The sequence below is a fragment of the Burkholderia sp. R-40 genome (assembly GCF_049942845.1).
Lineage (GTDB): Bacteria > Pseudomonadota > Gammaproteobacteria > Burkholderiales > Burkholderiaceae > Burkholderia > Burkholderia ambifaria.
On the sequence record NZ_CP187969.1, the window covers coordinates 917,466 to 975,136 of the forward strand.

General features: G+C 67.0%; 37 protein-coding genes and 2 pseudogenes (2 of these 39 cut by a window edge). 23 read left to right on the forward strand and 16 right to left on the reverse strand.

The genetic code is table 11. The annotated features are described in order from the left end of the window. The 5 genes and pseudogenes from xylA to ACP26O_RS32880 form a co-directional block, all read left to right on the forward strand. Positions 1-20, forward strand: the end of a protein-coding gene (gene xylA / locus ACP26O_RS32860) for a xylose isomerase (RefSeq protein ID WP_175665732.1). The gene continues 1,303 nt to the left of window position 1, outside the view; 20 of the gene's 1,323 nt are visible here — the last part of the coding sequence; its start codon lies beyond the left edge, outside the window; its stop codon occupies positions 18-20. A 4-nt stretch (positions 21-24) separates the two neighbouring features. Continuing rightward, positions 25-1,501: pseudogene (gene xylB, locus ACP26O_RS32865) on the forward strand (xylulokinase). 100 nt (positions 1,502-1,601) lie between these two features. After that, on the forward strand, positions 1,602-2,630 hold the full coding sequence (gene xylF / locus ACP26O_RS32870; RefSeq protein WP_175665730.1) for a D-xylose ABC transporter substrate-binding protein: 1,029 nt from the start codon (positions 1,602-1,604) through the stop codon (positions 2,628-2,630). Between the two features lie 71 nt (positions 2,631-2,701). Further along, the gene (gene xylG / locus ACP26O_RS32875) at positions 2,702-4,261 is read left to right on the forward strand and encodes a D-xylose ABC transporter ATP-binding protein (protein WP_175665729.1); all 1,560 of its coding nucleotides are present in this window, start codon (positions 2,702-2,704) and stop codon (positions 4,259-4,261) included. Continuing rightward, positions 4,258-5,457, forward strand: a complete 1,200-nt coding sequence (locus ACP26O_RS32880; protein ID WP_175665728.1) for a sugar ABC transporter permease — start codon at positions 4,258-4,260, stop codon at positions 5,455-5,457. Before xylG ends, ACP26O_RS32880 begins: the two co-directional genes overlap by 4 nt. Positions 5,458-5,475: 18 nt before the next feature. On the opposite strand, the gene ACP26O_RS32885 is transcribed toward ACP26O_RS32880, so the two are convergent. After that, positions 5,476-6,378 (reverse strand): LysR family transcriptional regulator, encoded by a 903-nt coding sequence (locus tag ACP26O_RS32885; protein WP_105832113.1) that lies wholly within the window; start codon positions 6,376-6,378, stop codon positions 5,476-5,478. 99 nt (positions 6,379-6,477) lie between these two features. Here ACP26O_RS32885 and ACP26O_RS32890 point away from each other — a divergent pair, with 99 nt between their 5' ends. Continuing rightward, positions 6,478-7,353 (forward strand): aldo/keto reductase family oxidoreductase, encoded by an 876-nt coding sequence (locus ACP26O_RS32890; RefSeq protein WP_175665727.1) that lies wholly within the window; start codon positions 6,478-6,480, stop codon positions 7,351-7,353. 66 nt (positions 7,354-7,419) lie between these two features. Here ACP26O_RS32890 and ACP26O_RS32895 read toward each other — a convergent pair whose 3' ends face one another. Together ACP26O_RS32895 and ACP26O_RS32900 are read right to left on the reverse strand one after the other, a co-directional pair. Beyond that, a complete protein-coding gene (locus ACP26O_RS32895; protein ID WP_175665726.1) occupies positions 7,420-7,818 on the reverse strand; it encodes a cupin domain-containing protein in 399 nt (132 codons plus the stop codon). 137 nt (positions 7,819-7,955) lie between these two features. Then, on the reverse strand, positions 7,956-8,819 hold the full coding sequence (locus ACP26O_RS32900; protein ID WP_175665725.1) for an SDR family oxidoreductase: 864 nt from the start codon (positions 8,817-8,819) through the stop codon (positions 7,956-7,958). Positions 8,820-8,929: 110 nt separating this feature from the next. Between ACP26O_RS32900 and ACP26O_RS32905 the strand changes: the two genes are divergently transcribed. Then, complete coding sequence (locus tag ACP26O_RS32905; RefSeq protein ID WP_175665724.1) at positions 8,930-9,829, forward strand: LysR family transcriptional regulator; 900 nt, start codon at positions 8,930-8,932, stop codon at positions 9,827-9,829. Positions 9,830-9,881: 52 nt separating this feature from the next. On the opposite strand, the gene ACP26O_RS32910 is transcribed toward ACP26O_RS32905, so the two are convergent. From ACP26O_RS32910 to ACP26O_RS32950, 9 genes are all read right to left on the reverse strand, one after another. Continuing rightward, complete coding sequence (locus ACP26O_RS32910) at positions 9,882-10,055, reverse strand: hypothetical protein (RefSeq protein ID WP_011661214.1); 174 nt, start codon at positions 10,053-10,055, stop codon at positions 9,882-9,884. Beyond that, positions 10,052-11,020 carry a DUF72 domain-containing protein gene (locus ACP26O_RS32915; protein ID WP_175665723.1) on the reverse strand — a complete coding sequence of 323 codons (969 nt, stop codon included), beginning with the start codon at positions 11,018-11,020 and terminating at the stop codon, positions 10,052-10,054. The genes ACP26O_RS32910 and ACP26O_RS32915 overlap by 4 nt, the downstream gene beginning before the upstream one ends. Before the next feature lie 163 nt (positions 11,021-11,183). Beyond that, the gene (locus ACP26O_RS32920; RefSeq protein ID WP_175665722.1) at positions 11,184-13,142 is read right to left on the reverse strand and encodes a phosphatase PAP2 family protein; all 1,959 of its coding nucleotides are present in this window, start codon (positions 13,140-13,142) and stop codon (positions 11,184-11,186) included. 249 nt (positions 13,143-13,391) lie between these two features. Further along, entirely contained in the window at positions 13,392-14,912 is a 1,521-nt protein-coding gene (locus tag ACP26O_RS32925) for a sensor domain-containing diguanylate cyclase (RefSeq protein ID WP_175665721.1), read from the reverse strand. A gap of 203 nt (positions 14,913-15,115) precedes the next feature. Beyond that, positions 15,116-16,588 carry an NAD-dependent succinate-semialdehyde dehydrogenase gene (locus ACP26O_RS32930; RefSeq protein ID WP_175665720.1) on the reverse strand — a complete coding sequence of 491 codons (1,473 nt, stop codon included), beginning with the start codon at positions 16,586-16,588 and terminating at the stop codon, positions 15,116-15,118. Between the two features lie 111 nt (positions 16,589-16,699). Next, positions 16,700-17,191 (reverse strand): Lrp/AsnC family transcriptional regulator, encoded by a 492-nt coding sequence (locus tag ACP26O_RS32935; protein ID WP_006749694.1) that lies wholly within the window; start codon positions 17,189-17,191, stop codon positions 16,700-16,702. Between the two features lie 86 nt (positions 17,192-17,277). After that, positions 17,278-18,678 (reverse strand): aspartate aminotransferase family protein, encoded by a 1,401-nt coding sequence (locus ACP26O_RS32940; protein WP_426356423.1) that lies wholly within the window; start codon positions 18,676-18,678, stop codon positions 17,278-17,280. 161 nt (positions 18,679-18,839) lie between these two features. Continuing rightward, on the reverse strand, positions 18,840-19,766 hold the full coding sequence (locus tag ACP26O_RS32945) for a 2-hydroxyacid dehydrogenase (protein ID WP_175665718.1): 927 nt from the start codon (positions 19,764-19,766) through the stop codon (positions 18,840-18,842). Between the two features lie 12 nt (positions 19,767-19,778). After that, the gene (locus ACP26O_RS32950; protein ID WP_175665717.1) at positions 19,779-20,639 is read right to left on the reverse strand and encodes a GNAT family N-acetyltransferase; all 861 of its coding nucleotides are present in this window, start codon (positions 20,637-20,639) and stop codon (positions 19,779-19,781) included. Positions 20,640-21,118: 479 nt separating this feature from the next. Here ACP26O_RS32950 and ACP26O_RS32955 point away from each other — a divergent pair, with 479 nt between their 5' ends. From ACP26O_RS32955 to ACP26O_RS33020, 14 genes are all read left to right on the forward strand, one after another. Further along, the gene (locus ACP26O_RS32955) at positions 21,119-21,787 is read left to right on the forward strand and encodes a haloacid dehalogenase type II (protein ID WP_175665716.1); all 669 of its coding nucleotides are present in this window, start codon (positions 21,119-21,121) and stop codon (positions 21,785-21,787) included. Positions 21,788-21,959: 172 nt separating this feature from the next. Further along, on the forward strand, positions 21,960-23,498 hold the full coding sequence (locus ACP26O_RS32960) for a methyl-accepting chemotaxis protein (RefSeq protein WP_175665715.1): 1,539 nt from the start codon (positions 21,960-21,962) through the stop codon (positions 23,496-23,498). Between the two features lie 694 nt (positions 23,499-24,192). Continuing rightward, positions 24,193-25,776, forward strand: coding sequence for an ABC transporter substrate-binding protein (locus tag ACP26O_RS32965; RefSeq protein WP_011661225.1), 1,584 nt, complete (start codon positions 24,193-24,195; stop codon positions 25,774-25,776). Between the two features lie 79 nt (positions 25,777-25,855). Beyond that, positions 25,856-26,809: an ABC transporter permease gene (locus ACP26O_RS32970; RefSeq protein ID WP_175665714.1), complete on the forward strand. Its 954-nt coding sequence runs from the start codon at positions 25,856-25,858 to the stop codon at positions 26,807-26,809. Positions 26,810-26,839: 30 nt separating this feature from the next. After that, positions 26,840-27,796: an ABC transporter permease gene (locus ACP26O_RS32975; RefSeq protein ID WP_165754441.1), complete on the forward strand. Its 957-nt coding sequence runs from the start codon at positions 26,840-26,842 to the stop codon at positions 27,794-27,796. After that, positions 27,796-29,661, forward strand: a complete 1,866-nt coding sequence (locus ACP26O_RS32980; protein ID WP_175665713.1) for an ABC transporter ATP-binding protein — start codon at positions 27,796-27,798, stop codon at positions 29,659-29,661. The genes ACP26O_RS32975 and ACP26O_RS32980 overlap by 1 nt, the downstream gene beginning before the upstream one ends. 139 nt (positions 29,662-29,800) lie before the next feature. Further along, positions 29,801-31,135 (forward strand): NAD(P)/FAD-dependent oxidoreductase, encoded by a 1,335-nt coding sequence (locus tag ACP26O_RS32985; RefSeq protein ID WP_175665712.1) that lies wholly within the window; start codon positions 29,801-29,803, stop codon positions 31,133-31,135. Between the two features lie 23 nt (positions 31,136-31,158). Beyond that, positions 31,159-31,590 (forward strand): helix-turn-helix domain-containing protein, encoded by a 432-nt coding sequence (locus tag ACP26O_RS32990; RefSeq protein WP_006749705.1) that lies wholly within the window; start codon positions 31,159-31,161, stop codon positions 31,588-31,590. Positions 31,591-31,710: 120 nt separating this feature from the next. Continuing rightward, complete coding sequence (locus ACP26O_RS32995; protein ID WP_175665711.1) at positions 31,711-32,445, forward strand: cupin domain-containing protein; 735 nt, start codon at positions 31,711-31,713, stop codon at positions 32,443-32,445. Positions 32,446-32,447: 2 nt separating this feature from the next. Continuing rightward, positions 32,448-33,773 carry an NAD(P)/FAD-dependent oxidoreductase gene (locus ACP26O_RS33000; RefSeq protein ID WP_175665710.1) on the forward strand — a complete coding sequence of 442 codons (1,326 nt, stop codon included), beginning with the start codon at positions 32,448-32,450 and terminating at the stop codon, positions 33,771-33,773. Between the two features lie 136 nt (positions 33,774-33,909). Next, positions 33,910-35,187: an NAD(P)/FAD-dependent oxidoreductase gene (locus tag ACP26O_RS33005; protein WP_175665709.1), complete on the forward strand. Its 1,278-nt coding sequence runs from the start codon at positions 33,910-33,912 to the stop codon at positions 35,185-35,187. After that, positions 35,184-36,653, forward strand: coding sequence for an aldehyde dehydrogenase family protein (locus ACP26O_RS33010; protein ID WP_175665708.1), 1,470 nt, complete (start codon positions 35,184-35,186; stop codon positions 36,651-36,653). Before ACP26O_RS33005 ends, ACP26O_RS33010 begins: the two co-directional genes overlap by 4 nt. Before the next feature lie 31 nt (positions 36,654-36,684). After that, on the forward strand, positions 36,685-37,890 hold the full coding sequence (locus tag ACP26O_RS33015; protein ID WP_175665707.1) for a M20 aminoacylase family protein: 1,206 nt from the start codon (positions 36,685-36,687) through the stop codon (positions 37,888-37,890). A 153-nt stretch (positions 37,891-38,043) separates the two neighbouring features. Then, positions 38,044-38,946, forward strand: a complete 903-nt coding sequence (locus tag ACP26O_RS33020; protein WP_175665706.1) for a GNAT family N-acetyltransferase — start codon at positions 38,044-38,046, stop codon at positions 38,944-38,946. A 31-nt stretch (positions 38,947-38,977) separates the two neighbouring features. Here ACP26O_RS33020 and ACP26O_RS33025 read toward each other — a convergent pair whose 3' ends face one another. Beyond that, positions 38,978-41,197, reverse strand: a complete 2,220-nt coding sequence (locus ACP26O_RS33025; protein ID WP_175665705.1) for a LamG-like jellyroll fold domain-containing protein — start codon at positions 41,195-41,197, stop codon at positions 38,978-38,980. A gap of 714 nt (positions 41,198-41,911) precedes the next feature. Here ACP26O_RS33025 and ACP26O_RS33030 point away from each other — a divergent pair. Continuing rightward, a pseudogene (locus tag ACP26O_RS33030) lies at positions 41,912-44,101 on the forward strand (TonB-dependent siderophore receptor). Between the two features lie 24 nt (positions 44,102-44,125). On the opposite strand, the gene ACP26O_RS33035 reads toward ACP26O_RS33030, so the two are convergent. Next, entirely contained in the window at positions 44,126-44,941 is an 816-nt protein-coding gene (locus tag ACP26O_RS33035) for a response regulator transcription factor (protein WP_175665830.1), read from the reverse strand. Positions 44,942-45,847: 906 nt separating this feature from the next. Between ACP26O_RS33035 and ACP26O_RS33040 the strand changes: the two genes are divergently transcribed. Next, positions 45,848-49,462 (forward strand): YadA-like family protein, encoded by a 3,615-nt coding sequence (locus ACP26O_RS33040; RefSeq protein ID WP_175665703.1) that lies wholly within the window; start codon positions 45,848-45,850, stop codon positions 49,460-49,462. 115 nt (positions 49,463-49,577) lie between these two features. Here the strand turns inward: ACP26O_RS33040 and ACP26O_RS33045 are convergent, their stop codons facing one another. Together ACP26O_RS33045 and ACP26O_RS33050 are read right to left on the reverse strand one after the other, a co-directional pair. After that, positions 49,578-50,951, reverse strand: a complete 1,374-nt coding sequence (locus ACP26O_RS33045; RefSeq protein WP_175665702.1) for a TolC family outer membrane protein — start codon at positions 50,949-50,951, stop codon at positions 49,578-49,580. A gap of 183 nt (positions 50,952-51,134) precedes the next feature. Continuing rightward, positions 51,135-57,671, reverse strand: partial view of an Ig-like domain-containing protein gene (locus ACP26O_RS33050; protein ID WP_426284588.1) — the 3' portion only. Its footprint extends 6,942 nt past the window's final position; 6,537 of the gene's 13,479 nt are visible here — the last part of the coding sequence; the start codon falls outside the window, past its right edge — the gene reads right to left on this strand; the stop codon is at positions 51,135-51,137.

The following is a 57,671-nucleotide window of genomic DNA, read 5'->3' on the forward strand; positions in this document are numbered from 1 at the left end:
CGATCTACGGGCTGCGCTGACGCCATGTATATCGGACTCGATCTAGGCACGTCGGGCGTGAAGGCGGTGCTGCTCGACCGCGACGGCGCGGTGCGCGCGAGCGCGAGCCGCCCGCTGACGGTGAGCCGGCCGCGGCCGCGCTGGTCCGAACAGGCGCCGCACGACTGGTGGGACGCCGCATGCGGCGCGCTCGCCGCGCTCGTCGACGAAGCACGCGCGGCCGGCATCGATCCGCACGACATCGCCGCGATCGGCCTGTCGGGCCAGATGCATGGCGCCACGCTGCTCGACGCGCATGGCGACGTGCTGCGCCCCGCGATCCTGTGGAACGACGGCCGCGCGGATGCGGAGTGCGCGGAACTCGAGCGGCTTGCACCGGCACTGCGCACCGTGGCCGGCAACGTCGCGATGCCCGGCTTCACCGCGCCGAAGCTGCTGTGGGTGCGCCGTCACGAGCCCGACGTGTTCGCGCGGATCGCGCACGTGCTGCTGCCGAAGGACTATCTGCGCTACCGGCTGACCGGTGCGTTCGCAACCGATCCGTCGGATGCCGCCGGCACGCTGTGGCTCGACGTCGCGAAGCGCGACTACGACGACGCGCTGCTGGCCGCGTGCGGACTGTCGCGCGCGCAGATGCCGGCCGTGTTCGAGGGCAACAGTGTGACCGGCACGCTGCTTCCGGCCGTCGCGCGCGCGCTCGGGCTGCGCGAGATCCCGGTGGTGGCCGGCGGCGGCGACAACGCGGCCGGCGCGGTGGGTGTCGGCCATCTACGGCGGGCGACGGCTTCTGTCGCTTGGCACGTCGGGTGTTTATTTCGCGGTGTCGGACGGGTTTCGCGCGAATCCGGAATCGGCGGTGCACAGCTTCTGTCATGCGCTGCCCGATACGTGGCACCTGATGTCGGTGATGCTGAACGCGGCCGGCTGCCTCGACTTCAGCGCGCAGCTGGCCGGTTACGGCGGCGTCGCGGCGTTGCTCGACGATGCCGAGACGAACGCGCGCACGAGCCGCCCGTGGTTCCTGCCTTATCTGAGCGGCGAGCGCACGCCGCACAACGACGTGAATGCGAAGGGCGTGTTTTACGGGCTCACGCCCGACACGCAGCGTGCGGATCTCGTGAACGCGACGCTCGAAGGTGTCGGATTCGCGCTGCTCGACGGCATTGATGCGCTGCATGCGGCCGGGCTCGCGCCCGACAGCATCACGGTGATCGGCGGCGGCTCGCGCAGCGCGTACTGGACGCAGATGCTCGCCGATCTGAGCGGCCGCGCGCTGACGCTGCGAGCGGGTGGCGAAGTGGGGCCGGCGCTGGGCGCCGCGCGCCTTGCGCATCTCGCGCTCGAACCGGATGCGTCGCTCGACGACGTGTGCCCGCAGCCGCCGATCGTCGCGGTGCGCGAGCCCGACCTCGCGCGGCATGCGTGGTATCGCGACGTGCGGCGTCCGACGTTTCGCGCGCTTTACCGCGCGCTCGAACCGGTGTTTGCAACGGGCGCGTGACGTGCTGATGGCCTGTGCGTTGCAGTGACTCGATGCGGGCGGCGCATTCCGGCGGCCGCCCGGCGTTCGTGAAGTTGTCCAATAACAAGGAGTTGGAGACATGAAATCCGTGACGCGTCGTACCGTATTGAGTTCCCTCGCCGGCGCCGCCGCGCTGGCAATCCTCGCGCTGGGCGCACCGCTCGCGCACGCGAGCAAGGACAAGCCCGAAATCGGCTTCTGCATCGATGACCTGCGCGTCGAGCGCTGGTCGCGCGATCGCGATTATTTCGTCGCGGCCGCGACGAAACTCGGCGCGAAGGTGTCGGTGCAGTCGGCCGACGCCAGCGAGGCGCGGCAGATTTCCCAGATCGAGAACCTGATCTCGCGCGGCGTCGACGTGATCGTGATCGTGCCGTTCAATTCGAAGACGCTCGGCAACGTCGTCGCCGAAGCGCGGAAGGCCGGCATCAAGGTCGTGTCGTACGACCGTCTGATCCTCGATGCGGATGTCGACGCGTACATCTCGTTCGACAACGAGAAGGTCGGCGAACTGCAGGCGCAGGGCGTGTTCGACGCGAAGCCGAAGGGCAACTACTTCCTGCTCGGCGGCGCGCCGACCGACAACAACGCGAAGATGCTGCGTGAAGGACAACTGAAGGTGCTGAAGCCGGCGATCGACCGCGGCGACATCAAGCTCGTTGGCCAGCAATGGGTGCCCGAGTGGAGCGCGTCGACTGCGCTACGGATCGTCGAGGACGCGCTGACCGCGAACAACAACAAGATCGACGCGATCGTCGCGTCGAACGACGGCACCGCGGGCGGCGCGATCCAGGCGCTCGCCGCGCAGCATCTGGCCGGCAAGGTGCCGGTGTCCGGGCAGGATGCGGATCTCGCGGCGGTCAAGCGCGTGATCGCCGGCACGCAGACGATGACGGTCTACAAGCCGCTGAAGCTGATCGCGAGCGAAGCCGCGAAGCTCGCGGTCGATCTCGCGAAGGGCACGAAGCCCGCGTTCAACGCGCAATACGACAACGGGAAGAAGAAGGTCGACACGGTGCTGCTGCAGCCGACGCTGCTGACGAAGCGCAACGTCGACGTCGTCGTGAAGGACGGCTTCTACACCCAGGCCCAGCTGGCGAGCCAGTAACGGCACGACGGCGGCGAGGCACGCGGCCGGCCGGGCGGGCGGCCGCGTGCGCACTGCGAGGCGATGAACGTATGACCGAACCCTTGCTGACGATGCGCGGCATCGTCAAGGCATTCGACGGCGTGAAGGCGCTCGACGGAATCGACCTGACCGTGCGGCCGGGCGAGTGCGTCGGCCTGTGCGGCGAGAACGGCGCCGGCAAGTCGACGCTGATGAAGGTGCTGTCGGGCGTCTACCCGCACGGCACGTGGGACGGCGAGATCCGCTGGGAAGGCGCGCCGCTCGTCGCGTCCGGCGTGCGCGACACCGAGCGCGCGGGCATCGTGATCATTCACCAGGAGCTGATGCTCGTGCCCGAGCTGTCGGTGGCCGAGAACATCTTTCTCGGCAACGAGATCACGCTGCCCGGCGGGCGCATGCACTATGCGGAGATGGTGCGGCGTTCGGAAGCGCTGCTGCGCGAACTGCGGATCGACGCGATCAACGTCGCGCAACCGGTGATGAACTACGGCGGCGGCCACCAGCAGCTGATCGAAATCGCGAAGGCGCTGAACAAGCGCGCGAAGCTGCTGATCCTCGACGAGCCGTCGTCGTCGCTGAGCGCCGCCGAGACGCGCATCCTGCTCGACATCGTGCGCGACCTGAAGCGTCGCGGTGTCGCGTGCGTGTATATCTCGCACAAGCTCGACGAAGTCGACGCGGTATGCGACACCGTGACCGTGATCCGCGACGGCCGCCATGTCGCGACCGAGCCGATGCACGGGCTGACCACCGACCGGATCATCGCGATGATGGTCGGCCGCGAGATCCGCAACCTGTATCCGCGCGAGCCGCACGATATCGGCGACGTCGTGCTGGAGGCGCGCAACGTGACCTGTCACGACGTCGCGAACCCGCGCCGCAAGCGCGTCGACGACGTGTCGTTCAGCGTGCGGCGCGGCGAGATTCTCGGCGTCGCCGGGCTCGTCGGCGCGGGCCGCACCGAACTGATGCAGGCGATCTTCGGCGCGTATCCGGGCGCGAGCACGGCGAGCGTGCGGATGAACGGCCGGCCGCTCGCGATCCGCGCGCCGGCCGACGCGATCCGCGCGGGCATCGCGATGGTGCCGGAGGATCGCAAGCGCCACGGGATCGTGCCGCAGCTCGGCGTGGGCCACAACATCACGCTGTCGGTGCTGCGCCGTTTCGCGACGCGCGGACGGATCGACGCGGCCGCCGAGCTCGATGCGATCCGCACGGAGATGCAGCGGCTGTCGGTGCGCGCCGCGCATCCGTTCCTGCCGATCGCGAGCCTGTCCGGCGGCAACCAGCAGAAGGCGGTGCTCGCCAGGATGCTGCTGGCCGACCCGCAGGTGCTGATCCTCGACGAACCGACGCGCGGCGTCGACGTCGGCGCGAAGGCGGAAATCTACCGGCTGATCTTTGCGCTCGCGAAACGCGGCGTCGCGCTGATCGTCGTGTCGTCGGAGTTGCCGGAAGTGCTCGGGCTGGCCGATCGCGTGCTCGTGATCGGCGAAGGCGAGCTGCGCGGCGATTTCGTGAACGACGGCCTCACGCAGGAACAGATCCTCGGCGCCGCGCTGACGCCCGCGCGGCGTCCGGCCGAACCCATTGCAGCGAGTACCCAATGAATACCGAACTGTCTTCCTCTTCCGCCGTGCCGCCGGACGCCGACGCGCGCCGCGCGCACGGCCATCCGTTGCGCCAGGTTTTCGTGCGCTACAAGGTGCTCGCGCTGCTGTTCGCGGTCGCGGCGATCTGGGTGTTCTTTTCGGTGCTGACCGATGGGGCGTTCGTCACGCCGCGCAACGTGTCGAACCTGCTGCGGCAGATGTCGATCACCGGAATGCTCGCGTGCGGGATGGTGTTCGTGATCATCGCGGGCGAGATCGACCTGTCGGTCGGTTCGCTGCTCGGGCTGCTCGGCGGCGTCGCGGCGATCCTCGACGTCAATCGGCACTGGCCCGTCGCCGCGACGGTGCCGGCGGTGCTCGCGCTCGGCGTGCTGGTCGGGTTGTTCAACGGCTGGTGGTCGACTTACCGCCGTGTGCCGTCGTTCATCGTCGGGCTGGGCGGGATGCTCGCATTCCGCGGCATCCTGCTCGGCGTGACGGGCGGCTCGACGATCGCGCCGGTGTCCGACGGCTTCGTGTTCATCGGCCAGGGCTACCTGCCCCGCATGGCGGGCGACGGCCTCGCGCTGCTGCTGTTCGCGCTCGTCGCGCTGCTGGTCGTCCGGCAGCGCGGCACGCGGCGCCGTTACCGGCTCGCGGTCGCGCCACTGTGGCAGGACATCGCGAAGATCGTCGGCGCCGGGGCCGTGCTGTTCGCGTTCGTCGCGATGCTCGACCGCTACGGCGGCATCCCGGTGCCCGTGCTGCTGCTGCTCGCGCTGCTCGGCGCGTTCTCGTGGATCGCGACGCAGACCGTGTTCGGCCGACGCATCTATGCAGTGGGTTCGAACCTGGAGGCGACGCGGCTGTCGGGCGTCGATACGGATCGCGTGAAGCTCGCGATCTTCGCGCTGATGGGGCTGATGTGCGCGTTCGCGGGGATCGTCAATACCGCGCGGCTCGCGGCCGGCTCGCCGTCGGCCGGCACGATGGGCGAACTCGACGCGATCGCCGCGTGCTTCATCGGCGGCACGTCGATGCGCGGCGGCTCGGGCACTGTCTATGGCGCGCTGATCGGTGCGCTCGTGATGGCGAGCCTCGACAACGGGATGTCGATGCTCGACGTCGACGCGTACTGGCAGATGATCGTCAAGGGCGCGGTGCTGGTGCTGGCGGTGTGGATCGACGTGGTGTCGCGTTCGAACCGGCGGTGAGGTGCGGTTCTATCACTTCTATCCCGCGTCGGCCTTGATGAAATCGACGAAGGCCCGCAGCGGAGCCGGCACGAAACGCCGCCCCGGGTAGTAAAGATACGGGCCGGAGAACGGCCGCCACCAGCCGTCGAGCACCGGCTCGAGCGCGCCGCTCGCGAAGTACGGGCGCAGCCAGTCTTCGTACAGATGCACGATGCCGAGCCCCGCACAGGCCGCGTCCACGACGAGATCGACGGCGCCGCCGATCTGCACGACGAGCGGGCCCGACGGCTCCACGCGCACCACTTCGCCGTCGCGCTCGTATTCCCACGCCGGCATCGCGCCGCTCGCGAAGCGGCCGCGCAGGCACGCGTGATCGAGCAGGTCGCGCGGATGGGCGGGGCGGCCGCGCCGCTCGAGATAGGCGGGCGCCGCGGCGGTCGCGAGGCGTTGCGACCGCGGGCCGATCGGCACGGCGATCATGTCCTGTTCGAGGCGCTCGTCGTAGCGAATGCCGGCGTCGCAGCCGGCCGCGAGGATATCGACGAAACTTTCGTCGGCCACGACCTCGAGCCGTATCTCCGGATATGCATCGAGAAAGCGCGGGACGATCGACGGCAGCACGAGCCGCGCCGCGCTCATCGGAACGTTGAGCTTCAGCGTACCGACCGGCTTCTCGCGGAAGGTGTTCACCACGTCGAGCGCCGCCTCCACCTCGCTCAGCGCCGGCGTGAGCCGCGCGAGCAGACGCGCGCCGGCTTCGGTCGGCGACACGCTGCGCGTCGTGCGGTGCAGCAGCCGCACCCCCAGTTGCGCCTCCAGCCTGCGGACCGCTTCGCTGAGCCCCGATGCACTGGCGTTGGCCACGCGTGCAGCCTCGCGGAAGCCCTTCGCGCGCGCCACCGCCACGAACGCGTTCAGATCGCCGAGATCGACTTGCATTGTTCGCCTTTTCGTACAGGTTGTGCGCATTATGACCGCTTATCGTGCAGCGCCGCGCGGCGTAACCTGCGATTCACTCGTTCATACAGGAGCACGATCATGTCCCCCGTCGTTCAATCCGGTACGTTTTCCCTGGCGGGCCGCTGCGTTCATCGCCTCGGTTATGGCGCGATGCAATTGGCCGGCCCGGGCGTGTTCGGGCCGCCGAAGGATCGCGACGCGGCGCTCGCCGTGCTGCGCGAAGCGGTCGAAGCGGGCGTCGACCACATCGACACCAGCGACTTCTACGGTCCGCATGTGACGAACCAGCTGATTCGCGAAGCGTTGCATCCATATCGCGACGACCTGTTGATCGTGACCAAGATCGGCGCGACGCGCGGCGACGATGGTTCGTGGCTGCCGGCGTTCTCTGCCGACGCGCTGACGGCCGCCGTGCACGACAACCTGCGCAATCTGGGCCTCGACGTGCTCGACGTCGTCAATCTGCGGATCATGTTCGACGTGCACGGCCCGGCCGAGGGCTCGATCGAGGCGCCGCTGTCCGCGCTGGCCGAACTGCAGCGGCAGGGCCTCGTGCGACACATCGGGCTGAGCAACGTCACGGCCGCGCAGATCGCCGAAGGCCGACGGATCTGCGACATCGCCTGCGTGCAGAATCATTACAACCTCGCGCACCGCGACGACGATGCGCTGATCGATGCGCTTGCCCGCGACGGCATCGCCTACGTCCCGTACTTTCCGCTCGGTGGCTTCAATCCGTTGCAGTCGTCGACGCTCGACGCGGTCGCCGCGCGGCTCGGCGCGACGCAGATGCAGACCGCGCTCGCGTGGCTGCTGCGCCGCGCGCCGAACATCCTGCTGATTCCGGGAACGTCGTCGGTCGCGCATCTGCGCGAGAATCTCGCTGCCGGCGCGTTGGCGTTGCCGGACGACGCCGTGCGCGAACTCGACGGGGTCGGGGCTGCTCGCGGTTGATGCGGGCGTGGGCGGAGGTGTCGTACATCGCGTCGTCCGGCCGCTGCGTCGCGCCGGCTGCCGAATTCAGCGAACCTGACCCAGTTGCTCGTCGATCGTGCGCGTCAACGGTGACTGGACCTCGCCGGTGTGCTTCGTCTGCACGGGCTCGATCAGCACGATCCAGCATTCGTCGTCGGCGACGGGGTTATGCTGCGTGCCGCGCGGCACCACGTGCATCGAGCCGGCGGGCAAGTCGACGATGCGGCCGCCTTCATACTCGATCCTCAGATGCCCGCGCACGACGAAGAACAGCTCGTCTTCGTTCGCATGGTCGTGCCACACGAGCTGACCGCGAACCTTCGCGACTTTCACATACTGATCGTTGACCTGCGCGACGACCTTGGGCGACCAGTATTCGGATACATCGGCGAAGGCAGCCTCGAGGTCGAACGATTCGGCGAACGCAGCGGCGGGTAGGGTCATCTCGTCTCCTGATCCAGTTGTGGTATGCGGGATCGAAACCGGCACGTTGCCGATTCATCGATATGTGGGGGCCAGGCCGATTATATTGACGCCGCCGTTACGCCGCACGACGGCGCCGCGCCCGCGCCGCGCCGCGCTCAGCGGACCAGCGCTGCCGCGAAGTCGCGGTACGCATGCAGCGGGCGGCCGAGGATCGCGGTCAAGCGCTCGACATCGCCGGCCTGAGGCACCATCCCGTCGCTGACGTAGCGTTCGGCCATCAGGCGCATCTCGTAGGCCATCCATTTCGGCATGAAAGTCGCGAAATTGCTTTCGAACGCCGTGGGATCGTCGCCGCCGTAGGCCACCGGACGGCCAAGCAGCGCCGACCAGATCGACGCCAGTTCCGTGCCCGTCAGCGTGTCGGGCCCGACCAGGTTGATGGTCTCGACCGGCAGCTTGCCGGGCGCGTCGTTGCGGCGGATCAGCTCGATCGCCGCGACTTCCGCAATGTCGCGCACGTCGACCATCGCGACGCCCTTGCTGCCGATCGGAATCGGGTAGACACCGTGATCGACGATCGTGTCCTTGATCATTAGTTCGTTATCCATGAAATACGCGGGCCGCAGGATCGTCGCGCTGAATCCCATCTGCTCGATCATCCGCTCGGCGCCGGATTTCACCGCGAAGTGCGGCACGTTGACGAAGCGGTCGGCATCGAAGACCGACAGATAGACGACGCGCTCGATACCCGCCTCGCGTGCAAGATTCAGCGCGATCAGCGCCTGCGTGAATTCGTCGCCCGCCACGCCGTTGAGCAGGAACAGCGTGCGCACGCCGGAGAAGGCCGTGCGCAGCGAGTCGATGTCGAGCATGTCGCCCTGAACGACGCTCACCGCCGCCGGAAAATCGGCTTTGGACGGATCGCGCACCAGCACGCGCACGTCGGCGCCGCGCTTGACGAGTTGATGGACGACCTGGCGGCCGACACGGCCGGTGGCGCCGGTAACGAGAATGGTCATGATGTTCGCTCCTGAGATTATGGTTAGGTTGACTGCCCACGTAAGTTAGGTGATCCGCACATGATCCGGAAGATGTGTTAAATAGACTCGGTGTCTCACAGGTGGAACACATGGACCTGCTCGCTCTCGCCGATTTCAATCTCGTCGCCCGTCATGGCAGCTTTGGGGAAGCCGCACGCGCGGCCGGGCGCCCGAAGGCCACGCTGTCGCGCCGTGTCACGGAACTGGAGAACAGTCTCGCGCTGCGTCTGTTCGAGCGCGGCTCGCGCGGTGTGACGCTCACGCAGGAAGGGCGCGCACTTTACGAGCGCACGGGCGCGCTGCTCGCCGAGCTGGCCGACAGCGCATCGGCGATCGCATCGCGCGGCGAGCGGCCGCACGGCCGGCTGCGCATCAGCGCGCCGATGCTCTTTTCGCATTTCGCGATGGGCAAGCTGGTGGCGACGTTTGCGTTGAAATATCCGGACGTGCGGGTGGAAGTCACGACCGAAGACCGCCCCGTCGACATGATCGACGAAGGCTACGACCTCGTGATTCGCGTGAACCCCGACCCGGACGAAAGCCTGATCGGGCGCGTGTTCCTGCGCGACCGGCTGGTGGTCGTGGCGACGCCGGCGCTGGCACGGCCGAGCGGCGACGCGTCCGCGCCGGCCGTGGTTCGCGGCACCGACGACAGGCGCGCCGCATGGGACGTCACGGGTCCGTCCGGAACGTCACGCATCGCGATCGAGCCGGTGGCCCGGCTGTCGTCGCTGATCATGGTGCGCGATACGGTCCGGCTCGGGCTGGGCGCCGCTTGCCTGCCGGTGTCGCTGGTGACCCGCGATCTCGCCGCCGGCACACTCGTCAGTTGGGGCGACGTGCCGGGGCCCGACATCGCACTGTGGGCGCTGTATCCTTCCAGGCGATTGTTGAGCGCGCGCGTGTCCGCGTTTCTCGATCACCTCAAGAGCACATTTCCGGCGGGCACCCCGCAAGAACTGGCCGCTTATATCGACGGGCAGCAGTGACACCGCGCCGCGCGCGGCGTGGGGTTCGCGATACCGTGGCGGCGTGCGTGCGCTACGTTCGATCGCGGGTGCGTGCGCGTACCGCGCCCGTAATCACCGCGATGCCGAACAGAATGACGGCGACGATCTCGATGATGTGCTGCGACACATGCAGCGTCATCAATCCCCATGCCACGCCGCCGATGAAAATGATCCATCCGACCAGGTAGATAAGCAGAGTCATCATTTTTCTCCTTGCGGTTCGGGTTCTCGCTCGGATTGCCGTCGCGCGGCGGCCGCTTTCTCCGGCAGCGGTCCGTGCGGATGCAGGCCGAGGCGTTCCATCAAGCGCCCAGCGTCGAACGGTGCTTTCGTTTTCACGTCGTTGTCGAAATAGCAGTACACGTCGCGCCGCTGCGCGCGCGGCGGCGCCAGCTCCGGCGCCGCAAGGCGCGCATCGGCGGGCTGCGCGCCGCCGCGCCACGACGTGATCCTGCGCGCCCACCGATCGAGCGACGCATCGGAATACTCGCCGGAATACTTCGTTTCCGTGCCGTGCAGCCGCATGTAGACGAAGCGCGCGGTCAGATCCTCGAACTGCGGCCACGCCTCGGTGGAGTCCGACACGACGAGCGCGGCCTTGTGGCGGCGCAGCAGCTTCACGAACGCGGGATCTACGAAGCTCGCGTGACGCACTTCGACAGCGTGACGCAATTTGCGCTTGCGGTCGATCTGCAAATACGGCGTCTTGACCCTGCGATCGTGCTGTTGCGCGAGGGCGAGCGCGGCTTCGGTGTCGGCCGGCAGCAGGCTCAGGAAATGTTCCATATGCTCGGGGTCGAAACGCAGCGATGGCGGAAATTGCCACAGAATCGGCCCGAGCTTGTCATTCAGCGCGAGGAGCCCCTGCGCGAAGAAGTTGGCGCATGCGGTCGTCGCTGTTTCATCGCGAAAGCGCAGCATGTGGGTCAGATAGCGCGAGCCTTTCACGCTGAACGTAAAACCGGGCGGCGTTTCGTCGTACCAGCGCCGCCAGCTGGCGAGCGATTGCAGGCTGTAGTGCGTGCCGTTGATCTCGATCGTCTGCATCCGGCCAGACGCGTATTGCAGCTCGGCCGCCTGCTTCAGCCCTTTCGGATAGAAGGTGCCGCGCCAGCCGTCGTAACGCCAGCCTGAAATGCCGATGTGAATCTCGCCGGTGGTGCTTTTCACGTCGATGCCCGGAAGTCCGTGGATATCCGTGGCAAGTAGCAACGCGCGTGCCACGCCTGGGCATGCGCGCGCTCCATCGCTGGCCGAGCCACGCGGCGAACGCCGCTTTCAAGTCACCCCCAAAGAGCACGATGAAAGCGACGCCGCACGCGCCACGCAACGATCACGCAGCGGACAACCTCACCGACACCCCCGTCGCCGTATAAACCGGCGTCGCCTTGAACCCGTCGACCGTGACCGTCGAGAACTTCGCCGCGCCCGCCGCGCCGTCGATCAGCGCGATCGTATCGCCGGCCTTCGGCGCATAGCCGTTCACGAACTTCACGTGCAGCGTGCCGCCCGCGACGGTCAATTGCCCGCCCACGCGCAGCCGCCCGCCGCCGTTGCCGTCGATGTCGAGCTCGAGCGTCGCGTTGTCGAGCTGCGTATAGCGCGTCGCGATCGTGACGGGTGCGCTCGCCGCGATCCGGACGCTACCACCGGCGCCGACGTACACGTCGCCATTGCCGAACGCGGACGCGGAGGCCGCGGCGAGCGTGCCGCCATTGACCTGCGTGCCGCCCGCATAGCGGTTGTTGCCCGCCAGGGTCAGCGTTCCGGTGCCTTGCAGCGTCAGCTTGCCGGCGCCGGCGATGTCGTTGCGCCACTGGTCGGCCGCGTTGAGTCCGCCCAGCGACGCGTCCATCGACACGATCACGTTGCCGTTGAACGCGCCATAGCCATCGCCCGCGGCGAACAGGTTCAGGCGGCCCCAGCCTTCCGCATCGTCCATCACCGGGTAGCCGGACTGCAGCTCGGTCGTCTTCAGCACGACGCGCCGCTGGTCGGCGCTCAGGTACGGGAAGCGCGTCTGCAGCAGGATTTCCGCGCCCTTCGGCACGACGGGCGGTGCGTCGGTCGACTCGATCGCGCCGAAGCCGTACGTCATGCGGCGCGCGAACGCCGCCTTGTTCGCCGTGTAATCGGCGAATCGGTCGTTGGCCGGCGTGCCCGAGTGCGCGAACGCGGCGAACGTCGTGCCGGTCGTTCCCGTGAGCTGCTGGAGCGCCTGGTGGGCCTGGTTGTATGCGGCCTGCGCATCGCTCGCATACGCGCTCAGGTTCGCCGCGCTGACAGCCAGCGCGAGCATGCGGCCGCCGATCACGTCGAGCGGCGAGTGCATGCCGGCGAGAATCCGGTTCTCGCCCAGTTCGAGGCCGCGGCTCACCATCTCCTGGAACCGCTCCGGCACGAGCCACGCCATCGTCATCGCATCGCGCATCGCTTCGGCCTGGTGGCCGCTGATGAAACCGCCGTCGGTCGCGGGCGTCGTGCTTTCGGCCGGCACGAGCGTCGGTGCGACGACGACGCTCGAACTCCAGCGATACGGCCGCGCATACTTGTAGAAGCGCTTCGACGGTTCGGTCGACGCGTTGTTGCCCATTTCGTTGAGCAGGTCGACGACCTTGCCGAAGCTCGCATTGGTGCTGCTGCCGACGCCGACGTTGTTGCCGGCGTCGTTGTACAGCACCGTCGTCGCGTCGGCGGGCACGCTGGTGATGCTGGTGGTCTGCTGCGCGGCCGTGCGCCACGCGCTGGTGAGCGGGCCCATGCCGTCGGTCACGCTGTAGCCCTTGCCGCGCCGGTCGTCGAAGTAGGCGGCGTCCGCCTGCTGCTGCGTGCGCGCGGTCGTTGCGTTGACCACGTACTGCACATTCGCCGCCAGCACCGTGTCGTTCAGGATCGTGCCGCACGGCGTGCCGCTGCCGGGCAGGCCCGAGCAGGTCGACGGCGAGATCGCCGGAAACGCGCCGTTGGCCGGCGCGCTCACGCCCGCATCGACCAGCATCGTCGACGGCTGCCACAGGTCGAGGAAACGGCTCACCACGCGCACGGCCGCGTTGGTCGACAGCGTGGCATAGCGCGCGTCGCCGCGCTGGTTGGTCGCGATGTTGTCGATGAAGGCCGGCACGCTCGGCACGGGGGCGCTGTCGACGAAGCCCGGGTCCGCCGGCGGCGCGGGAACGGCCGCGATGGTCGGGTTCGTCGACGCGACGTCGTTACCGCCGCCGCAGGCGACCAGTACGAACGCACTCGACAACGCTGCGACGTGCAGCGGGAAACGGCTCCGTGATGCCAACATGCAAGACTCCATCCTGAGGGTCGAAGATGGCGGATTGTCGGGGGCGATCGTGACGTGGCGGTTAAGGATTTGTTGCGGGTCGCGGTTGACGCGCGCGAATTCTCACTATTTGGTGAATTCGTGATGCTGAACATGCCGGACGGATCGATCCGGTCGTCGGAGAAGGCCGATATTGGACGGCGACGCGCAAGCCGCGTATGCGCGCAGCCGCGCATGCGCTGTCGAAATAGGCGCCCGGAACCGCAGTGCTCACACCGGTTGGGCGAGCGGTTCCACGTCGGCGACGCACACGCGGTTTCTGCCCTGGCGTTTGGCCGCATAGAGGGCGAGGTCGGCCTGATGCGTCAGCGCATGCATGGACGGCGGCCGCGCGCGATGGCCGGTCGCGCAGCCGATGCTGACCGTGAAGGCCGGAATCGTCGCGTCGAACCCGTCGAGCTGGTTGCGTTCGACTGCGCCGCGAATTGCCTCGGCGACCTGCTGCGCACCGCGCTCGTCCGTGTCGGGCAACACCGCGACGAATTCCTCGCCGCCGTAACGCGCGGCGAGATCGCCGCGCCGTCGCGTATGCGCGCGGATGCATTCGGCCAGAAAGCGCAGCGCGGTGTCGCCTTGCGCATGGCCGTAGCGGTCGTTGTATTGCTTGAAGTGATCGGCGTCGATGAACAGCACCGACAGGCTGCCGTCGCTGCCGCGCTGCAGCCGTTCCCATTCGTCGGCGAGCGCGGCATCGAGCGCGCGACGGTTGTGCAGGCCCGTCAGCGGATCGGTGCGCGTGAGGTCCGTGAGCAGCGTCTGCTTGCGCAGGTTGTCGCGCAGCGCGAACGCGAGCAGCCACACCACCGCGCAGAACAGCGCGCCGATCACGGACGCCGACACGCCCGCCGTCCACGTCAGGCGCGTGATGCCGGCCAGCACGTCGCGCTCGGCCGGCGCGACCACGGCGATCAGCGGCGTGCCGGGTACCCGCTGGTACGTATACAGCCGCAACGTCCCGTCGATGCTCGAGCGCGCGGCATAGAAGCCCGAGTCGCGGCTCACCATCCGCTCGAACGACTTCGACCGGCGCAGGCGCACCATCTGGTGGTCGGTCAACGGCGGATTGCGCGCGAGGATGGTGCCGTCCGCGCGCAGGATCGCGCTGACGCCGTGCGGTCCGACGTTCAACCGTGACAGCAACTGATCGAAGTAGGCGAGATCGACGGCGACCACCGCGATTCCGTTGAACGCATGATCCGGCCGTTCAATGCGGCGCGACAGCGCGATCGATTCGGTGCCGCCGCGCGAACGCGCGCGGTACGCCTCGGACACGTAGAGGCCGACGTTGTCCGAATCGCGATGGACCTTGAAGTAGTCGCGATCGCTGAAGTCCCAGTTGTGGGGCGGGCCGCAACAACCGTCGATCAGCCGCCCGTCGCGGTCCGTCACGCCCATGCCGGTCACGTATTGCGCGGCCGTGCGCTCGAACAGCACGTCGTGACGCAACCCGGCCTTCAGGCGCACGATCGCGGGGTTGCCGAGATCGGCGGCGAGCGACACGAGCGCGTTGTTGGACGTTTCGACGGTGCGCGCGATCTCGCTGACGAGGACGGCCGCGACATTGCGCGACGTCTCGTGCGCATGTTCGACGACTTCGCTGCGCGCGGCCCACAGCGTCACCGCGCTGATGCCGAGCGCCGCGACCGACATCAGCGTGCCCAGCACGCCGACGATCAGGTGGTGGCGACCGGCCCAGTCGGCAATTTTCTCGATCGAAGGGGATGCAGGCATGGCTCGCGCTCGTACGGGAAGCGGGCTGCGACGGCAGCGGCGCTGGTCAAATCCGGGTTAACGGCAGGTGTGCCCGGAAATCGAGGCCGGCATGCGAGGCGATGACTGCGCGCAGGCACCGCAAACGTGTGCGAGCGCGGCCTCCCAGTGGCGCGTCGTGCAATGACTGCGTAACCGCCGCGAATAAGCGCGGCGGCGCGGCCTCACTCGAGTCCGCCCTGGCACAGGTACTTGATCGACAGGTAATCGTCGAGGCCGTAGCGCGAGCCTTCGCGGCCGTAGCCCGATTCCTTCACGCCGCCGAACGGCGCGGCCTCGCTCGCGAGCGCGCCTTCGTTGATGCCGACGAGGCCCGTTTCGAGCCGTGCCGACACGCGCGCGATGCGGCGCAGGTCCTGCGTATAGAAATACGCGGCGAGCCCGAACGGCGTGTCGTTCGCGGCGTCGACGGCTTCGTCTTCCGTGTCGAACTTGAACAGCGCGGCGATCGGCCCGAAGGTTTCCTCGCAGGTCAGCTGCATGTCGGCGGTGGCGTCGCCGAGCACCGTCGGCGCGTAATAGTTCGGCCCGAGTTCGGGCAGGCGCTTGCCGCCCGTGAGCACGCGTGCGCCGCGCTCGATCGCGTCGCCGACGTGGCGCGCGATCTTGTCGACCGCGCGTGCGTTGATCATCGGGCCGATCTGCGCGCCCGGGTCGGTCGCCGGCGCGACCTTCAGCGCGGCGACACGGGCGGTGAGTTTGGCGGCGAACGCATCGTAGACGCCGGCCTGCACGTACACGCGGTTCGGCGACACGCAGGTCTGGCCGCCGTTGCGGAACTTGGCGGCCATCAGCCCGTCGACCGCCGCGTCGAGCTCGGCATCGTCGAACACGATGAACGGCGCATTGCCGCCGAGCTCCAGCGACAGCTTCTTCAGCGTCGCCGCCGATTCGCGTGCGAGCAGCTTGCCGACGGGCGTCGATCCGGTGAACGTGATCTTGCGCACGCGGCCGTCGGCGAGCCAGTCGGCCACTGCGTCGATGCCGCGTTCGCGCGACGCCGCGATCATGTTCAGCACGCCGGGCGGCACGCCGGCTTCCTGCGCGAGGAACGCGAGCGCGAGCGCGGTGAGCGGCGTGTCTTCGGCCGGCTTCGCGACGACCGTGCAGCCGGCCGCGAGCGCGGGCGCGATCTTGCGCGCGATCATCGCGAGCGGGAAATTCCACGGCGTGATCGCGGCGACGATGCCGATCGGCTCCTTGACCGCACTCAGCCGCTTGCCGCGCTGCTGCTGCGGAATCAGGTCGCCGTAGGTGCGCGTCGCTTCCTCGGCGAACCACTGCACGTACGACGCGCCGTACGCGACTTCGCCGCGCGCTTCGGCGAGCGGCTTGCCCTGTTCGCGCGACATCAGCTTCGCGAGATCGTCGGTATGCGCGACGATCGCCGCGTGCCACGCACGCAGGATCGTGGCGCGGTCGCGAGCAGGCGTCGCGCGCCAGGCGGGCAGCGCGCGTGCCGCCGCATCGGTCGCGGCGCGCGCGTCGGCGGTGTCGCTGTCGGGGGCGTGGGCAACGGTCTCGAGCGTGGCCGGATCGGTGACGTCGAAGCGACGGCCGTCGCGCGCGTCGCACCACGCGCCGTCGATCAGGTTGGCGGTGCGAACGAGTTCGGGTCGGGAGAGCGTAAGCGGCATGACAGGTCCTTGGATGAAGCGATTCGGTGACGACGGCTGCGGCGCGGGCGCGCGACTATCCCACGCGTGACAGCGAACTGCCACGCTGATGGGTGCCGCACGCTGCGGTAGTCAGTGACGTTCGCCGAACAGCGATTCGAGCGGGTAGTGCCGTTTGACGAACGGCGACTTGATGATCACGTAGCTGAAATACTTCTCGATGCCGATGTTCTGCTCGAGCAGCCCTTCGACGATCGTCTGGTAATGGCTCACGCTGCGCGTGATGAACTTCAACAGATAGTCGTAGCCACCGCTCGCGAGATGGCATTCGACGATCTCGTCGACGTTGCGGATCGCCGCGACGAAGCGGTCGAAGTCCTCGCGGCGGTGGTCGGCCAGCGTGACCTCGGTAAACACGACCTGCACGTCGCCGAGCTTCTCGAGCTGGATGTGCGCGCCGTAGCCGCCGATGTAGCCGGCCTTCTCGAGCCGCTTCACGCGGATCAGGCAGGGACTGGGCGACAGCCCGACCGCATCGGCCAGTTCGACGTTGGTCATGCGGCCGCGCTTCTGCAACTGGGAGAGGATGCGCAGGTCGATGCGATCCAGCTTGCTGTCCGTCATGTTCACGTGAGAGCGGAAAAATGGAATGTCCGGTTACTTTAGAGTCGAACGATGGCCGCCACAAGCCCGGCTTTCCCTCGGCCGGCTCAGGCCGGCTGCGCGTGCGCGGCGTCCAGCGCGCGCTGCACGCCCGCGTCGGCCAGCACGTCGTCGAGCGTCTTGCGCACGCGTTCGAACAGCAGGTCGAACTCGCCCGCCGTGAAGCTGAGCGCCGGCGCGAAGCCGAGCACGCCGTCGCCGAATGCGCGAAACACCACGCCGTTCGCGTACGCGGCCGCCGCGATGCGGTCGGGCACGTTCAGCGCCGCGTCGAAGCGCGTCTTGCGCGCCTTGTCGGACACCAGTTCGAGCGCGCCGAGCAGGCCGACCGAGCGCGCGTCGCCGACGAGCGGATGCGCGCGCAGCGCTTCGAGCCCCGCCGCGAAGCGCGGCGCCATCGCCTGGCCGTTCGCGAGCAGCCCGCCTTCGTGATAGAGCTTCAGCACCTCGAGGCCGATCGCCGCGCTCACCGGGTGCGCGGAATACGTATGCCCGTGACCGACCACGGCCGACTCCGCGCGGCTGCCCGCGAGGCCTTCGTAGATTTCGTCGGACATCAGCACCGCGCCCATCGGCGCATAGCCGGCGGTCAAGCCCTTCGCGACGGTCATCAGGTCCGGATCGACCTGCTCGGCCTCGCACGCGAACAGCGGGCCCGTGCGGCCGAAGCCGGTGATCACCTCGTCGGCGACGAACAGGATGCCGAGGCGCCGGCATGCGTCGCGCATCGCCTTCAGCCAGCCGGCCGGCGGCACGATCACGCCGCCGGAGCCTTGGACGGGCTCGCAGAAGAAGGCGGCGACGTTGTCCGCGCCGAGCTCCGCGACCTTCGCTTCGAGCGCGGCGACCGACGCGGCGATCAGCGCCTGCGGATCGTCGCCGAGCGGGTGGCGATACGGGTACGGCGACGGAATATGGTGCTGGTCCGCGCGCGGCAGGTCGAAATGGCGGTGGAACGCGGGCAGCGCGGTGAGCCCCGCGCCGATCGACGACGAACCGTGATAGCCGCGCTCGAGCGCGATCATCTGCTTCTTCGACGGGCGGCCGGTCGCGTTGAAATAGTGCGTGATGAAGCGCACCGCGGAATCGACCGCATCCGAGCCGCCGAGCGTGAAGTACACGCGGTTCAGCGACGGCGGTGCGAGCGCCGCGAGCCGTTCGGCCAGCTCGATCGCGGGCTGCGAGCCGAAATGGAAATAGCCGGTCGCGTAGGGCAGCTTCGTCATCTGCTCGGCGGCGGCCTTCACGATGCTGTCGCGGCCGTAGCCGACGTTTACGCACCACAGGCCCGAGAACGCATCGAGCAGCGTATGGCCGTCGGCGTCGCGCAGGAACACTCCCTCGGCGGATTCGAGCACGGTGACGCCGCGCGCCTCGTGCGCGCGATAGTTGACGACGGGGTGGATCAGGTGTTGACGATCGGCTTCGATCAGCGCGGCTTGGTTCATGGCAGGGCGGGACTCTCGTCGGGTGTCAGCGGTGAGTCCATGCTACCGGGCGAGAATTCCGCACGCGTCTTCAATTTGTCGCCGGAAACGTATGGTCGCGGCGTTTGCACGGGGCGCTTCGGCATTTTCTGCTGCGCGCCCCGCCGGGCCGGGCGAACGCGTCAGTAGCCGCGCGCGCGATCGACGATGCCGATCATCGGCTGTCCCGCGCGATGGCGCGCGAGGTTCTCGAGCACCGCGTCGACCGCGGTGTCGGGCCGCGTCGCGCTCGCGATGTGCGGCGTGATGCGAATGCGCGGATGCGTCCAGAACGGGTGGCCGGCCGGCAACGGTTCCGGCTCCGTCACGTCGAGGATCGCGCTGTCGAGCCGGCCGCTGTCGAGCGCGGCGAGCAGCGCGGCCGCATCGAGTTGTGGGCCGCGCCCGACCTGCACGAGCGACGCGCCGGCCGGCAGCGCATCGAACACGCGTGCGCCGAGCAGGCCGCGCGTGTTGTCGGTGAGCGGCAGCAGGCAGATCAGGATGTCGGTGCGGGCCAGGAACGCGTCGAGCGCCGCGTCGCCCGCGTAGCAGTCGATGCCGTCGAGCGTGCGCGGCGTGCGGCTCCAGCCGGCGCACGGGAAACCGAAGCGCCGCAGCGTGTCGAGCACGGCCTGGCCGAGCGTGCCGAGCCCGAGCACGCCGACGCGCCGCGACGCGGCCGCGCGCACCGGCTTCTCGCACCATGCCTGCACGCGCTGTTGTGCCGCGTAGTCGAACAGGTCGCGGTGGATCGTCAGCACCGCCTGCGTCACGTATTCGACCATCCCTTCGACGATGCCCGGCTCGATCATCCGCACGACCGGAATGTGTGCCGGTACGCGTGACAGGTCGAACTGATCGATGCCGGCGCCGACCGAGAACACGACCTCGAGGTTGGGCAGCAGCGCGACCGGGTCGTCCGGCGGTTGCCACGCGGCGAGGTAGCGCACGTCGTGCGGATCGCCGAGATCCGGCCAGATCCGGAACGGGAGGTCGGGCGCGCGTTGCGCGAAACGTTGTGCCCATTGCGCGCCGCGCACCGGGTCGGCCTTGTACAGGAAGCTCATCGTGTGTGCCGCTCAGCCGAGTGCCTGGTTGACGATCGCGAACGCGCGCAGCGCCGGATCGCGCGCGGGCGCCGCGCCGCGCGCCATCGCGACGACGGTATCGACATGCGGCAGGCCGAGCCCCTGCAGCCAGTCGGACAGCCCGCTGTCGCCCGGCACGTCGAGGCGCACGAACATGCCTTCGTGCAGCGCGAGCCAGTGGCTGATCAGCGCCTGCGCGCGCAGCGCGTCCGGCGCGATCACCGGGCCAATCACATGGCCGCGGCCGAAGCGACGGAACAGCGCGAAGCCGAGCAGTTCGCCATCGCGATCGAGCGCGATCCCGTTCGCGACGTCGAGCAGTGCGTCGATCACCGCGCCGCGCTCGTAGCCTGCCGCGCGCGACGCGAGCGCCGCGAGGCGCGGCCCGTCGTTCGTGCCGAGCGGGCGCAGGCGCTCGCCCGGCGGCAGCGAGATCAGCGGCGGCTGGAATGCCGCGCCCTGGTGCTGGTCGATCGTGGCGATCGCCTCGAAGCCGAACTTCACATAGAGCGGTTCGCCGGACGGCGTCGCATGCAGGAATATCGTGCGCGCGCCGAGACTGTCGACGACGCGCGTGAGCAGTTCGCGGCCGATGCCGCGGCCCTGGTGCTCGGGCGACACGATCACCATGCCGAGCGACGCGTGTGAATCGTCGAAGCGCCAGCCGAGCGCGGTGCCGACGACGCCGGATGCGTCCTCGGCGACGAAGCCGCCGCCGAGCTGGAGCGCGAAGCGCCAGTCGTCGAGGCGATGCGGCCACTTGACCGCTTCCGACAGGCGGTGCGCGGCGGGCAGGTCGGTGTCGACGAACGGGCGATAGGTAAGCGTGCGGGAAGGATTGAGGTCGGCCACGCCGGACTCCGGATGGGTAGAAATGACCTATCGACTCTGCCAGCGACCCACGGGCGCGGATAGGACGATTCGCCTGTTTTCCGGCGTCGGCGGGCGGCCGTGCGAGATCGATGCAAACCGGCTCGATCGGCGCGGACGAACGCGCGCGTCGTGCCGGCCGGGCCCGTCATTCCGACAGCTTGTGCTGGATGAAGGCCGGTACGATGGGAGCAGGATGGCGCGGCGGCGGTTGCCGTGCCGCACCGCGTGGCGGCCGTGCCGCGCATGCGCGTGGCGGTGTCGCGAGGCACGTCGGTCGGCCGGCGCGCATCGCCCGGGCGCGCACCGCAGATCGTGCCGTGCAGGGCGCGCAACACGCGGCGATCGTGCGTTTCGGGCGGCATCGAACGACGTGCGACGGACTTTTTGCCCTGATTCAATTTCATACAACCCAGCCCGTCCCCGGCCCTGCCGGGGCTTCACACCGACAGGACGTCACCATGATCCAGTTTGAACCGAAGTACATCACCTTCGACTGCTACGGCACGCTGACCCATTTCCGGATGGCCGAGACGGCGCGCGAAATCTATGCGGATCGGTTGTCGCCGGCCACGATGGAGGCCTTCGTGCGCGCGTTCGCCGCCTATCGGCTCGACGAGGTGCTTGGCGCATGGAAGCCGTACCGCGACGTCGTCGTCAATGCGGTCCGCCGCACGTGCGCACGGGTTGGCGTGAAGTTCGACGAAGCCGAGGCCGAGCTTTTCTATCATGCGGTGCCGACGTGGGGCCCGCATCCGGACGTGCCGGCCGGCCTGTCGCGGCTCGCCAGCAAGTACAAGCTCGTGATCCTGTCGAACGCGATGGATGACCAGATCATGAGCAACGTCGACAAGCTCGGTGCGCCGTTCCATGCGGTGTTTACCGCGCAGCAGGCGCAGTCGTACAAGCCGCGCATGCAAGGCTTCGAATACATGTTCGACAAGCTCGGCTGCAAGCCGGAGGACGTGCTGCACGTGTCGTCGAGCCTGCGCTACGACCTGATGACGGCCGAGGATCTCGGCGTCAAGCACAAGGCGTTCGTGAACCGCGGCCACGAGCCGGGCACGCCGTTCTACAACTATTACGAAGTGTCGGACATCGGCCAGCTCGCGACGCAGCTCGGGCTGTAAGCCGGCTGCGCCGGCCGATTCATCGAGCGCCGGGACGCGGCCGTGATGCCGTCGCGTCCCGGCGCGTTCGGTCAGCGCACGAAACGAGGGTAATTACCGATATCGAGTCGTTCAAGCCGGGGCGGCCCGGGCCGATATATGTACCGAACGGTTAATATTTCGAGGCCCCCGCATGAAGTTGTCCACCAAACTGCTGATGCTCGTCGCCGCGGCGCTGCTCGGCGTCGTCCTGCTCGCCGCGTTGTCGCTGCACACGCTGCGCGACGCGCTGATCGACAGCCGCCGCGAAGAGATCGTCATTCTGCTGACCAAGGCCGAGCACCTGGTCGATTCGTATCGCGCGATGCAGACGAGCGGTACGCTCACGCAGGAGCAGGCGCAGCAGCAGGCCAAGGCCGCGCTGGCGGCGCTCAACGCAAATTCGAAGAGCTACTTCTGGGTCACGACGTCCGACGGCGTCAACCTCGTGCACCCGAACGCGAAATTCATCGGCACGCGCGCGAAAGGCAACCGCACGACCAGCGGCATGACCGACAGCGACGCGTACCGCGCGGGCATGGCGCAGTCGCATTTCGCGCTCGTCGACGTGCTGATCAAGCGCAGCCCCGACGCGGACCTGGAGCCGAAGCTGCAGGGCGTGGTCGCGATTCCGGACTGGAACTGGTGGATCGGCACCGGATTTTTCTACGACGACATCAACGCGGCGTTTGCCCGGCTCGCGATGGTGCTGGGCGCCGTCGCGCTCGTCATCGCCGCGGCGCTCGCGGCCATCGCATGGGGCGTGCTGCGCAGTGTCAGGCGCACGCTGGGCGGCGAGCCCGCGCATGCGACGCAGATCGCCGCCCGCATCGCCGCCGGCGAACTGGACGTGCCGTTCGATACGGCGCACGCCGCGCCCGGCAGCCTGCTCGTCGCGCTGGGCGACATGAAGGCGCGGCTGACCGACACCATCGCCGAGATCCAGACCACGACCCACTCGATCGCCACCGGCACCGGCGAGATCGCGCAAGGCAACCTGGATCTGTCGCAGCGCACGGAGCAGCAGGCCGCATCGCTGCAGGAAACGGCGGCGAGCATGGAGCAGATTACGTCCACGGTCAAACAGAACGCCGACAACGCGCGGCAGGCGAATGCGCTCGTGGCCCAGGCGAAGGATGCGACGGAACTCGGCGGCGCCGCCGTGCAGGCGGTCGTCGAAACGATGCGGCAGATTTCGGATGGATCGGTGCGGATCGCCGACATTACCGTCGTCATCGAAAGCATCGCGTTCCAGACCAACATTCTCGCGCTCAACGCCGCGGTGGAAGCCGCGCGGGCCGGCGAGGAGGGGCGCGGGTTCGCCGTCGTCGCGTCGGAAGTCCGCTCGCTCGCGCAACGCAGCGCCGCGGCCGCGAAGGACATCAAGGGATTGATCGACGCGTCGGTCGAGCGGGCCGGCAGCGGCAGCCGGCTCGTCGAGACGGCCGGCGAGCGCATGACGGAGATTGTCCGGTCGATCGACCGGGTGGCCGACATCATGGGCGAGATTTCCGCGGCATCGGCCGAGCAAAGCACCGGCATCGAACAGATCGGGCTGGCGGTCGCGCAAATGGACGAAGTCACCCAGCAGAACGCCGCGCTCGTCGAGCAGGCGGCTGCCGCCGCTTCGTCGCTGGACGAGCAGGCGGCGCGCCTGCGGGCCGCCGTATCGGTATTCCGGCTCGCTGCGTGACGGCTTCGCGCCGTCCGCTCGCGGCCGGCGTATCCACCCTGCCTCCTGGGCGTCGCGCCGGCGCCTGCCCGGCGTGCGCGGCGACATGCCGGTGACGCACGCGTCGCCGCACGCGGGCGCGGCGCCTGACGGCTGCACGCGCCCGGTTTCCGCGCAGTCCCGCCTTCTTCCCGTCTTCCCGCCAAGCCGTTCCGATCGAGCGGCATTCTTCTGAACTTTCCTGCGCGACGTCCCGTCGCGATCCCCACCGTCGACGCCCGTGCATGCGGCGATCTGCCGCAACGTGCCGCTCGTTTCGGCCGTCGTGGGCAGGCGCGCACGCATTCGACACAAACGTGCGGTTTGTGTGAGCCAAACGCGCGCCGGATGCCGAACGGGTAATTTTGTCGGCGCAATCTGCGGCGGCCGCGGCCTTACGATTTCCTGCATCGACACGGGTTCGGCAACTACCGCGACACGCCGCCGGGCCAACGGCGACACGTGCGTGCACGCAGCAATTCATGCTGCGCGGGCCGCTCAAAACGGTCGATTCGTATCGTGCGGGCCGCCCGAATCGCGACAAACCGCATTTTGGCGATGCTTAAATGAATTGCATGTGTACGACGTTGCGCCCGCCACCAGCAAGCGGGCGCGGCGGGATTCGAGAACCACGCTGGACCCAGGACCCCACTTTCCACAGTCAGGAGCAGTTCGGATGAGCGACGATATCGACAACGGCGGCAAGGGCGGCTTCACGCGCCGCGACATGATGAAGGTCATGGCGGCGAGCGGCATGATGGCCGCCGGCGCCGGCGGACTGCTGATGACCCCCGGCTCTGCATTCGCCGCGCCCGCGCCGAAGCGCGGCGGCAAGATCCGGGTCGCGAACGAAGCCGGCTCGACGTCCGATACGCTCGACCCGGCCAAGGGCTCGACGGGCGCGGACTACACGCGCTTCTTCATGTTCTACAGCGGCCTCACGCAGCTCGATGCGAGCCTGACGCCGCAGATGAACCTCGCCGAGTCGCTGCAGACGACCGATGCGAAGACGTGGATCATCAAGCTGCGCAAGGGCGTCACGTTCCACGACGGCAAGCCGGTCGGCCCGGCCGACGTGGTGTTTTCGCTGATGCGCCACAAGAACGCGGCCACCGCGTCGAAGGTCAAGACGCTTGCCGAACAGTTCGTGGACGCGAAGGCGAGCGGCCCGGACGAAGTCACGCTCACGCTCGCCAGCGCGAACGCGGACCTGCCGGTGATCCTCGCGACGCCGCAATTGGTGATCGTCAAGGACGGCACGACCGACTTCTCGACCGGCATCGGCTGCGGCCCGTACAAGCTGAAGTCGTTCAAGCCGGGCGTGTCGACCGTCGGCGTGCGCAACGACAGCTACTTCAAGCCGGGCAGGCCGTATCTCGACGAGATCGAGCTGATCGGCATCAGCGACAGCGCCGCGCGCCTGAACGCGCTGCTGTCGGGCGACGTGCACCTGATCAACGCGATCGATCCGCGCTCGACGCAGCGGGTCTCGTCGACGCCGGGCTACGCGCTGAAGGAAACCAAGTCGGGCCTCTATACCGACCTGATCATGCGCAGCGACAACCCGATCGTCTCGAGTCCCGATTTCGTCGAAGGGATGAAGTACCTGTTCGATCGCGAGCAGCTCCGCACGGCGGTGTTTCGCGGCTACTCGGTGATCGGCAACGACCAGCCGATTCCGCCGGGGCACCGCTACTTCAACGCGTCGCTGCCGCAGCGGGCGCACGATCCGGACAAGGCGAAGTTCCTGTTCAAGAAGGCGGGCGCGCTCGGCGCCACGTTGCCGCCGGTCTATGCGACGTCCGACGCGAACGGGTCGATCGAAATGGCCGTGCTGCTGCAGCAGGCCGGCCAGAAGATCGGGCTGAACCTGCAGGTCAACCGCGCGTCGCCCGACGGCTACTGGTCGAACCACTGGATGAAGCACCCGCTCACCTTCGGCAACATCAACCCGCGCTCGAGCGCCGACGTGCTGTTCACGCAGTTCTTCAAGTCGGATGCGCCGTGGAACGAGTCGGGCTGGAAGAACGCGAAGTTCGACCAGCTGCTGCTCGCCGCGCGTTCGGAAACCGACGACGCGAAGCGCAAGCAGATGTACGGCGACATGCAGGTGATCGTGGCGCAGCAGGGCCGGGTCGGCATTCCGGCGTTCATCAGCTTCCTCGACGGCTACGACAAGCGGCTCGCGGGCCTCGGCTCGATCCCCACCGGGCCGATGATGGGCTTCACGTTCGCCGAGAACGTGTGGTGGAACGCATGACGTTGTGGCTGGCCGCCGTCGCGCGGCCGGTGCGGACCACCGCGCCGGCCACGCGCGGTTTTTTCGGGAGTCCCGCTCCATGAACCGAATTCTCATCGGGCTGATCGGTCGGCGCATCGCGGTCACCGCGCTGACGCTGCTGATCGTATCCGCGATCATCTTCACGATCACGAACCTGCTGCCGGGCGACGCCGCGCAGGCCGCGCTCGGCCAGTCGGCGACGCCGGAGACGGTCGCCGCGCTGCGCCAGCAGTTCGGTCTCGACATGCCGGCGCACGTGCGTTACCTGCACTGGCTCGGCGGGCTGCTGCACGGCGACTTCGGCCGGTCGTTTTCCGGCGACATGCCGGTGTCGGAGCTGATCGGCGGGCGCCTGCCGAAGTCGCTCGCGCTTGCGGCGATCACGACCGCGGTGTCGGTGCCGATCGCATTGCTGCTCGGGATCCTCGCGGCGGTCAAGCGCGAGTCGGCGATCGACCGCGTGATCAGCCTCGGCACGCTGTCGCTCGTCGCGACGCCGGAATTCCTGATCGCGACGGTCGCCGTGCTCGTGTTCGCGGTGAAGCTGCACTGGCTGTCCGCGCTGTCGTACAGCGGCCCGATCGAAAGCCTGCACGATTTCCTGCGTGCGTATGCGATGCCGGTGCTGACGCTGTGCGCGGTCGTGATCGCGCAGATGGCGCGGATGACGCGCGCCGCGGTGATCGAGCAACTGAGCGCGTCGTATGTCGAGATGGCCGTGTTGAAGGGCGCGAGCCCCGCGCGCGTCGTGCTGCGCCATGCGTTGCCGAACGCGATCGGCCCGATCGCCAATGCGATCGCGTTGAGCCTGTCGTATCTGCTCGGCGGCGTGATCGTCGTCGAGACGATCTTCAACTATCCGGGCCTCGCGAGCCTGATGGTCGACGCCGTCAGCAACCGCGATTTCCCGTTGGTTCAAGCCTGCACGCTGATCTTCTGCGTCGCTTACCTGACGCTGGTGCTGTTCGCCGACCTGTGCTCGATCGTGTCGAACCCGCGACTGCGCACTTGAGTGTTTCGTTTTCCTTCCGAGATGCCGCCCATGCAACCGATCGAACCCGTACAACGCAGCAGCGCGCTGCCGCCATCCGGCGACCCGCCCCTCGGGCGGGGCAGCATGCCGCCTGCCGCGCCCGCCCCCGACCAGCCGCGCAAGCGCCGCGCCGCGCGCATCGCCTTGACCGCCGGCGGCCGCGTCGGCCTGTCGATGGTCGGCCTGATGCTGTTCGTCGCGGTGTTCGGGCCGCTGATCGCGCCGCATGACGTCGGCGCGATCGTCACGCCGGACGTGTTCGCGTCGTTCAGTGCGAAGCTGCCGTTCGGCTCCGACTTCCTCGGCCGCGACATGCTGAGCCGGATCCTGTACGGCACGCGGCTGACCGTGCTGCTCGCGCTCGCCGCGGTGCTGCTCGCCGCGGTGACCGGCACGACGCTTGGGCTGCTCGCGACCGTGTCGGGCCGCGCGGTCGACGAGACGATGAGCAGGCTGCTCGACGCGCTCACGTCGATTCCGTCGAAGATGTTCGCGCTGATGTTCGTCGCCGCATTCGGCTCGTCGCTGCCGCTGCTGGTCCTCACCGCCGCGATCAGCTACATGCCCGGCTCGTACCGGATCGCGCGTGCGCTGGCGGTCAACATCAGCACGCTCGAATTCGTGCAGGTGGCCAAGGCGCGCGGCGAAAGCGCGCTGTACATCGCGTGCGTCGAGATGCTGCCGAACATGATCCACCCGATGCTGGCGGACACCGGGCTGCGCTTCACGTTCGTCGTGCTGCTGCTGAGCGGCCTGAGCTTTCTCGGGCTCGGCGTGCAGCCGCCGTACGCGGATCTCGGCTCGCTCGTGCGCGAGAACATCGCGAGCCTCGGCGACGGCTCGGCCGTCGCGATCATGCCCGCGGTCGCGATCGCGATCCTGACGGTGGGCGTCAACCTGATGATCGACGGCCTGCCGCATCGCGGCCGCCGCAAGGGCGCGGCCGGCGCCGCCGGAGGACACTGATGCGACACGAATCGAACCCGCTCGTCGAGGTGCGCGGGCTGCGCGTGGTCGGCGGCCGTCCGGGCGGCACGGAAACGACGATCGTCCACGATGTCGACTTCGACGTCGCGCGCGGCGAGGTGCTCGCGCTGATCGGCGAATCGGGCTCCGGCAAGACGACGATCGCGCTGTCGCTGATGGGCCATGCGCGCGCCGGCTGCCGGATCGCCGGCGGCTCGGTGAAGCTCTGCGGCACGGACGTATGCACGCTGTCCGCGCAGGCGCTGACCGCATTGCGCGGCCGAAAGGTCGCGTATATCGCGCAGAGCGCGGCTGCCGCTTTCAATCCGTCGCGCACGATTCTCGACCAGGTGATCGAGAGCGCGCTGATCCACAAGACGATGACGAAGCGCGATGCGCAGGCGAAGGCGGTCGAGCTATTCCGCGCGCTCGCGCTGCCCGAGCCGGAGACGATCGGCAAGCGCTATCCGCACCAGGTTTCGGGCGGTCAACTTCAGCGGCTGATGGCCGCGATGGCGTTGATCACCGATCCGGAGCTGGTGATCCTCGACGAGCCGACCACCGCGCTCGACGTGACCACGCAGATCGACGTGCTGCAGGCGTTCAAGAACGTGATCCGGCGCTATGGGATGAGTGCGGTGTACGTGTCGCACGACCTGGCCGTGGTCGCGCAGATGGCCGACCGGATCGTCGTGTTGAGCGACGGCCAGATCCGCGAAGCGGGCGAGACCGAACAGATCCTGCATGCGCCGGCGCATCCGTACACGCAAAGCCTGATCGCGGCGGTCACGCCGGGCGCGATCGAACGCGATGCGAAATTCGCGCAGGCCGCGCCCGCGCCGCTGCTCGACGTGCGCGGCGCGGTCGCCGGCTACGGCGGCCGCACCGCGAAAGGCTGGCCCGCGAAGGTGATCTTGCACGAAGTGGACCTGCGCATCGGGCGCGGGCAGACGGTCGGCGTGATCGGCGAATCGGGCTCAGGCAAGACGACGCTCGCGAAGGTGATCGCGGGCCTCGTGCCGGCGACGGCCGGGCAGATCCTGCTCGACGGCGAGCCGCTCGCGCTCGACATCGGCAAGCGCTCCAAGGAGCAGCACCGCCGCGTGCAGATCGTGTTCCAGAACGCCGATACCGCGCTCAACCCGGTGCATACCGTCGAGCGCACGCTGGCGCGGCCGCTCGCGTTCTATCACGGGATCAAGGGCGCGCGGGCGCGGCAGCGCGTCGCGGAACTGCTCGACCTCGTGCGGCTGCCGCAGGCGGTGGCCGCGCGGCGCACCGGCGAGCTGTCCGGCGGGCAGAAGCAGCGCGTGAACCTCGCGCGCGCGCTCGCGGCCGAGCCCGACCTGATCCTGTGCGACGAAGTCACGTCGGCACTCGACACCGTGGTCGGCGCCGCGATCATGGACTTGCTGCGCGACCTGCAGGCGAAGCTTGGCGTGTCGTACGTGTTCATCACGCACGACATCGCGAAGGTGCGCGCGATCAGCGACGACATCGTCGTGCTGTATGCGGGTCGCCGCGTGGAGACGGGCAGTCGCGACGCGCTGTGCGCGCCGCCTTATCACCCGTATTCGCATCTGCTGGTGTCGTCCGCGCCGGAGTTGCGCGCGGGCTGGCTCGACGATGCGGCCGAGCGTTGCCATCGGCCGCTGGTGCCGATCGGCGAGCGCGAGAACGAGGCCGAGCTGTGTCCGTTCCTGTCGCGCTGCGCGATGCGCGTGGACGGCGTGTGCAACCGGACGGCCCCGTCGCTGCGCACGCTCGGGAACGGCGCGCAGGTGCTGTGCCATCGCAGCGAGGAGGATCTCGCGCGCTTCCAGGCGGAGCCGATTCCCGCTGGTGTCACGCCGGTGCAGCTGTAGTGCGTGGCGCGCGAACCGTTCATCGCGCGGTGCGGTGAACGACCCGCCGCATAGTCTGCCGCGGCGGTCGCGCAAAACGGCAATTTGTACGCGTGCCGCGCGCGAATACGCGGCAACCGCGGTTTTTGACGGTGATTAAATGATTCTCATTGAACGGTCGCCGATCGTCATTGCCGGCATGGACAAGAAGGATCCGATGAAACTGGAATCGTACTGGCTGGATACCCGCCCCGCGTTTCGCACCGATAGCGTTGGCCCCGTCGAAGGGCGGGCCGACGTCGTGGTGATCGGCGGCGGTTTCACCGGCTTGTCGGCAGCGCTCGAGCTCGCGCAGCGCGGCGTCTCGGTGGTCGTGCTCGAAGCCGCGCAGGTCGCGGGCGAAGCGTCCGGCCGCAACGGCGGCCAGTGCAATACGGGCGTCGCGCAGGACTACGCGTCGCTGGCCGCGCGCATCGGCGCCGCGCAGGCGAAGCAGTTCTATCGTGCGTACGAAAGCGCGGTGAAGAGCGTCGAGACGATCGTGACCGAACAGGCGATCGATTGCGATTTCCGGCGCGCCGGCAAGCTGAAGCTCGCCGCGAAACCGCAGCATTTCGCGGGGCTTGAAAAGACCTTCAACGCGTTGCGGCGCGACGTCGATCCGGACATCGAGCTGATCGACCCGTCGCACATCCGCGACGAAGTCGGCTCCGACGGTTTCTACGGTGGACTCCTGCAGCGCAACGGCGCGCAGATGCACATGGGCAAGTTCGGCGTCGGCCTCGCGCAAGCGGCCGTGCGGGCCGGCGCACGCGTGTACGAGCACGCGGCCGTCACGCAGCTCGATCGGCTCGACGGCGAGCGCCACCGGATCACCTGCGCCCGCGGCACGATCGTCGCCGACCGCGTGCTGGTCGCGACCGGCGCATCGCAGCACGGGCCGTTCGCGTGGTTCCGGCGACGCATCGCGCCGGTCGGCAGCTTCATCGTCGTGACCGAGCCGCTGCCCGACGCGCAGTTGAACCGGCTGTTTCCGCATCGCCGCGCATACGTGACGTCGCGCCAGATCGGCAACTACTTCCGCGTGACGCCCGACAACCGGCTGCTGTTCGGCGGCCGCGCGCGCTTCGCGATGTCGAGCCCGCGCTCCGACGCGAAGAGCGGCGACGTCCTGCGTGCCGGCATGGCCGGCTATTTCCCGGAACTGGCCGGCGTGCGGCTCGACTACTGCTGGGGCGGCCTCGTCGACATCACCGCCGACCGGCTGCCGCGCGCGGGCCAGCACGACGGGCTCTATTACTCGATGGGCTACAGCGGCCACGGCGTGCAGATGTCGGTGCACATGGGCCGCGTGATGGCCGACGTGCTGTATGGCGCGGCCGCGTCGAACCCATGGCGCGAGCTCGAATGGCCGGCGATACCCGGCCATTTCGGGCACGCGTGGTTCTTGCCGCTCGTCGGCGCGTATTACCGGATGCAGGATTTCCTGCATTGAAGCGAGCGCCGGGAGAATTCGATATGACAGTGCAATTCGTTGGCTCGCCGCGTGTCGCGCGGCCCGTCTCGCCGGCGATCGGCGACGTGCTGCGCACGATCGACGCGTCGTTCGCGCAGCCGCTGAACCTCGACACGCTCGCGGCGGTGGCCGGGTTGAGCGTGTCGCGTTTCACCGCGCGCTTTCGCAGCGAAACCGGGCTGTCGCCGCACCGGTATCTGTGTCTCGTGCGGATACGGCGGGCGCAGGACCTGTTGCGCGCCGGTCTCGCGCCGTCGGTCGTCGCGACCGACGTCGGCTTCTTCGATCAGAGCCATCTGTGCCGGCATTTCCGGCGCGTGCTCGGGATCACGCCGCGCGATTACGTGGTCGCCCGCACGGGCGGCGCGCCGGTGCGAGCGCCATCGACGCGCATGCGCAGCGAACGCCGCGATGCGTCGTGTCACGCGGCGTAAGCACAGGCATGGACGACATGCCCCGCTGAGGATGTCCGGCAGGAGAGCCGGCGAACGACGTTTTCCGATATCGCGTGACAGCTTTCGAACGAATCCGTCACGCACTGCACAGGAGCAGAAATGACCGCAGTTTTCGTGTTGCACCGGGCCGACGGCGCACCGCCTTCCACCGCGTTCCGCAAGCAGGCTTTCGGCGCGAGCGATCCGTTCGCGTCGCATCGCGAGATCGCGTGGGAAGGCCCCGACGCGATGGCCGCGGGGCGCATCGGCTTCGTCGGCGAACTCGACATCGCGAGCTTTCCGCACATCGAAACCCTCGTGGTCGTCGAAGGCGAACTGACGCTCGAAGCGGGCGGGGCCGCACCGCTGGTGGTCGGCCCGGGACAGGGCGCCGTCATCGGCGGCGGCACGGCGCTGCGCATCGCCGCGCAATCGCCGGTGCGGCTGATGTTCTGCGCGGCAGCGTGCGCGCAACCGACGAAACGCGGCGTCTTTGCACTGCGTGCCGACGCAGACTTCAAGCCGTCCGCCACGCTGCCGGCCGAGGTGCTGCTCGGCCCCGCGCCGCAATGCCGCAGCGACAACGTGTTCACCGACGACGGCGCCGGGTACTGCGCGGGCACATGGGATTCGACGCCGTATCACCGGATCGTCCGGCCGCATCGTGCGAACGAGTTCATGTTCCTGCTGGACGGCGGCGTCCGGTTCGCGGCGCCCGACGGCAGCGTGCAGTCGCTCGGTACCGGCGACGCGCTGTTCGTGCCGCGCGGCGCGTCGATCGGGTGGGAAAGCAGCGAACGCGTGGCGAAGTTCTACGTGATGCAGAACGTCAAACCCTCCACCGAACGAGACTGAGCATGTCCCCTCCGCTGCGCCATATCGAAACCTTGTCCACGCCGCCGGCCGCGGCCGACGTCGTCGTGATCGGCGGCGGCATCATCGGCGTCTTCACCGCCTACTATCTGGCCCGCCGCGGCATATCGGTCGCGCTCGTCGAGAAGGGCCGAATCGGCGCCGAGCAGTCGAGCCGCAACTGGGGCTGGTGCCGGCAGCAGAACCGCGATGCGCGCGAGTTGCCGATGGCGAGCAAGAGCATCGACCTGTGGGAACGATTCGCGGCCGAATCCGGCGAAGACACGGGCTTTCATCGCTGCGGGCTGCTGTATCTGAGCAATGACGACGAAGAGCTGTCCCGCTGGGCCAGCTGGGGCGAATTCGCGAAGACCGCGGGCGTGACCACGTACATGCTCGACAGCAAGCAGGCCGCCGAGCGCGGCCACGCGACCGGGCGGCAGTGGAAGGGCGGCGTGTTCTCGCCGACCGACGGCACGGCCGATCCAGGCAAGGCCGCGCCGGCCGTGGCCGCCGCGCTGATCAAGCTGGGCGGCAGTGTCCACCAGCACTGCGCGGCGCGCGGCATCGAACTCGAAGGCGGCCGGGTCGCGGGCGTCGTCACCGAGGCGGGCGTCATCAAGACCCGAACGGTCGTGATGGCCGGCGGTGCATGGGCGTCGTCGTTCTGCCGCCAGCTCGGCATCCGGTTTCCGCAAGCGTCGATCCGTCAGTCGATCCTGAGCGTGTCGCCGGTCGAAACGCCGTTGCCGGATGCGATGTACACGTCCGGCGTGTCCATCACGCGCCGCAGCGACGGACGCTACGCATTGGCGATCAGCGGCCGCGCGCGCGTGGACCTGACGCCGCAGTTCCTGCGCTTCGCGCCGCAATTCGTGCCGATGTTCGCGAAACGCTGGCGCAATCTGCTGCCGGGCGGCCTCGAAGGCGTGCGCGGCGGCCACGAAACGTTGAAGCGCTGGCGCCTCGACGCGCCGACGCCGATGGAAGCCGTGCGCATTCTCGATCCGAAGCCCGACATGCCGACGGTCACCGAAACGTACCGCCGCGCGGCCGAACTGTTGCCCGAACTGCGCGAAGCGAAGATCACGCACGCGTGGGCCGGGTTCGTCGACAGCACGCCGGACGGCGTGCCGGGCATCGGCGAAGTGCCGGGCGTGCCGGGGCTGATCCTCGCGGCGGGGTTTTCGGGTCACGGCTTCGGGATTGGCCCGGGCGCCGGGCACCTGATCGCCGATCTCGCGTCTGGTGCGCAACCTTTCGTGGACCCGGCGCCGTACCGGCCCGGCCGGTTCAGCGAGTCCGCATGGGGCAAGGTCGCGGATTTCTAATGCAGGACCGTCGCGCTGACGCGGGGGCTGCCTGGACGAGGCGCGCCGATCCGGATCGCGGGCAAGCGGCCGGATCGGCGCGGCGAACGTTGGTCGGCCTGGCAGCACGGTGCGGTGGACAGCTTGGGAGTGCCTGATGCGTTTCAGTTCCTACTGGCTCGATACGTCGGAGCCATTCGCGAGCAGCTCGCCGGAGTTGCATGACGGAAGTTGCGACGTGGTGGTGGTGGGCGGCGGCATCACCGGTTCGGCCGCCGCACTGGCGCTGGCCAAGAAAGGCGCGCGCGTGATCGTCTGCGAGGCGGGCACCGTCGGGCAGGCGGCATCGGGACGCAACGGCGGCATGTGCAACAACGGCTTCGCGCAGGATTACGCGTCGCTGTCGCAGCGCATCGGCACGGAACTGGCGAACCGGTTGTATCTCGCGTTCGACGCGGGTGTCGATACGGTCGAGCGGCTGGTCCGGGAGGAGTCGATCGATTGCGATTTCGCGCGGCGCGGCAAGCTGAAGCTCGCGGCGAAGCCCGAGCACTACGACAAGCTCGCGCGAAGCCAGGCCCTGCTCGCGGCGAGCGTCGACCCCGACACGCGCCTGGTCACGAAGGCGGAGCTGCGCGACGAGATCGGCTCGAACCGATATCACGGCGGGCTGCTGTTCGGCAAGAGCGCCGGGATGCACGTTGGCCGTTATGTGCGCGGCCTCGCGCGCGCCGCGCAAGCCCGCGGCGCCCATATTCTCGAGCATGCGCCGGTGCTCGGCCTGCAGCGGCAGGCGGGCGGCGCGTACGCGGTGCAAACACCGCTCGGCGAGATCCGCGCGCGCCAGGTGCTGCTCGCGAGCGGCATTTCGCAGGTCGGGCCGTTCGGCTGGGTTCGCCGCAGGATCGTGCCGGTCGGCGCGTTCATCATCGTCACCGAGCCGTTGCCGAACGACCTGCTCGACCGCTTGCTGCCGACGCGCCGGATGGTCACCGACACGAAGAACTTCGTGAATTTCTTTCGTGTCACGCCCGACAACCGGATGCTGTTCGGCGGGCGCGCGCGTTTTGCCGCGTCGAATCCGCGCTCCGACGAAAAGAGCGGGGCGATCCTGCGGCAGCAGATGGCCGCCGTGTTTCCCGAGCTGGCCGACGTGCGCATCGACTATTGCTGGGGCGGGATGGTCGACATGACGGCCAACCGGCTGCCGCGCGCCGGCGAGCGCGACGGCGTTTACTACTCGATGGGCTATAGCGGCCACGGCACGCACATGGCCACGCTGATGGGCACGTTGATGGCCGAGATCATGGACGGACGCGCCGACCTCAACCCGTGGCAAAGCTTCGACTGGCCCGCGATTCCCGGCCACTTCGGCAAGCCGTGGTTTCTGCCGTTCGTCGGCGCATGGTATCGACTCAAGGACACGTTGCAATGAATTCACTCGTCAATTCGCCGGTTCATCATCTGAAGGAAGCCGGCAGGCTCGATCGCTTCTTCATCGACGGCGACTGGGTGTTACCCGACGGCGGCGACCGGTTCGCGGTCATCTGCCCGTCCACCGAAGACACGCTGTGCGACATCCCGCTCGGCAACGCACGCGATGCCGACCGCGCGGTTCAGGCCGCGCGCAACGCGTTCGAACGCTGGGCCGCGACCTCGCCGCAACAACGCGCCGCGCTGCTCGACCGCGTGCATGCGTTGATGCTGGAGCGCGCGGAATGGTTCGCCACGGCGCTCGCGCTCGAAATGGGCGCGCCGATCGCTTATGCACGCGGCGCCCATGTGCCGCTCGCGGCCGAACATATCCGCGTCGCGCGCGACAATCTGGCCCGCTACCCGTTCGTCTCGCGGCGCGGGACGACCGCGGTCGTACGCGAGCCGATCGGCGTATGCGCGTTGATCACGCCGTGGAACTGGCCGATCTATCAGATCACCGCGAAGGTCGGCCCGGCGCTCGCCGCAGGCTGCACGGTAGTGCTGAAACCCAGCGAGTTGTCGCCGCTCAGCGCGCTGCTGTTCGCGGAAGTGATCGCCGATGCGGGCGTGCCCGCGGGCGTGTTCAACCTGGTGAGCGGCAGCGGCGAGGCGGTGGGCGCCGCGCTTTCGTCGCACCCCGAAGTCGACATGGTGTCGATTACCGGGTCGACGCGCGCGGGCGTGCTCGTCGCGCAGGCGGCGGCCCCGACCGTCAAGCGCGTCGCGCAGGAGCTGGGCGGCAAATCGCCGAACATCGTGTTGCCGGACGCGGACCTGCAGCAGGCCATCGCGCCGGGCGTGGCCGCCGCGTTCCGCAACATGGGGCAATCGTGCAGCGCGCCGACCCGCATGATCGTGCCGCGCGACGCGCTTGGCGCGGTGGAGGAACTGGCCGTCGCGGCAGCGCAGCGGCTGATCGTCGGCGATCCGTTCGACGACGCGACGACGCACGGCCCGCTCGCCAATCGCGCGCAGTTCGGTCGCGTCGCGCAGATGATCGACGTGGGCATCGACGAACGGGCGAAGCTGATCGCCGGCGGCCCCGGACGGACCGCGGGATTCGACCGCGGCTTCTATGCGCGGCCGACGATCTTTTCCGACGTGCGCACCGACATGGCGATCGCGCAGCAGGAGATCTTCGGGCCGGTCCTGGCGATCCTTCCTTACGATACGGTCGACGAAGCCGTTGCGATCGCGAACGACACCGTCTATGGGCTCGGCGCGCATGTGCAGGGCGCCGACAAGGAACGCGCACGCGCGGTGGCCGCGCGCATCCGGTCGGGGCAGGTGCATCTGAACTATCCGGCATGGGATCCGCAGGCGCCGTTCGGCGGCTACAAGCAGTCGGGCAACGGTCGCGAATACGGAGTCGAAGGGATGGAGGAGTACATGGAGATCAAGTCGATCCTCGGCTATTACGACTGACGCAGCCGTCTACTTTCCGAAGGTGCCGAAATTGGAAAACCCTGTGATTCCCGACACGTCGCTGCAAGCGCATCACGCGCACTGGGCGAAGCTGCGCCGCGACCTGCATGCGCATCCCGAGCTGCGATTCGAAGAACACCGGACGGCCGACGTCGTCGCCCGCGAGCTCGAAGCGCTCGGCTATGCGGTGTCGCGCGGGCTGGGCGGCACGGGCGTCGTGGCGAGCCTGCCCGGCGCGGATCCGGGCCGCGGCATCGTGCTGCGCGCCGATCTGGATGCATTGCCGATCCACGAAGCCAACGACTTCGCGCATGCGTCGTGCACGCACGGGATCATGCACGCGTGCGGCCATGACGGTCATACCGTGATGCTGCTCGGCGCCGCACGCGTGCTGAAAGCGTTGCCGCAGCTGCCGGGCACCGTCCATTTCGTGTTTCAGCCGGGGGAAGAGGGCGGCGCGGGCGCGCGCAAGATGATCGACGACGGGCTGTTCGAGCAATGCCCGACGGAGGCGGTATTCGGCATGCACAACTGGCCCGGTTTGCCGGCCGGGCATTTCGGGTTGCGCACCGGCCCGATCATGGCCGCGGGCTCGCGGTTCAGGATCACGATCACCGGCAAGGGCGCGCATGCGGCGCAGCCGCACCTCGGCATCGATCCCGTGCCGCTCGCGTGTTCGATGGTGCTGCAGTGCCAGACGATCGCCGCGCGGCACAAGGATCCCGTCGACCCGGCGGTGATTTCCGTCTGCATGTTCCATGCGGGCACGACGGACAACGTCATTCCCGACACGGCCGAGCTGCGCGGCACGATCCGCACGCTGTCGTCCGCGTTGCAGCAACAGTTGCAGCGCGACGTCCGGCTCATGTGCGAAGGGCTGGCGGCGGCTTATGGCGCGCAGGTCGACGTCGCATTCTTTCAGTACTACCCGGCGACGGTCAACACGCCGGTCGAGACGGCACTGTGCGAAGCGGTGATTCGCGACACGTTCGGCGACGAACGCCTGTATCCCGACGTGCCGCCGAACATGACGTCCGAAGACTTCGGCTTCATGCTGGAGGAGCGCCCCGGCGCGTATGTACTGATCGGCAACGCGCCGGTCGGATCGACGTCGCCGGCGTTGCATCACCCGAAATACGATTTCAACGACGACATCATTCCGGCGGGCGTCCGGTACTGGGTGGCCCTCGCACGGGAGTATTTCGCGCGATTTCCGTCAAGCTGTGTGCGAGGCTGAACCAGTCGGCAGTCGATCCGCGCATCGAATGGCCATGCGCGCACTTGGTATTAAGTTTTAATTAATGGCGCATTTATAGATCGTTAGGCACAGGAAAATTATTCCTTCCTATAGTCGGGTTATGAAACTGCGCCATTTCGAAGGATGACTTTGATGAACGACGAACACGTGATGAACGCTTCCGGCGCCGCGACGGCGCTGCACTATCGACGATTTACCGCGGCCGACGTCCCCGCGGCCCACGCACTCTCCATGGCGCTTCGCTGGCCGTTCAGGGCGGAAGACTGGCAGTTTTCCGCGGACACCTCGATCGCGTTCGCGGCCGAGGAAAACGGGGTGGTCATCGGTACGGCGATGTGCTGGAAGTACGGTGCGGACCGTGCCGCGATCGGACACGTGATCGTGTCGTCCGAGCATCAGGGCCGAGGGATCGGCCGCGCGCTGATGGAGATCCTGCTCGACGAGCTGGAGCAGCGCATCGTGTTCCTGCATGCGACGCCAGCCGGCCAGCCGCTCTACGAAAAGCTCGGTTTCAACGTGTGCGGATCGCTGGATCAATTTCAAGGGAACGTGAGTCGGCCCGCAGCGGTGGCGCTGCCCGACGGCGCTCGACTGCGGGCTGGCACGCCTGCGGACCTGAGCCGCTTCGTCGAGCTGGACGCGCGTGCTTCCGGCCTCGAGCGCGACGCGCTGATGTCGGCGTTGATGAAGCGGGGCGAAAGCGTCGTGCTCGAGCAGGATGGCGAGATCGCCGGATTCTCAGTGCTGCGCCGCTTCGGTCGCGGTTACGTGGTCGGCCCAGTCGTCGCACCGCGTTCGAGCGACGACGCGCACGCGAAGGCGCTGATCAGTCACTGGCTGAGTGCACGCGAGAACGAATTCGTTCGCATCGACGTACCGTCGGGCACGAGCTTGCCCGACTGGCTCGACGCGCAGGGGTTGAAACGCGTCGATACCTGCTCGAAGATGGTTCGCAACGCGCCGGCCGACGCGCACCGCGGCGCGACCGATCCGGTCTATGTGCAGTACGGTTTGATCAGTCAGGCGATGTTGTAAGCGCCGGCCGCGCGGCCGGCGGCAGCGGGCATCACGCTCCCTGCGCGAGCGCCTTCACCTGTTCGGCCGACATCGCACCGCGATAGATGCGGAATTCGTCGATCAGGCCGTTGAAGAACGGATCGCCCGGATACTGCGAACGCCCGATCCAGTTCTGCGCGGTTTTCCCGATGCGCCACGGCGCGAAGATCACGTCATTCGCCGAGCCGATCGCATTGCCGTTCAGATAGAGCGTCGCGATGTCGGCCGCCAGCGTGACGGCGACGTGCGCCCATTGTCCTGCCGGCAGTGCCGCGTTGCCGTCGATCGTGCACTCGCCATGTCCGCCGTTGGTCGTGATCGCGAAGCGCATCGTGCCGCCGTGGCTCTTCGGCGTGACGAACAGATAGCGGCCGGTGCCCGAACCGAAATCGAAGAGGCGCGCCCACGTCTGGCCGCCGCGCCAGTTGACCCACGCCGCGATCGTGAAATCCGACACGTCCGCGACGATGTCGTTCGGCAACGCGACGTAGCCTGTCGAGCCGTCGAGCGCCACTGCATTGCCCGTTTTCCCGGCCCCGCGCGATGCGCCGCCGACGAGCGTGCCCGCATGAGCGTTGCCGCTCGCGTCCGCCGCACTCGTGCCGCTCGTCTCGTCGAACGTCAGCAGCGTATGCAGTTGCAGCGCCGTCGAGGCGGCCACTTCCGCCGAATTCGCGGATTCGCCCGATGCGGTGCGCGCGCTGATCGTGTAGTACCAGGTGCCCGCGGCCGGGTGGTCGGTATACGTCAACGGATCGACGATGCCGGTCGCGATGGTCGTATACGGACCGCCCGCGGTGGCGGCACGCTTCACGTCGTAGCTGGCCGCGTTCGCGATGCCCCACCACGACAGCACGACCTTCCCTGCGGCTGGCCACGCGGTCAGCCCGCTCGGTGCGGTTGCGGGCGCAACGGGATCGCGCGTGCAGGTCAGCGTGCCGTAGCCGAGCTGGTCGTAGCCGCCGCTCGTTTCGCCGTAGTTGCCGCCGCCGCCTTCGGGCTGGATTGCACGCGCGAACTTCTGAGACCACGGTGCGGCGAGTCCCTTGCGGTTCACGTAATGGTTGTAGACGAGCGCCCAGCACGGACGAATCACGCCTTGGCTGCCGGTCGAGAATTGCGCTTGCGTGACGTCGACGTTGGCGTAGCGCGCGTATGGCACCGTCGGAAACGTGCCGTCCGGCTGCACGAGATTCGCTTTTGCAACGTATTCGGCGCCCGCGAGGAAGCGGTTGTTGTCGTGGCCGTACAGGTCGATGCCCTGGTTCCACGCCATTTCGCAGATCGCGCCGGCGAGCGCGATGCCGAGCGTGTTGTGCCCCTGGTCGCGGCCCGATTCCTGCCATTGGCCCAGATGGCCGGGATGCAGGTAATAGACGGCCTGCGCGATCGCGCCGTTGCCGGCGCCGTCGATGAAATAGTTGACGGCTTCGTCGAACTTCGCGTGGTCGTCGCACAGCACGCCGATCGCCATGATCGACGCGATGTTGCACAGATCCCAGTTCGCCCAGTAGTGCGTGATGTCCGTGTTGTTGTGGCGATTCAGGAAGTCGGCGTTGACCGGGTAGAACTTGTCGGCCATCATCGCGCGGAACGCGGCGAAGTCGGCCGCGGCCCAGCCGGTATACGTGCGCATGATTTCGCCGGCGTTCGCGAATTCGTACCCGTAGAGGCCGGCGGCCAGGTCGACGTTCGAGTCGCCGGCGAGGTTCTGCAGCGTCGACGACCATTCGTTCATGATCTGCACGGCCTTGTCCGCATACGCTTTGTCGCCCGACACCTTCCAGCGCAGCGCGCACGCATAGGCGGCCGCGATGTCCCTGTACAGCACCGGATAGTTTTGCGCGCCGGTGCCGCCGCGCGTGACGACGGCCTGCGGGCGCGGCGACCACGTCAGCTGCGCATGGCTGTTCGCGATCAGCGTGTTCCAGCCTTCGCGCCACGGCGACGCGGCGGTCGCGACCTTCTGCGCGATCCGGTCGAAATCGGCTTGCGTGTGCAGCAGTCCTGGATGGACGAACGTCGTGCGGGTCGTGACGGCGGCCGTGCCCGTCGCCACGCGCGCGAGCGCACGGTTGCCGGCCGCCGCTGCCGCGGTCGTGACGCCGCGCACGTTCTCGCTTGCGCCGGAGCCGTTGCATGCCGACAGCGCGAGCGCACCGACGCTGTAAAGGAAGGTGCGCCGGGAAACGCGCGCGTTCGATTCAAGCAGGAGAGGGGTGTCGTGCATGTCGCGTGGGTTCCTTGACGAGTCTCACAGGAGGCAGGCGATGTCGTGCGGCGAAATCAGTTATCGCATGACGACGCGGATTGTAACGGAACGGAGGGTGCTGAGGACCACGAATTTGCGGCGCCGTGCCAAATTTTCAGATAGTAGATTGTCGCGCGGCGGTTGATTAACATGCTAAGAAAGCGGAAAAAAATGGCGATTGATACGTTTGCGAGATATGATCGTCGCCGGCATGCGGGCAGCAGACTTTTCAGGTGTGCAGAGCGATAGATTCCCACTATTTCATACGGTCGTCATACGACGGATCACGTGGGGCGGGTTTTTATGTCGCACTCGCGGTGCGCATGCCGCGGCAAGCCCAATGCCGGTGAAGCCACGAACGACAAGAATCGGAGATCGACACGATGACGAGCAGCGTCCCAGGTTTGAACGAACGGTCTGCGCCACACGCGGCGTGGTTCGTGTCGCGCTCGACGCTGGCTTGCGCGGGCGCGACGGCAATGCGGGCATGCGGTGAACGATATCGCGCTCGCAGGTTTTTTTTCTAAAGACCGCGCAACGTCGCGCCGATATCATTCAGGCGCTCAAAAACGACGCAATCGAACGACGCGCACCGACTCGTACGCGACAGGCCTGCACCGCCGGCCAGCCCCGCAACGAAGCACGACCGGGCGCGCGGCACCCGGGCAACAAGACGGAGACACTAGCTAAACGATGGGAACGGCAACAGGTTCGGTGCGACGCGCAATCGCGATCGCGGCCGGGGGAACGTTGTGCGCGGCCGCCGCGGGAGGCGCGCACGCGCAGGCATCGAGCGCGGCGGTAACGCCGCCGGCCGATGCGGCGGCGATGCTGCCGAAGATCGACGTGACAGGCGAGGCCGGCCGCGCATCGCTCGGGCTGGTCGGGTTGCGTACCGCCACCGCGACGAGGACCGACACGCCGGTCGCCGAGATCCCGCAGACGACCAACGTCGTCACAGCACAGCAGATCGAGATGACCGGCGCGACCGACCTGAACCAGGCACTGCGCTATGTGCCGGGTTTCGCGTCGTACGGCTCGGACAACCGTTCCGACTGGTATGCGGCGCTGCGTGGCTTCACGCCGACGGCCTACGTGAACGGCCTGCAGGTGCCGAACACGCTGAACCTGTCGAGCTGGCGCGTCGATCCTTATACGATCGATTCGATCGCCGTGCTGCGCGGGCCGACGTCGGTGCTGTACGGCGCGGGCGACCCGGGCGCGATCATCGACGTGCAGACGAAGACGGCCGACGGCGAGCGCGTGCGCGAAGCCGGCGTGCAGTTCGGCAACTATGCGCGCAAGCAGTTCATGATCGACATCGGCGACAAGCTCGATCCGGACGGCCGATATGCGTACCGCTTCGTCGGCGTCGCGCGCGACGGCAATGCGGTGACCGGCCCGAACAACGACCAGCGCGTCGCGCTCGCACCGACGTTCCGCTGGCGCCCCGACGCCGATACGTCGCTGACGCTGTCGGCCACGTATCTGCAGGATCACGGCGACATTTCGTCGAACTTCCTCCCGGCGTCGGGCACGGTCTTGCCGAATCGGAACGGGCGTCTGTCGCAGGACATCTACATGGGCGACCCGACGTTCAACGACTACCGGAAGAAACAATGGTCGCTCGGCTATGCGCTCGAGCGCAACCTGAACTCGATGTGGACGTTCCGGCAGAACGTGCGCTGGATGCACCTGTCGCTCGACAACGGTTCGGTGTTCGGCGCGGGCTTCGCGGACGGCAGCCTGACCGACATCAACCGCTTCGCCGGCTTGTTCCAGTTGAACTACAGCCGGCTCGACATCGACAACCGTGCGCAGGCACGCTTCGCCACCGGCCCGCTCGAGCACACGCTGCTGCTCGGCCTGCAGTTCGACCGGCAGACGACGACCAACAGCGTATGGCTCGCGCTCGCGCCGACGCTGAACATCTACAACCCGGTCTAACGCCGGTGACGTGTCGCGATCTTTTCCGGCCGCACGTCGCTCGGGCACGTCGATCAGTACACGGCGATGAATTCGCTCGGCGCGTATGCGCAGGACCAGATTCGCTGGAACCGCTGGACGCTGACGCTCGGCGGCCGCGAAGATCGCGTGAACGCGCGCTTCGACGACCGGGCGGCCCGCATCGGCACGCAGCAGGACGTCAGTGCGTTTTCAGGCCGCGTCGGGCTCACCTATCAGGGCGATGCGGGATGGTCGCCTTACGTGAGCTACTCGACGTCGTTCGATCCGGTGATCGGCGTGCGGATGTACGGCGGCGGCTTGCCGAAACCGACGCGCGGCAAGCAGACCGAAGCCGGGCTGCGCTGGCAGCCGGCCGGCCGGAACCTGATGCTCACCGCGGCCGTTTATCGGATCGACCAGACCAACGTCGTGACGCCGACGCCGACGAATCTCGACCCCACCGGCACGTCGTCCGTGCAGACCGGCAAGGTGCGTTCGCGCGGGATCGAACTGAGCGCGGTCGGCAACGTGACGCGCGAGCTGTCGATCGTCGCGTCGTACGTCTATCAGGACGTCAAGAACGTGCAGGCGAACGATGCATCGCTGAACAACTGGCCGGTGTCCGTGCCGCTGCCGCGGCAGATGGCGTCGCTGTGGACGGACTGGACCTGGCACACCGGCGCGCTGTCGGGCCTCGGGATCGGCGCCGGCGTGCGCTACCAGAGTGCGTCGGCCGGTGCGCCCGACAATTCGCTGACGGTGCCGAGCGCGACGCTGTACGATCTCGCGATGCACTACGAAGTGCGTCACTGGCGATTCGCGCTGAATGTCGCGAATGTGTTCGACCGCCGCTACGTCGGCGGCTGCCAGTCTTACGCAGTGTGCGTGTTTGGCAACGAGCGCACGGTGCTGGCCAGCGCGAAATACAACTGGTAGCCGTACCCGTCATGCCGGGCGAGACTACGCGTCGCGCTGCGGTTCCCGCGCGGCATCACGCCCGGCCGCATCGCGCTGTCGCCGCCATTCGGTCGGCGTGATGCCGAACCGTTCGCGGAACGCGGTGGCGAAATTCGCCGGCGTGGAAAAGCCGATCTCCTTCGCGATGCTCGCAATGCTGAGCGACGTCGTATCGAGCAGGTCCTGCGCGATGCGCAGGCGCTCGTGTCGCAGATATTCGAACACCGTCTGGCCCAGGTTGTCGCGAAACGCGCGCGACAGCCGCTTCTCGTGCGTGCCGACCGCGCGCGCGAGCTGCTCGACCGTCGGCGGATCGTTCAGCGTGCGCGAAAGATGCCGAATGGCCGCGCGCACGATGATGTCGTCGTCCTTGCCTGTGGCAAACGGATCGTGCACGGCGGGCGCATCCATCGGCAAGGGCCGTTTCGTCCGCGCGAGCTGCACGCGGATTCGCGCGACGACTTCGGCAGGTTCGAACGGCTTCACCACATAATCGACGCCGCCGATTTCGAGCCCTTCGACGCGCTCGTGCAAGTCGCCGGCCACCGTCAGGAAAATGACAGGGATCGCGCTCGTCAGCGGATCGGCCGCCAGCCGCCGGCACGCGGTGAAACCATCCATGCGCGGCATCCGGACATCCATCAGGATCAGGTCCGGCATCAGTGCCTGCGCGCGCTCGCACGCCTGCACGCCATCGAATGCGATGCTGATCCGGCATCCGGTGCTGCGCAGGATATCGATCAGCAAACGGAGCTGGTCGGGCTGATCGTCGACGATCAGGATATGGGCATGATTCAATGCGGTGGTCGATGGAGACATCGTGTACCTGTTCAGGAAAGGCTGCGGGCAGCGTTCCTGCGCGCGGTCGATTCCGGTTCGGGAAAATCGTCGGAAGCCGCGACATGGCTTCGCGAACACGCACGGTACGCTCGCATCGACAAACGGACTTCGCCGGACTGCACGGCAGGCAGTCAGTCGGCGCATTACTCGGCGTTGTTTCTTTTGATCGCTGAGCCGATAAAGGGGCGGAAGATTGCCGCTGCCGAAATCGATGCGAGCGGAATTGTAGGGGGATATCTCGATTCTCGCTAGAGTGCCTATCTCTATTATCGGGATGCGAGTCGGGACTAACATTCAATCCCTTGTCGATATTTTGCATTTTTTTGCGAGATTGCTTTTAATGGCGCGGCGCTCCAGCAAAGTATCCATCCTTCCGGGAAAACATTTTTATTAAGCGCGGCAATACGAAATCGTTTGCGAGTTCGGCGTTTTTAACATAAGCCATTGAAAACATTGAATTTTGCAATCTATGAAGAATGCCGCCTTCTCTAATCCCGGGGTCCGTCTCATAATTCGTCCGAACTTTGGGTGACGGATGGATTCGACTGGTTGGACCACCGGCATACCGCGGCAGGCATTGACGTGAACGAAAAGCCGTTCACGTGCAGCAGATGAAATAAAAGAAACGGGGTTGGTCGCGCCACGCGCGGCATTCAATTCGGAATGTCAATGACAGCAGGTTGACTCGCGAGAGTCGGCGGGACGCGCTCGTCCATGACGGTCATTTTGTATTCCTGATGGTTTTTATCGAATGAACGGAACGGGCCGTCGACCGAGCGGCGCGCCCGGGCAGCGTATCGCGCATTGAGTTCGAAGTTGAAGTCGAAGCTGTGAATAAAAGTAAGTAGTCCAAATCCAAACGAAAGACACGAAACGGAGCAAAAAATGCAGAGGAATCAGATTTCGGCGCTCGTCGCCGCCATGTTCGCAAGCGCAGGTGTGCTGGTCGCGGGGGCCGCACACGCGGACAACTTCGTCGATCGCGGCAACCCGGACAACGCGCTGAACGGGCAGTGCATCGACGGTACGAACCCGTTGTGTGTCGCGACGAAGAGCGGGACGTTCGTCGCGACGAGCAGCACGAACTTCACGTCTGGAACGAATGCGAAGGCCGGCTCCAGCGGCATCGCGATCGGCGACCAGTCGAACGCGGGTAGCCAGGGCGGCTCCGGCAGCGGCGGCGGCATTGCGATCGGCGTCGGCGCGCAGGCACTGGCGAACTCGGCCACGGCGATCGGCACGGTGGCCGTCGCGCAGGGCAATACGGCGCTCGCGGTGGGCCGTCAGTCCGCCGCGATCGGCGATTACTCGATGGCGCTCGGCAACGTCGCCGATGCGCACGGCACGAGTTCGATCGCACTCGGTCACTCGGCGCTGGCGAGCGGCGATCGCTCGATCGCGATCGGCGGCGCGAATCCGACGACGAGCGACGGCGTGTCGAACGGCGCATCCTACGATGCCGCGACGCAAACCCGTGCGGGCGGCACGCAATCCGTCGCGATCGGCGCCGGTGCACAAACGAACGACAACAACCAGGTCGCGATCGGCTCGGGCAGCGCCGGTGCGAACAACGGCGGCACGCCGGTATTCGGCGGCACGGCTGCACCGGTCGGCGGCGCCGTCTCGTTCGGTTCGCTCGGCCACGAGCGCCAGATCAAGAACGTCGCGGCGGGCGCGGCCGATACGGACGCCGTGAACGTCCAGCAGCTGAAGAACGTGAACAGCACGCTCAGCACCGGCATCGCCAATGTGGACGCACGCGTGACCTCCGTCGGCAATACGCTGTCGACGTCGATCGCGAACGTCGACCAGCGCGTGACCAACGTCGGCAACAGCCTCAGCACGAGCATCGTGACGGCGACGCAGAACGTCGTCAAATACACCGACGACTCGCACGCCGCGATCGCGCTCGACGGCAGCAACGGCACGACGATCGGCGGTGTCGCGGCCGGGGTCGCCGATACGGACGCGGTCAACGTCGGCCAGTTGAAGGGCAGCGTTGCACCGTTGCAGACCTCGCTGTCGACGGCCGCCGCGAACATCACGAACCTGCAGAACAACGTGACGGGCCTCAATGCATCGCTGAGCACGGCCGCGTCGAACATCGGCGGCCTGCAGGCAGCCGATGCGCGCAACGTGAAGTACGACGGCGCGAGCGGCTTCGACTCGGTCACGTTCGCCGGCCCGAACGGCACGACGCTGCACAATGTCGCGGACGGCAAGGATGCGCACGATGCCGTCAACGTCGGGCAACTGGGCAGCGGCCTCGCATCGCTCAGCACGAGCGTGACCAGCAGCGTGAGCACGACGATCGGCAACCTGAGCACGTCGATCACGAGCCAGATCGGCAACGCGACGAAGAACGCGGTGCAGTACGACGACGATGCGCATGGCGGCGTCACGCTCGGCGGCCAGGGCGCGCCGGCACCGGTCGGCCTGCACAACGTCGCGGACGGCGTGAGCGCGAACGACGCGGTGAACGTCGGCCAGCTCGGCAAGGCGACCGATACGCTGAACCAGTCGATCGCCAACGTCGGCAACAGCGTGACGAAGCTCGGCGACCAGGTGACGACGAACACCGGTAACATCGCCGCGCTGCAGCAGGATGCGCTGCAATGGAACCCGAGCCTCGGCACGTACGATGCGAGCCACGGCGGCAACAGCCCGCAACGCATCGGCAACCTCGCGGCCGGCCAGAACGGCACCGACGCGGTCAACGTCGACCAGCTGAACGCGGCGATTCACGACGGCACGAGCCAGCTCGATGCGCTCGCCGTGAAGTACGACGATGCGAGCAAGCGTCAGGTTTCGCTCGGCGCGGGCAACGGCGGGGTTCCGGTGCGCGTGACCAACGTCGCCGAAGGCAACGTGTCGGCCGGCAGCACGGACGCCGTGAACGGCGCGCAGTTGCGCCGCGCGATCGACGGCACGGCAGCCGCGCTCGGCGGTGGTGCGACGGCGAACACCGATGGCTCGATCACGGCGCCCGCGTACAAGATCGGCGGCGATTCGTTCAACAATGTCGGCGACGCGCTGACGAACCTCGATGGCCGTGTCGGCAGCAACACGACGACGCTCGCGAATCACGAGACGCGCATCGGCAATGCCGAAACGAACATCGCCGTCAATACGACCGCGATCGCCGGGCTGCAGAAGGATGCGCTGCAGTTCGACCCGACGCTCGGCGCATACAACGCCGCCCGCGGCGGCGCGCCGACGAAGCTGACCAGCATCGCCGACGGCAATGTCGCGGCCGGCAGCACGGACGCGGTGAACGGCGGGCAGTTGTACGGCGTGAAGTCCGATCTCGAGCAGCAGATCACGCAGGTGTCGAACCAGACGGGCGAGGCCGTGAAGAACGTCGTCAAGTACGACGTCGACGGCAACGGCAACCGGCTGAACTCGGTATCGCTGATCGGCGGCAACCCGAACGCGGCGGTCGTGCTGAAGAACGTCGCGGCCGGCACCGACGATACGGACGCGGTGAACGTGAAGCAGCTGAAGTCGGTGCAGTCGAACCTCGACCAGCTCGGCGCGCTCGCGGTGCAGTACGACGACAGCTCGAAGGGCTCGATCACGCTCGGCGGGGCGGGTGGCACGCGCATCACCAACGTGAAGGCCGGCACGCTCAGCGCGACCAGCACGGACGCGGTGAACGGCTCGCAGCTCTACGCGACGAACCAGCAGGTGTCGAAGAACACGACCGATATCGCGAACCTGCAGGACAACGTGACCAACATCGCGAACGGCAAGGCCGGGCTCGTGCAGCAGCAGGACCCGAAAGGCGCGATCACGGTCGGCAAGGACTCGGGCGGCAGCAGCGTGAACTTCTCCGGCACGGCGGGCGACCGCGTGCTGACCGGTGTCGCGGCCGGCGTGAACGCCAACGACGCGGTCAACATGGCCCAGTTCAACGACGCGCTGAAGACGGCGGCGGTCAACGACCAGATCCGTGCGGCGGCAACCGATGCGAACACGACGTGGATCGCGCGTGCCGATGCCGGTTCGATCGGCTCGACGGCGACGGCAACCGGCAAGAACGCGGTGGCGGTTGGCCAGGGCTCCGTTGCGGATCGCGACAATTCGTTCTCGGTCGGCGCGAAGGGCAACGAACGGCAGGTCACCAACGTCGCGGCCGGCACGGCGCCGACCGACGCGGTGAACGTGCAGCAGCTGAACGACAACCTCAATGCCGCGTCGACGCAGGCGAAGGGCTACACCGACCAGCGCATCGGGCAGGTGTACAACTCGTTCAACGACCTGAAGAAGGACATGTACGGCGGCGTGGCGTCGGCGATGGCGGTGGCCGGTTTGCCGCAGCCGACGGGGGCCGGGCGCTCGATGGTGTCGGCGGCGACGTCGAACTATCATGGGCAGCAAGGCTTCGCGGCAGGCTATTCGTACGTGACGGAAAGCAATCGCTGGGTCGTCAAGGCGTCGGTGACGGGCAATGCGCGCTCGGACTTCGGCGCGGTGGTGGGCGCAGGCTATCAGTTCTGATGCGGCGAGAAAGACGTTGAACGGCGGTAGTTTGGCATGCTGACGATGCCAGACACCGCAGGCAACGTCGATGACTGAAGGGCCCCGGGCGAGCGATCGCGACCCCGGGGCCTCGTCATTTGCCGGGATCGGATGCGCGACGGTCGAAGGCCACCGCCGGCTGCATGCCGCCGGCACCCCACGCCTGCGCCGGCCGCGCGACGTGAAGCGTATCGAGCAACTGCCCCATCCCCGCGAACACGCGGTACGCGCTCGCCACTTCCGCGTACTGGCCGCTGATGTAATCGATGCGCGCGCTGTAATACTCGTTCTCCGCGTTGAGCAGATCGAGCAGCGAACGTTGACCGATGCCGAACTGCAACAGGTACGCCTCGCGCGTCGACGCGCTGGAATCGACGTACTGCTTGAGCACGACCAACCGGTCGCGTGCGGTGACGTACGCGTTGTAGGCGTGCGATTCGCCTTCCGCGATCTCCAGGCGTGTGCGGTTGCGGTCTTCCTCGGCCTCACGGATCTGCGCATGCGCTTCGCCGATATGCGCCTTGTCGGCGCCGCCCTGAAACAGGTTGTAGCGCAACCGCAGCATCACGCGGCGGTCGTTCGTCGGACCGAGCACGCCGTCACGGTCGTGGCTCGCGCTCAGCTCCAGATCGATGCGCGGCCAGAGTGCCGCCTTCGCCGCGTCATAGTGCGCATTGGCCTGCGCGACGTCTGCCTCGGCGGCCGCGAGGGACGGGTGGTTCGCCAGCGCCGTATCCAGCGCGAATCGTTCCGTCGGCGGCAGCGTGGCTTCCGGCGCGACCGGCTTGACGAGCACGTTCGGCGGCGTACCCACCAGCCGCGCGTAGGCCACTTCGGCGTCTTTCAGGTTGCTTTGCTCTGATCGTAAGTTATCCTGCGCGAGCGCCAGCCGGCTTTCCGCCTGGTAAAGGTCGGCGCGCCGGCCGACGCCGCGGTCGCTGCGCAGCTTGATCTGATCGTGGATCCGGCGGTGGGACTCCACGTTGTCGGTGGCGGCGGCGACCGTTTCCTGGCGGCGCAGGACTTCCAGATACGCGCCCACCACGCGCAGCGCCACGTCCTCCGAGGTCGACGCGACGCGATTCGCGGACGAGTCGATGCGTGCCCGTTGCCGCGCCACTTCGCTCCTGACCGCGAAACCGTCGAACAGCATTTGCGACAACGTCACGCTGGCCGTCCGGTGCGTGAACGTCGTGCGGTTCAGGCCGAGCAGACGCGTTTCGACATCGTCGCGCTGCTCCTTGCCGATCGCCGCGTCGATATCCACGCGGGGCAGGTAGCCGGCTCGCGCCTGCTTCAGGCCTTGATCCGCCGCTTCCCTGTTGTATGTCGTGGCAAGGACTTCGGGGTTGGTCCGGATCGCCTGCTCGACCGCTTCCTGCAAGCTTTGCGCGGCGGCGGGCGCGGGGGTGCCCGCGAGCGCTGACGCGAATGCGAGCACGGCAAGCAGAGGGCAGTTCCTGTTCATCGACTGTTTCCTGTCGCCCGACGGTGGTGGTTTACAGCCAGCCTTGGGCACGATCAAGCGTTGCGCGATGCCGGCGATCATGCGGCCGGCCATCGCGACAGATACATCCAACACATTGCCGTGAACGACGATCCGGAGGAGCGTTTGTCCGTCGAACGTCGGTCACGGGGCATTCCGAGCGGCTCACACCTCCTGAATGTGCGGCAGCGGCGGCGGCACGTAAGTGACCACGGTGCCGCTGCCCTGATCGTGCGAGAGCTGGAAGCTGCCGCCCGACAGATTGCCTTGAAGCGCGACCTGCGCGGTGTGGGCGCCGTCGCTCACCGTGAGCGTGCCGCCCGTTCCCGTGTCGTTGGCCGTGAAGCTCAGTGTCGTGTGATCGCCGAACAGCACGTCGGTCAGGTCGAGCGCGTCGCCGGCGCCGAAGCCGCTGACCGTGCCGGTGAAACCGGCGGAGTGGTCCAGCTTGAGCGTGCCCGCGGCGCCATCGGCGAACGTCGTGTTTTCCGCGGACGCGCCGCCGAACTCGAGCGTTGCGCCGCCGCTGATCGTCGCGCTGCCGGCGCCCGTCACGTCACCGTGGATCGTCAGGTTGCCGTTGTTGGCCCACAGGTTGCCCGTGTTGTTCACCGCGCTTTCGATCACGAGGCCGCCGCTGCCCGTTGCCTCGAGCGTGCCGGCGTTGGCGACCGCGTGCGTGCCCGTGTCGATCACGAGCGCGTTGGCGCCGTCGGCGACGATCGTTCCTTCGTTGACGAGCGTCAGCTGGCCGGCGCCAAGCTGGCCGGCACCTGTGATCGTGTTGTCGACGTTCACGAGCGTGGCATCCGGCGTGCTGCCGAACACGACGTTGTGGGCGTCGTCGGACAGCGTCACGTGCCCGCCGCCTTCCAGCGTCGCGCTCTTCGGGAGGATTTCGAAGCGGGTGATGTCGCCGGTCGAGCCGAGTGCGATCGTGCCCGTGTTCTCCACGATCCCGCCGATCGGCAGCATCGCGCCGTCGCTCACCGTCATGACGCCGGCGTTCTGCACGACCGGTTCCTGGTCGAACACGAAGTTGTCGCCGGTGAGGTCGGCCGAATGCACGCCCGTTACCGTGATGGTGGCGCCATCGCCCAGCGTGATCACCGCATTGCCGTTCGCGTCGTCTGCCAGATGCGCCTGGACGTCGCTGAAGCTTGCGATGCCCGTGAAGCCCACGAGATCGATCTTGTCGGCGGCGAGGTCAAACGTGTGCAGCGTGTCGTTGCCGATCGGCTGCGAGAACACGAACAGGTCGTTGCCGGCCGATCCCGTCAGTTGATCGTCGCCCGACCAGGCGAAGATCGGCGCGTTGGCTGCGTACGCTTCGACGTTGTCCGCGATCGTGGCGGCGGCGTGGGTGCCGTCCGAGGCCGTCCAGGTTTCCGTCACCGTGAGCACGGTCGCGCCGGTGAAGGACGCGGCCGGCGTGATGGTGAGCGCGCCGAGGTCGTTCGTCGGCACGAGCCAGGTGCCGTTGCCGAGGTCGGTGCCGGCGTTCAGCGTCCAGCCGGACGGGATGCCAGCGATCGTCACAGCGAGGTCGGCCGCGTGGCCGGAGGGATCGGTGAGTGCGAGGTTGATCTCGGAGCCGGTGGCTCCGGCGGGTGCTGTCTGCGTCAACGAACGCGAGTTGCCCGCGGTGTCCCACTCGGTGACGGTGAGGGAGTCCTTGTTGAGATTCAGGCTCTGTTGCGTGGTGTAGGTCCAGGTTCCGGCGGTTTGCTGCGTCGCGGTGTAATCGGCGTTGGTCGTGTTGTCGTGGATCAGGACTTTCCAGACATTGGACGTGTCGGTATTGGCCGTCACCGTGTGGGTGCCTTGGTTGTATTGCCATGACAGTGTCGACGGCGCGGTGGTGTCGAGCGTGAAGCTTAAGCTCGTGGCGTTCGAGATATTGCCCGCGATGTCGATCTGACGGACTTGCAGGTTGTTCACGCCTTCGGTCGCGCTGAAGGTCGTGTTCCAGTGCGCGCCGTTGTCGATGCTGTATTGCACGGTTGCGCCGGTTTCGATGCCGGAGAGGTTCAGCGTGCCGACGTTGGTGATGTGGTCGGTGGTGCTGCTGCCGGAGTCGGTCGTGAGCGCGACGCCGGGTGCCGCGGCCGACGTATCGAGCGTGAAGCTCAGCGATGTAGCCGACGATGTGTTGCCGGCCACGTCGATCTGGCGGACTTGAACGTTGTTCAACCCTTCGACGGCGCTGAAGCTCGTGTTCCAATGCGCACCGTTATCGACGCTGTACTGAACGGTGGCGCCGGTTTCGATGCCGGAGAGGTTCAGCGTGCCGACGTTGGTGATGTGGTCGGTGGCGCTGGTGCCGGAATCGGTGGTCAATGCAACGCCGGGTGCCGCGGCTGAGGTATCGAGCGTGAAGCTGAACGACGTGGGTGAGGACGTGTTGCCTGCGATGTCGATTTCGCGGACCTGCACGTTGTTCACGCCCTGGACGGCGCTGAAGCTCGTGTTCCAGTGCGCGCCGTTATCGACGCTGTATTGAACCGTGGCGCCGGTTTCGGTGCCGGTGACGTTCAGCGTGCCGACGTTGGTGATGTGGTCGGTGGCGCTGGTGCCGGAATCGGTGGTCAATGCAACGCCGGGTGCCGCGGCCGAGGTATCGAGCGTGAAGCTGAACGACGTGGCTGACGATGTGTTGCCCGCGACATCGATCTGTCGAACCTGCACATTGTTCAACCCTTCGATCGCGCTGAAGTTCGTGTTCCAGTGCGCGCCGTTGTCGATGCTGTATTGCACGATTGCACCGGTTTCGACACCAGTGAGATTCAACGTGCCGACATTGGTGATGTGGTCGGTAGCGTTGCTGCCGGAGTCGGTGGTCAACGCAACACCGGGTGCAGCAGCCGACGTATCCAGCGTGAAGTTGAACGACGTGGCCGACGACGTATTGCCCGCGACGTCGACCTGTCGAACCTGCACATTGTTCAACCCTTCGATCGCGCTGAAGTTCGTGTTCCAGTGCGCGCCGTTGTCGATGCTGTATTGCACGATTGCACCGGTTTCGACACCAGTGAGATTCAACGTGCCGACATTGGTGATGTGGTCGGTAGCGTTGCTGCCGGAGTCGGTGGTCAACGCAACACCGGGTGCAGCAGCCGACGTATCCAGCGTGAAGTTGAACGACGTGGCCGACGACGTATTGCCCGCGACGTCGACCTGTCGAACTTGCACATTGTTCAACCCTTCGATCGCGCTGAAGCTCGTGTTCCAGTGCGCGCCGTTGTCGATGCTGTATTGCACGGTTGCACCGGTCTCGGTGCCAGTGACGTTCAGCGTGCCGACATTGGTGATGTGATCGGTGGCGTTACTACCCGAGTCGGTGGTCAACGCGACACCGGGTGAAGCAGCCGACGTATCGAGCGTGAAGTTGAACGACGTGGCCGCCGACGTATTGCCCGCGGCATCGACCTGCCGAACCTGCACATTGTTCACGCCTTCGAGGGCACCGAAACTCGTACCCCAATGCGCCCCGTTGTCGACGCTGTACTGAACGGTGGCGCCGGTTTCGAGGCCAGTGACGTTAAGTGTACCGACATTGGTGATGTGGTCGGTGGCATTGCTGCCGGAGTCGGTGGTCAACGCAACACCGGGTGCAGCAGCCGAAGTATCGAGCGTGAAGCTGAGCGATGTAGCTGACGATGTGTTGCCGGCCACGTCGATCTGGCGGACTTGAACGTTGTTCAGTCCTTCGACGGCGCTGAAGCTCGTGTTCCAGTGCGCCCCGTTATCGACGCTGTACTGAACGGTTGCGCCAGTTTCGATGCCTGAGAGGTTCAGCGTACCGACGTTGGTGATGTGGTCGGTGGTATTGCTGCCGGAGTCGGTGGCCAGCGCAACACCCGGTGCAGCAGCCGAGGTATCGAGCGTGAAGCTGAACGACGTGGCCGCCGACGCATTACCCGCGACATCGATCTGTCGAACCTGCACATTGTTCAGCCCTTCGACGGCGCTGAAGCTCGTGTTCCAGTGCGCACCGTTATCGACGCTGTACTGAACGGCTGCGCCAGTTTCGATGCCTGAGAGGTTCAGCGTACCGACGTTGGTGATGTGGTCGGTGGTATTGCTGCCGGAGTCTGTGGTCAGTGCAGCACCCGGTGCAGCAGCCGAGGTATCGAGCGTGAAGCTGAACGACGTGGCTGACGACGCATTACCCGCGACATCGATCTGCCGAACCTGGACATTGTTCACGCCTTCGATTGCACTGAAGCTCGTATTCCAATGCACCCCGTTATCGACGCTGTACTGAACGGTTGCGCCGGTTTCGACGCCAGTGACGTTCAGCGTGCCGACATTGGTGATGTGATCGGTGGCGTTGCTGCCGGAGTCGGTGGTCAGTGCAGCACTCGGCGCAGCAGCCGAGGTATCGAGCGTGAAGCTGAACGAGGTCGGGGCGGACGTGTTGCCCGCGACGTCGATCTGCCGAACCTGGACGTTGTTCAGTCCTTCGACGGCGCTGAAGCTCGTGTTCCAATGGGCCCCGTTATCGACGCTGTACTGAACGGTGGCGCCCGTCTCAACACCGATGACATTCAGCGTTCCGACATTCGTGATGTGATCGGCCGAGCTGCTACCGGAATCGCTCGTGAGCACGACACCGGGCGTGGCGGCTGACGTATCGAGCGTGAAGTTGAAAGACGTCGGGGCGGACGTGTTGCCCGCGACATCGGTTTGCCGAACCTGCACGTCGTTCACGCCTTCGACGGCGTTGAAGCTGGTGTTCCAGGTGTGACCACCATCCGTCGAGTATTCGATCGTGGCGCCGGTTTCAACACCGGTGAGATTCAACGTACCGACGTTGGTGACGTGGTCGGTGGCACTGCTGCCGGAATCGGTGGTCAGGGCGACACCCGGCGCAGCTGCCGAGGTGTCGAGCGTGAAATTGAACGACGTGGCCGACGACGTGTTGCCCGCGACGTCGATCTGCCGAACCTGCACGTTGTTCAACCCTTCGACGGCGCTGAAGCTCGTGTTCCAATGCGCACCGTTATCGACGCTGTACTGCACGGTGGCGCCGGTTTCGATGCCAGTGACGTTCAGTGTACCGACATTGGTGATGTGGTCTGTGGCGCTGCTACCGGAATCACTCGCGAGTGCGACACTGGGCGCGGCGGCCGACGTATCGAGCGTGAAGCTGAACGAGGTCGGGGCGGAGGTGTTGCCCGCGACATCGATCTGTCGCACCTGCACGTCATTCACGCCTTCGACGGCATTGAAGCTGGTGTTCCAGGTATGACCACCGTCGATCGAGTATTCGACGGCGGAGCCAGCTTCAATACCGGCGAGATTCAGCGTGCCGACGTTGGTGATGTGATCAGCCCCGCTACCGCCCGAGTCGGTCGTCAACGCAACACCCGGCGCGGCAGCTGAAGTATCGAGCGTGAAGCTGAACGACGTGGCCGACGACGTGTTGCCCGCGACATCGATCTGTCGAACTTGCACATTGTTCAGCCCTTCGACAGCGCTGAAGCTCGTGTTCCAATGCGCGCCGTTGTCGACGCTGTACTGCACGGTGGCACCCGTCTCGATACCAGAGAGATTCAACGTACCGACATTGGTGACGTGGTCGGCAGCATTGCTACCGGAGTCGGTAGTCAACGCAACGCCGGGCGCTGCAGCCGACGCGTCGAGCGTGAAACTGAACGAGGTCGGATCCGATGTATTGCCGGCGACATCGGTCTGCCGGACCTGTACGTCGTTTACGCCTTCGACGGCATTGAAACTAGTGTTCCAGGTGTGACCACCGTCCGTTGAGTATTCGACGGAGGCGCCCGTTTCAACACCGGCGAGATCCAGCGTACCGATGTTGGTGATGTGGTCGGTCGAGCTATTGCCGGAATCGGTGGTCAGTGCGACACCGGGCGCAGCGGCCGACATATCGAGCGTGAAGCTGAGCGAAGTCGGGGCAGACGTGTTGCCCGCGACATCGGTTTGCCGCACTTGGACGTCGTTCACGCCTTCGACGGCGTTGAAACTGGTGTTCCAGGTATGACCGCCGTCGATCGAGTATTCGACCGTGGCGCCCGTTTCGACACCGGTGAGATTCAACGTGCCGACGTTGGTGAGGTGGTCCGTGGCGCTGGCACCGGAATCGCTCGTGAGCGCGACGCCGGGCGCGGCGGCCGATGTATCGAGCCTGAAGTCGAACGAGGTCGGGGCGGACGTGTTGCCCGCGATATCGGTTTGCCGGACCTGTACGTCGTTCACGCCTTCGACGGCATTGAAACTGGTGTTCCAGGTATGACCGCCATCGATCGAGTATTCGACAACTGCGCCAGTCTCCACACCAGACACGTTGAGTGCACCGACGTTCGTGATGTGGTCGGTCGAGTTGCTACCGGAATCGCTCGTGAGCGCGACACCGGGCGCGGCGGCTGAAGTGTCGAGCGTGAAGCTGAACGTCGTCGAGTCCGACGTGTTACCTGCGATATCGGTTTGCCGAACCTGCACGTCGTTCACGCCTTCGACGGCGTTGAAGCTGGTGCTCCAGGTATGGCCGCCATCGATCGAGTATTCGACAACTGCGCCAGTCTCCACACCAGACACGTTGAGTGCACCGACGTTCGTGACGTGGTCGGTCGAGCTAGTACCGGAATCGGCGGTTAGTGCGACACCGGGCGCAGCGGCCGACGTATCGAGCGTGAAGTTGAAAGACGTCGGGGCGGACGTGTTGCTAGCGATATC

What these genes read in the sequence shown, in the direction of transcription:
- xylF (WP_175665730.1), top strand. Translation starts at nt 1,602, where the DNA reads ATGAAATCCGTGACGCGTCGTACCGTATTGAGTTCCCTCGCCGGCGCC.
- xylG (WP_175665729.1), top strand. Translation starts at nt 2,702, where the DNA reads ATGACCGAACCCTTGCTGACGATGCGCGGCATCGTCAAGGCATTCGAC.
- ACP26O_RS32880 (WP_175665728.1), top strand. Translation starts at nt 4,258, where the DNA reads ATGAATACCGAACTGTCTTCCTCTTCCGCCGTGCCGCCGGACGCCGAC.
- ACP26O_RS32885 (WP_105832113.1), bottom strand. Translation starts at nt 6,378, where the DNA reads ATGCAAGTCGATCTCGGCGATCTGAACGCGTTCGTGGCGGTGGCGCGC.
- ACP26O_RS32890 (WP_175665727.1), top strand. Translation starts at nt 6,478, where the DNA reads ATGTCCCCCGTCGTTCAATCCGGTACGTTTTCCCTGGCGGGCCGCTGC.
- ACP26O_RS32895 (WP_175665726.1), bottom strand. Translation starts at nt 7,818, where the DNA reads ATGACCCTACCCGCCGCTGCGTTCGCCGAATCGTTCGACCTCGAGGCT.
- ACP26O_RS32900 (WP_175665725.1), bottom strand. Translation starts at nt 8,819, where the DNA reads ATGACCATTCTCGTTACCGGCGCCACCGGCCGTGTCGGCCGCCAGGTC.
- ACP26O_RS32905 (WP_175665724.1), top strand. Translation starts at nt 8,930, where the DNA reads ATGGACCTGCTCGCTCTCGCCGATTTCAATCTCGTCGCCCGTCATGGC.
- ACP26O_RS32910 (WP_011661214.1), bottom strand. Translation starts at nt 10,055, where the DNA reads ATGATGACTCTGCTTATCTACCTGGTCGGATGGATCATTTTCATCGGC.
- ACP26O_RS32920 (WP_175665722.1), bottom strand. Translation starts at nt 13,142, where the DNA reads ATGTTGGCATCACGGAGCCGTTTCCCGCTGCACGTCGCAGCGTTGTCG.
- ACP26O_RS32925 (WP_175665721.1), bottom strand. Translation starts at nt 14,912, where the DNA reads ATGCCTGCATCCCCTTCGATCGAGAAAATTGCCGACTGGGCCGGTCGC.
- ACP26O_RS32930 (WP_175665720.1), bottom strand. Translation starts at nt 16,588, where the DNA reads ATGCCGCTTACGCTCTCCCGACCCGAACTCGTTCGCACCGCCAACCTG.
- ACP26O_RS32935 (WP_006749694.1), bottom strand. Translation starts at nt 17,191, where the DNA reads ATGACGGACAGCAAGCTGGATCGCATCGACCTGCGCATCCTCTCCCAG.
- ACP26O_RS32940 (WP_426356423.1), bottom strand. Translation starts at nt 18,678, where the DNA reads ATGAACCAAGCCGCGCTGATCGAAGCCGATCGTCAACACCTGATCCAC.
- ACP26O_RS32945 (WP_175665718.1), bottom strand. Translation starts at nt 19,766, where the DNA reads ATGAGCTTCCTGTACAAGGCCGACCCGGTGCGCGGCGCGCAATGGGCA.
- ACP26O_RS32955 (WP_175665716.1), top strand. Translation starts at nt 21,119, where the DNA reads ATGATCCAGTTTGAACCGAAGTACATCACCTTCGACTGCTACGGCACG.
- ACP26O_RS32960 (WP_175665715.1), top strand. Translation starts at nt 21,960, where the DNA reads ATGAAGTTGTCCACCAAACTGCTGATGCTCGTCGCCGCGGCGCTGCTC.
- ACP26O_RS32965 (WP_011661225.1), top strand. Translation starts at nt 24,193, where the DNA reads ATGAGCGACGATATCGACAACGGCGGCAAGGGCGGCTTCACGCGCCGC.
- ACP26O_RS32970 (WP_175665714.1), top strand. Translation starts at nt 25,856, where the DNA reads ATGAACCGAATTCTCATCGGGCTGATCGGTCGGCGCATCGCGGTCACC.
- ACP26O_RS32975 (WP_165754441.1), top strand. Translation starts at nt 26,840, where the DNA reads ATGCAACCGATCGAACCCGTACAACGCAGCAGCGCGCTGCCGCCATCC.
- ACP26O_RS32980 (WP_175665713.1), top strand. Translation starts at nt 27,796, where the DNA reads ATGCGACACGAATCGAACCCGCTCGTCGAGGTGCGCGGGCTGCGCGTG.
- ACP26O_RS32985 (WP_175665712.1), top strand. Translation starts at nt 29,801, where the DNA reads ATGATTCTCATTGAACGGTCGCCGATCGTCATTGCCGGCATGGACAAG.
- ACP26O_RS32990 (WP_006749705.1), top strand. Translation starts at nt 31,159, where the DNA reads ATGACAGTGCAATTCGTTGGCTCGCCGCGTGTCGCGCGGCCCGTCTCG.
- ACP26O_RS32995 (WP_175665711.1), top strand. Translation starts at nt 31,711, where the DNA reads ATGACCGCAGTTTTCGTGTTGCACCGGGCCGACGGCGCACCGCCTTCC.
- ACP26O_RS33000 (WP_175665710.1), top strand. Translation starts at nt 32,448, where the DNA reads ATGTCCCCTCCGCTGCGCCATATCGAAACCTTGTCCACGCCGCCGGCC.
- ACP26O_RS33005 (WP_175665709.1), top strand. Translation starts at nt 33,910, where the DNA reads ATGCGTTTCAGTTCCTACTGGCTCGATACGTCGGAGCCATTCGCGAGC.
- ACP26O_RS33010 (WP_175665708.1), top strand. Translation starts at nt 35,184, where the DNA reads ATGAATTCACTCGTCAATTCGCCGGTTCATCATCTGAAGGAAGCCGGC.
- ACP26O_RS33020 (WP_175665706.1), top strand. Translation starts at nt 38,044, where the DNA reads ATGAACGACGAACACGTGATGAACGCTTCCGGCGCCGCGACGGCGCTG.
- ACP26O_RS33025 (WP_175665705.1), bottom strand. Translation starts at nt 41,197, where the DNA reads ATGCACGACACCCCTCTCCTGCTTGAATCGAACGCGCGCGTTTCCCGG.
- ACP26O_RS33035 (WP_175665830.1), bottom strand. Translation starts at nt 44,941, where the DNA reads ATGTCTCCATCGACCACCGCATTGAATCATGCCCATATCCTGATCGTC.
- ACP26O_RS33040 (WP_175665703.1), top strand. Translation starts at nt 45,848, where the DNA reads ATGCAGAGGAATCAGATTTCGGCGCTCGTCGCCGCCATGTTCGCAAGC.
- ACP26O_RS33045 (WP_175665702.1), bottom strand. Translation starts at nt 50,951, where the DNA reads ATGAACAGGAACTGCCCTCTGCTTGCCGTGCTCGCATTCGCGTCAGCG.